Below are 57,671 nucleotides of genomic sequence, written 5' to 3'. Positions count from 1 at the left end.
GGATGTTGTAGACTGTGGTCCTGCTGTTATGTCAATGCACTCACCTTATGAAGTTGTCAGTAAGGCAGATGTTTATCATACCTATCTAGGCTACAGTGTATTTTTAGAAAAATAGTATTATTTTTATGATTGTAACTTACTCAATATATGACATCGGTGCTTTTTCCGGTGTCTTATATTTTTTTAGTTTTATAATAATTTGAGAAAATGTTAATTACTTAACTTTAAAAAATACTATATCGTATATAATGGATATTGCAAATAAAGTTAATCCGGTATTTTTTATGAATAAAACTAGGGAGTGATATTTAATGGCTAAAATTGATCAGGAAGAAAAAAATAAAATTAAAGAACTTTTTCAGGAAAATCTGAAAGATGAAGTTAAATTATATTTTTTCAGCAAAGAAGAAGACTGTCAGTACTGTGAAGATACAGAACAGATTTTAACAGAAATAACAGAGCTGGACAGCAGAGTGACAGTGGAAAAATATATGCTTGATAGTGAAAAGGCAGCAGAAATGAATATAGATCGTGCTCCGGCAACTATTTTGTATGATGCAGATGGTAATGATACTGGAGTACATTTTTACGGTATTCCTTCAGGATATGAATTTACAACACTAATTGAAGATATCTTGGATACTTCAAATAGAGATAGGATCGATCTTTCTGCAGATATAAAAGAGCAGATTAAAGAAATAGATCAGAATGTTCTTATTCAGGTATTTATCACACCTACCTGTCCTTATTGTCCTCGTGCTGTAAGGGTGGCACATCAGATGGCACTGCTGAATCCCAACATTAGAGGAGAAATGGTGGAAGCTATAGAATTCCAGGAATTTTCTTCAAAATATAATGTATCAGGAGTTCCAAAAACAGTTATTAATTTCGGTGCGGCAGAACAGGTTGGAGCAGTACCAGCAAAAACAATACTTAAAAAAATTAAAAAAATACTTGAGCAGGAAGCTGCTGTATAAGTATAGTGACACAATATAATTATCAAGGAGGAAATTTTTAAAATGAGCAAACCAAAAAAAGTAACAGATGGAAATTTCAGCAGAGAGGTATTAAAATCAGATAAACCAGTATTGGTTGATTTCTGGGCAGAATGGTGTGGACCATGTAGAATGGTGGCTCCTGTTGTAGAAGAAATTGCAAAAGAATATAGTGAAGATATTAAAGTATGTAAGCTTAATGTCGACGAAAATCAGTCAACTGCAGCCAGATATGGAATTATGAGTATTCCAACCATGATGATTTTTGAAGATGGAAAAGTTAAAGACAAGCTTGTTGGATATATGCCAAAAGGTAAACTTGTCAGTAAAATTGGCTTAAAATAAATCTTAAATTTTTAGATACAATTGCTTTTCTGGACTTTCCCCATTTTTTATATACTGCTGCAAAAAGGGGAGATACAGGAATATTGAAATTTTTAGTCAATGAATCTTAACGAAATGAAGGAAGAAATAGGGTTGAACTGCAGGATGGAGTGAGCTAATCATGAGTCAGGAGGACTCATTGATTAGTGTGTCCTATTTCACACCCGAATTGAGTTTTAGATAAATCTAAAAATTTCGTTGATGACTAAAGCCCCCTTTTTGCAGCTTGAAAATAAATTTTGGGGAAACTCCTAAATTGCTTTTAAGTTTACAGCTTAAAAATGATAAACTATAAGTAGGATATTAATGTATGGTTTAACATTTAATTAATGGTAAAGAGTGCACTCTCTTTACCGTTTTTTTATGATTAAACCTGTAAAAAATAAAATATTTATGATAAAATAAGGGTTGATGAAAAGAGGAGGGATTTTCTTGCGGCGCTTATTAATAATTTATACACCAGATGATAATATCAAAAAAATGGCAGAGGGATTAAAAAAAGGTGTAGAGGAGGCAGAATTTCAGGTTGTCATGGTCAATACTGCCTATAATAGGACAGGTATCTCATTTGCTCCTTTTAATATAGCAGCTGCTGAAAGTCCTACAAAAGAAATTTTTAGGGGTAAAATAGACAGTTCACTGGCTAAATTTTTTTCACAATTTAAACTAACACCGGGCCAGGAAGCAGCAGCTTTTGCAGCCCCCAGATTTTTTGCTGCTGGCAAAGCCCTTAAAAATGTAATGCCTCTGCTGGAAAAAGAAGGTTGTGCAGTAAAAATTTTTTTTGAAGCTAAAGATTATAAAACTGCAGTAAAGTTTGGAAGAGATCTTAAACTATAAACGGCTTAAGCAGCCACAGTTTATTTTGCTGTGGCTTTTTGAAATTATTAGATAAAATATGGAGTGGAAATATGGAAGAAGAAGTTATAATTAAAATAACGGGCAGGCAGGAGTTTATTCACAATGGCGAAAAAGATAAAATTGAACAGGTAGTGACAGGAAGACTTTTTTTAAAAAATGATAAATATTATCTTATATATAATGATAATTCTCCAGGAGTTGATGGGGCTGAAGCAAAATTAAGGATTGATCTTAAAGCTGAACAGCTTCTTTTAATGAGGGATGATCCTGCCCCATTGAAACAGAAATTTATTGAAGGAGAGATTACAGATGGATATTATGGCAGGGTCGAACAAAAATTTGATATTTCTGTAGATACAGAGAAAATATCACTACAGGCAGATATGAATTCGGGAGAGATAAATGTAGATTACTGCCTTTATTTTAATAGAGAATTAACTTCAGAAAATAAATTATCTATCAGGTACAGAACCGATAATTAGAAACCTGTTGTTTTATGAGGTTCTGATCATTATCTAGAAAATTTGTAAGCTGTGTGATTAATTTTATAAAACTTATTCGATATTCATTCTGAGTAAAATGTTTAATATAATTAAAATTAGCTGCTGGAAAAGATGCAGTATCAATATTTATAAATTATGGGGGAGGTTTTTTGTTTTGGTTAAAAATTTACAGGCAAAAGTTGAGGATAGATTAATAAATCACATTAAAGAAAGTATAGAAAAAGCAGTGAAAAATGGGGAAATAGAGTTGGAAGAGATACCTGAGGTAAATGTTGAGGTTCCAAGAGAAAAAGAACATGGTGATTATGCAACAAATATAGCACTGGCAGCAGCAGGGAAAATTGGTATGAATCCCCGCCAGCTGGCTGAAATTATTGTTAACAATCTTTCTGCACCAGAGGTGGAAGATGTCTCTATTGCTGGCCCTGGCTTTATTAATTTCAAAATGAGCAGCAGATGGCTTTATGATAATCTTGAGCTGATTCAGAAGCTCGGAAAGGATTATGGTAAAGTAGATTATGGTAAAGGAAAAAAGGTGCAGATAGAGTTTGTAAGTGCCAATCCGACCGGACCTCTTCATGTTGGCCACAGCAGGGGTGCAGTTGTGGGTGATGTGCTGGCATCTATACTCAAAACAGCCGGTTTTAAGGTGGAGAAAGAATATTATATAAATGATGCGGGAAATCAAATGGATATAATTGGGAAATCTACTCTTTTGAGGTACAGAGAAATACTCGGTGAAGAGATAGAAATGCCCGAAAATGTTTATGCCGGTGAATATGTAAAAGAAATTGCAGAAGAGTTATATGAAGAATATGGTGACAGCCTTTTAGCAAAAGATGAAAATAAAGCAATAGAAATCTGCCGTGAATTTGCATATAAAAAAATGCTCAAAAATATAAAAAGGGATTTAAAAGAGTTTGGAATAGAATTTGATACCTGGTTTAGTGAAAGAGACCTTCATGATGGTAAAATAAAAAGTGCTGTAGAAATGCTGAGAGACAAAGGATTTATTTATGAAAAAGAAGGGGCACTCTGGTTTAAATCAACTGCTTTTGGTGATGACAAAGATAGAGTAATTATTAAATCAGATAATTCTCCAACCTATCTTGCAGCTGATATAGCATATCATCTTGATAAACTGGAGCGGGGTTTTGATAAACTGATCAATATCTGGGGAGCAGATCACCACGGTTATATTCCCAGAATGAAGGCAGTTATAGAAGCTTTTGGATATGATAGAGATACACTGGAAGTAATAATAGTACAGATGGTAACACTTCTGCGCAGAGGTAAAAAAATGCCTATGTCAAAAAGGGCAGGCAGCTTTGTAACCATGCGTGAGGTAAATAAAGAAGTGGGTACAGATGCAGCACGCTATTATTATATAATGAGAAGTACGGACAGCCACCTTGATTTTGATCTTGAACTGGCAAAAGAAGAATCTACAAATAATCCGGTTTATTATGTACAATATGCACATGCTAGAATTCACAGTATTTTGGAAAATATTCCAGCAGAGTTCAGTGAAGATAAAGCAGATTTATCACTTCTGACAGATCAGACAGAAATAGATCTGATGAAGACACTGGCCTCTTATCCAGAAGAAATTAAGCTAAGCGCAGAAGCAAGACAGCCACATCATATTACAGGTTATGCCTATGACCTGGCAACTGCGTTCCATGGATTCTATAATAACTGCAGGGTTTTAACAGAAGATGAAGAGCTGAGTAAAGCTAGAATTTATCTGGTTAAATCAGCCCGTCAGGTTTTGCGCAATGTGCTAAGTTTGCTGGGAATTACAGCACCCGATCAGATGTAATTTTATTTAGAAATAGAAAAATTTATAATAATAAAATATTCAGGAGGAGATAGATAAAATGACGAAATATATTTTTGTGACAGGAGGCGTAGTTTCTGCTCTGGGCAAAGGGATTACAGCTGCTTCTCTGGGAAGACTGTTAAAAAGCAGAGGTCTGCAGGTCAGTATTCAGAAATTTGATCCCTATATAAATTATGATCCTGGTACAATGAGTCCTTATCAGCATGGAGAAGTTTTTGTTACAGATGATGGAGCAGAAACAGATCTTGATTTAGGGCATTATGAGCGTTTTATTGATGTAAATTTAAGCAAAAACAACAATGTAACAACCGGTAAAATATATGGTTCTGTTATCCAAAAAGAAAGGAGAGGAGATTATCTTGGTGCTACAGTTCAGGTTATTCCTCATATTACAGATGAAATAAAATATAGAATTACACGGGTCGGGGAGGAAACAAATGCAGATGTTGTTATTACAGAGATAGGTGGTACAGTTGGTGATATTGAAAGTTTGCCTTTTCTTGAGGCTATCAGGCAGTTGAGGACTGATTATGGCAAAAATAATATTCTTTATCTTCACTGTACACTTGTACCATATCTTGCTACAGCCGGTGAACTTAAAACAAAACCAACCCAGCACAGTGTAAAAGAACTGAGGAGTATTGGAATTCAGCCTGATATTATTGTCTGTCGTTCTGATAGAGAACTTACACAGGATGTTAAAGATAAGATTTCACTATTTGGCAATGTAGAAAAAGAAGATGTAATTCAGCTTGTTGATGCAGATTATATTTATGAAGTGCCACTTATGCTGGAAGATGAAGGCCTGGCTGATAATGTAATAGGAAAACTAGAAATAGAAGAAAAAGTCCATGCTCCCGAGCTGGAAGATTGGGAAAATCTAATAGAAAAGATTAAAAATCGCTCTGATCAGGTGGAAATAGCAATAGTTGGTAAATATGTTGAACTGCCGGATGCTTATATAAGTATTGCAGAATCGTTTACACATGCAGGTATAGCAAATGACTGCCGGGTTAATATAAAATATGTTTATGCAGAAGATCTGGAAGAAGAAGAAAAGGTAGAAGAAATCTTAAAAGATACAGATGGAATTCTCGTGCCAGGAGGATTTGGTGACAGAGGTATTGAAGGTAAAGTAGCTGCCGTTAAATATGCACGCGAAAATAAAGTGCCCTATTTTGGTATATGTTTGGGTATGCAGTGTGCTGTGATAGAATATGCCAGAAACATTCTTAATCTAGATGATGCCAACAGTTCAGAATTTGATGAAGAAAGCAGTGATCCTGTAATCGATCTTATGCCAGATCAGCATGATATTGAAAATATGGGGGGTACAATGCGTCTGGGCCTTTATCCATGTAAGCTAAAAGAGGGTACAATCAGCAGAAAAGCTTATAGTAATGAGGTAATTTACGAAAGACACCGCCACCGCTATGAGTTTAATAATCAGTACCGAAGTGAAATGAAAAAAAATGGTATAATTTTTTCTGGGCTTTCTCCAGATGAAAAACTGGTTGAAATTATTGAAATTCCCGATCATCCCTGGTTTGTGGGTGTACAGTTCCATCCAGAATTCAAGTCGCGCCCAAATAGACCACATCCTCTTTTTGTAAGTTTTGTAGAGGCTGTTTTAAAAAATAAGTAATTTTTTCCAAGGATTTTTAAGGGATCTGAATAATATTTATAATGAATTTGTTTTTATATAACAAATATATTTGCCTTAGAATAGGCAAAAAGGAGGAGCAGTATGGATAGGGAGTTCGTTAAATGTGAATATGATGAACCTCTGGCAACTATTGTACTTGATCGACCTGAAGTTCTTAATGCATATAATGAGCAGCTGCTTGATGAGCTGTATGATACTTTGGAAGAGGTATTTGCTAACAAAAAGGTTGAAGCTGTTGTTATGACTGGAAGTGGGCATAGAGCTTTTTCTGTTGGAGGAGATATAGATTATCTGGAAACACTTAACAGCAGACAGGCAGAAGAACTTTCTTTAAAAGGGCATAAAATATGTGATTTAATTGAATACAGCAATCAGGTTGTAATTGCTGCAGTTGATGGTTATGCTTTAGGTGGGGGAATGGAGATTACACTTGCCTGTGATTTACGTATTGCGACCACAAGGGCACGCTTTGGGCAGCCAGAAGTGAAGCTGGGAGTTATACCTGGATTTGGGAGTACTCAGCGTCTTCCCCGTCTGATTGGAGTTGCCGAGGCTAAAGAAATGCTCTTTACCGGAAATATTGTTGATGCGACCCTTGCTTATGAACTGGGTTTAATTAATAAGGTAGTTACTCCAAGAACATTAATTCCATCTGCCAGAGAGATGGCTATAGAAATTACTGAGCGCTCTGCCCGTGCAGTATCAATGATAAAAAAAGCTATCAATCATTCTTACATAGATGGGCCAAAAGCCGGCAGCAGCTATGAGACTAAAGCATTCAGCATCTGTTTTGATACACAGGAACACAGAGATCGAATGAAAAAGATTAAAGATATAATTAAAGATGACGACAATTAGCAAGGAGGAGAAAATTTGCTGGCAGAAAAAAGAACCTTTCTTTTTGACCTTGATGGTACTCTTTTAACAATTGAACTTGATAAATTTTTAAAACTTTATTTTAATGCACTGGCAGAGGAATTTTCAAATATAACTTCTTCTCGAGATGAATTTATCAAAATTCTTATGAGTTCTACTGAGAAAATGATCAAGAACAGTGGGGAAAAGAGCAATCAGGAAGTTTTTATGAAAAATTTTTTTGAGAAGATCAAAACTGGCAACAGAGATAAAATAATTTCCCAATTTAATAATTTTTATAAAAATATTTTTCCAGAATTAAAAAAACAGCTTGATATAGATGACAGCACACCACCTCAAATAATAAATTATCTCAAAAGCAGAAATAAAAGACTTGTGCTGGCAACAAATCCAATTTTCCCTCGTGAAGCAGTTGTGGAAAGGCTCAGATGGGCGGGGCTAAAAGAAGGGGATTTTGATTTTATTAGCAGTTATGAAAATATGGAATCTGCCAAGCCAAATCCTAAATATTTTGTGGATTTACTTAATAAAATTGGAGAAAAAGCAGATAAAACTGTAATGATTGGCAATGACATACAGGAAGATATGGCTGCAGCAGAGGTCGGTATTACTACATATATAATAGAAGATTATATTATCGATAGGGGGAGTTCTACCGGGAATCCAGACTGGCGGGGTTCACTAAAGGAATTTTTAGAGATGCTTAAAAAGGAGTTATAGAAGTTAATCACTAGAAAACCTTACGGGCTTGCCCTTACGGATGAATAGTGCTTAATTATGAAGTAATATTTTTAAACTTATATATAAATTTTAAAATGCAGACGGTTAATAGGGATAATCTCTCATTTGCAGTGGGAGATTATTTTAATTTAGTGGGAAATTATATAACTTCAGCAGAAAACAGGAAATAATTTTGATATAAAATAGATTATTTTTTTGATTGAATAATTCTAAACATATATCAGTTAATTGATATTTTATTTTTAAATTTATCGCTTTTAGTATACAAAATATAAATGAAAAAAGGATTTTTTTATGTAATGAAGAATAGTTAGATTAAGGAGGTGAATACCTGGTCGTAAATATTGCAGGCCGGGATTAAAAATGTTACTAGAACTGTCCACCACAATTGCTGTAAGCTGTTCTGCCTGTGGGCGCCTGAGTACAGACGAAATTAATATATTTCAGCTGTCAGGTGGTACAGTCCACCAGTTAAAATGCAGCAGCTGTGGAGCAAAAAAAGTGTCTATAAAGAGAACAAAAAAAGGATATATTCAGATAGACTATTTTTGTCTGCTCTGCAGTAGTATACATAAAAAAATAGTTTCACCAAAAAAATTCTGGCATTCAGATCGAGTTACTCCTCTGCTGTGTAAGGAGACTGGATTAAACCTTGGATATTTTGGATCAACAGAAATGATAAAATCAGAACTTCAGCGGCAGAAGGAAGAGCTTAATATGATGGCTGATGAACTTGGTTTTGAAGATTTTGTTAATCCAGAATTGATGCTGGAAGTATTAGATTATCTGCATGATATTGCTGCAGAGGGGAGATTAAATTGTGAATGTGGCAGTCATGATATTAATATAGAATTATTTAATGATCGACTTGAACTGAGATGTAATAATTGTGAGGCATATATTGACATTTCTGTTAAGACAAGAGATGATTTAACAGAGCTAAAAAAAGAGGGAAGAGTGCATCTGCATTCTTTAAAGGGGAAACCTCATAATTCGAGAGATCCCTGGATAAATATTTGATTGAGGAGGAAAATATTTTATGAATCTAGTACCAATGGCAGAAATACTTAATGATGCACATAAAAAAGGATATGCAGTAGGTGGCTTTAATATTAATAACCTGGAATTTCTTCAGGGAATAGTTTGGGCTGCTGAAGAACTTAATTCACCATTGATACTTCAGGCAAGCGAAGGTGCAATTAGATATATGGGAATGGATTATGTTGCTGGGATGGTAGATGCAGCAGTTAAAAATACCAGTATTCCTGTGGCACTTCATCTTGATCACGGCAGCAGTTTCGAAAAAGTAATGCAGTGTATAAGGAACGGGTTTTCTTCAGTGATGATAGATGCTTCTAAACTGACCTTTGCAGAAAATATTGAACTGACAAAAAAAGTTGTAGAAGCTGCACATTCGGTTGGTGTCAGTATTGAAGCTGAACTGGGGACAATTGGTGGTACAGAAGATGACCACAAAGTTGAAGGAAAAGATGCAATGTACACTGATCCAGAACAGGCTAAAGAATTTGTTGATGCTACAGGTGTAGATGCCCTTGCAGTTGCAATTGGGACAGCACATGGTGTATATAAAGGAGAGCCTGAACTCGATTTTGAAAGACTCGATACAATTAAAAAACTTATCGATATGCCTGTTGTTTTACACGGTGCTTCTGGTATTTCAGCTGCTGATTTAAAAAAGGGAGTAGAATTAGGTGTTAACAAAGTTAATGTTAATACTGATTTTCAGCAGGTATTTACTGCAAAAATAAAAGAGCTTTTTGCTGATGATTCTGATCTCTATGACCCCCGTAAATACTGTGGACCTGGTCGGGATGCCATTAAAGAAAAAGTTAAAGAAAAAATTATGATTTTAGGAAGTAGTGATAGAGCATAATTTATAATTTTAATCTATAAGTGGGGGATTCCTTAATTTAGGAATTCCTCTCTTTTTGTTTGTGAAATTGTACGAAAGGAGCAAAAATTGACACAGATATGGCTGGAATTTTGTTTAATGGCATTACTCATAATAATATCCGGAACATATTTATCTCGATATGGTGATATAATTGCAGATAAGACAGGGCTTGGTCAGGCATTTATTGGAGGTGTTTTGATTGCAATGGCCACCTCACTACCTGAGATGGTCACAAGTATTACCTCTGCAGTTGTTGGTGCGCCAGATATAGCTGTTGGGAATGCTTTTGGAAGCAATACTTTTAATCTCATGATCCTCGCTTTTTCCGACCTTCTTCAGGGCCCTGGACCTCTTTTATTGAGGGTAAACTACAGCCACATTCTTTCGGGCCTGTTTGGTATTCTTCTTTCTGTAATTGTAGTTTTTAGTTTAATTGTTTCTCATTTTATGAACCTGGATTTAAGCATATTTGGAGTTGGAATTGACAGTATAATTTTGCTGTCAGTTTACATTTTTGGGATGAGATTAATATACAGATATGAGAAGAAAAATCCGCTTGATAAAGAAGATGAAGTAAGAGAAGATCTCCATTCAGATTTTACTTTAAATAGAGCATTGATTGGATTTGGTATATGTGCACTAATTATTGTGCTCAGCGGAATAAGGCTTACAGTAACAGCAAATTTAATTGCTGATATGACAGGTATTGATCAGAGCTTTATCGGTTCCATCCTTGTTGCAGCAGCTACTTCTCTGCCGGAACTGGTTGCTTCAATTTCGGCAATTAAACTTAATGCATATAATATGGCAGTGGGAAATGTTTTTGGGAGCAATATTTTCAATATGACCGTAATTTTTTTTGCAGATTTATTTTATCGAGACGGAATACTGCTGGCAGATGCTAAGATAGTGCATATCATTACAGCTATGGTTGGAATTTCTATGTCAGCAATAATACTAATTGGTTTGTTTTACCGCTCACGCCGCTCGCTATTTTTTCTGGGCTGGGATTCAATATTTGTCAGCATTATTTATTTTATCGGAGTTTATCTTCTTTTTCAGCTTGGACTTTCAGTATAATATTAATTTATATCAGTTATGCAGTTTATTTTAACTTTTTAATAAAGGAAAGGTGGTCTTAAATGTGTTAAATATTAGTGAACTTGAGAAAAAAACAATTACCGAACTACACAAGATAGCAAAAGATATGGATGTTTCTGGTTATTCACAGATGCGTAAAAAAGATCTCATATTTGCTATTTTAAAGAAAGGAACAGAAAAAGGAGGGCATATCTTTGCCGAAGGTGTGCTTGAGATAATAGCAAATGAAGGGTATGGATTTCTCCGTCCATCAAAATACATTCCTTCCAGTGATGATATTTATATATCAGCTTCACAAATTCGCCGTTTTGATTTGAGAACCGGTGATGTTGTATCAGGGCAGGTGAGGGAACCTAAAGATAACGAAAAATATTTTGCAATGCTTAGAATTGAAGCTGTCAACTATCAGGATCCAGAAAAGGCCAGAGATAGAGCCTATTTTGAAGATCTTACTCCGCTCTATCCTGAAGAAAGATTTAAACTTGAATATCATAAAAATGAAAAATCGTCAAGACTTATAGACCTAATTTCGCCTATCGGGAAAGGCCAGAGAGGTCTTGTTGTTTCACCACCGAAAGCTGGGAAAACAGTTCTTCTAAAAAAAATTGCCAACAGTATACGCCACAACTATCCGGAAACAAAAATGATGATTCTGCTGATTGATGAAAGGCCGGAAGAAGTTACAGATATGCGCCGTTCAGTAGACGCAGAAGTTATTAGTTCAACTTTTGATGAGCCGCCGGAAGAGCATATACAGGTGGCAGAGCTTGTTTTAGAAAAAGCAAAAAGACTTGTTGAACATAAATATGATGTTGTAATACTCCTGGATAGTATTACAAGACTGGCTAGAGCAGCAAATGTTACCATTCCTCCGAGCGGCAGAACCCTTTCTGGCGGTCTTGATCCTACGGCAATGCATTTTCCAAAAAAGTTTTTTGGTGGTGGAAGAAATATAGAAGAAGGTGGGAGCCTTACAATTATAGCTACCGCACTGATTGATACAGGGAGCAGAATGGATGATGTTATTTATGAAGAATTTAAAGGCACAGGTAATATGGAGCTTCACCTGAGCAGGCGTCTGGCAGAAAAGAGAATTTTCCCTGCTGTTGATATTAATCGTTCGGGAACCAGGAAAGAAGAAATGCTGATGAGTAAAGAAGAGCTGGAAGTGATCTGGAAGCTGAGGCAGTATATAAGTAATATGAATGAATATGACATTATGGAAACGATTTTAAAACAGATGAACAATACAGAAAATAATAAAGAGCTTCTGCAGGCGCTGCAGAAAATATTGAAAAATTAAAAAAACAGGTCATATCTGTTCAGCGAAAGATATGACCTGTTTTAAGTTGGAATATTTTTAATATATGGAATTCAATAATTGATATTTAAATAGTTTAAATTATAAGCTCAACAATAAGAGCTGTAAAACCTACTATTGTGCCGCTTATAAGTGTATAACCCAGGCAGCGCTTTATTATCTCTCCTTCTTTCCCGTGTATACCTACCACGGAAGTTCCCAGCAGTATCTTTGCCGGGGCAATCGCTGATCCCAGTGATCCACCTACTGATTGTGTTGATGCAATAATGTTTTGAGAAAAGCCAAGTAAATCAGCAGTATTTATCTGAAAAGCACCAAACAGTACATTGGAACTTGTATTACTTCCGGTTAAAAATGCTCCCAATATTCCAATTAAAGGAGAAAACAGTGGGAATAGTGGTCCACTCACTTTCGCCATACCGCGTGCAAAAGTAAATATCATGCCAGAATCATTCATAATCAGTGCAAGAACCATAAGCAGGAATACGGTCAAAACAGATGATTTTGCCTTCTGGAAGCTGCGGCTAAAAACACTTGATATATATTCTACTTTAAATTGATTTTTTGCAAAATACATTATCCCACCACTAATTGATGCCAGAAGCAAAAAGAAAATCGGATGTGAAAAAAGATGGATTCCCGAATAATTGATTTCTTCTGCAACTTCATAGCCCAGTCCTGTTGTAAAAGCAGGAAATGAAAGAGCAAAACTTATATCAGGCAGAATATTTTTAATAAACGGCAGTTGGAAAATAAGAACCGATCCTATGAGAACAATGTAGGGAAATAGTGCGGTAATTAGTGACATACCGCCATTTTTAAATGATATAAAATCTTCAAAAGACATTTTGGAGTTTTTAAATAATATGAATAAAAAATATGTACTTCCAATAAGGCCGGCCAGCAGTGATCCAACATGCGCAAAATTTCCGGCAGCCGCACCCAGCTGAGCAGCAGACATTAGTAAACTCATCGGCAGAATATATTTAAAATTTTTCTTAACTTCTTTTATACCACCGTAAATATGAGCTACAGCCAATCCTGTTGTAAAAACAGGTATAAAGAAAAATGAAGCAAGGATTACACCAAGTTTAACAGCTTCGAGACCTGTAACAAGCTGGAGAGCAAAGAAAGAAGATCCCATAGAACCAAAACTTATGGACCAGGAATGGCCGACAAGAACAGCAGTAATTGCTGTTAAAGGATTAAATCCAATTCCAATCAGTAGGGCACCGACAATGGCAATTGGCACTCCAAATCCTGTTACACCCTGAATAAAACCGGAAAATGCCCAGCTTAAACCTAAAAATTGGAGAGATCTGTTGCCGCCGAGATTTTTCATAAACTTCTTAATTGTTTCAAAACCACCAGAAATATCAACTATATTGAAGAGAAAAACAGCTCCAATTATAATTAATATTACATAAAGGCTTAAAGAAGTACCTTTACCTGCTGCAATAAGCAGCTGTTTAAAGCTCAACTTAAATATAAATACGGAAAATATTACTGTGAGTACAAGACTTATTAGTGCTGACTTTCTCGAATTAAGTTTAAGATAGGACATTAAAAAAAGTAAAACTATGATAGGTAATGCTGCGGTTAACCACATAAAAAAATTAAATTTCATTGTTTATTCCTCCTATTAAATTCTCTACTACTTTTTTAAATAAGTACAGCCAATATACACCTAAAACATTATACCATAATACTGTGGTAAGTTAAAAATAAATTCTACTAAACTACTTTTTTAATCTGCTTGCATAGCCAGTTTAGCTGTGTTATAATATGTTTTAGTTTAAGAATAGGCTGTAAAGCCAACAGTAAATAGAGACTTTTTTGCTGGTATTTTATAAAATTAGCATATAAGAGAGGTGATATAGATGCGTGAAGGAATCCACCCGGAAGTTAAGGAAACAACAGTAACCTGTGCCTGCGGCGAGGTTTATCATACAAAATCTACCAAAGAAGATATTCGGGTTGAAGTATGTTCCAGCTGTCATCCATTCTATACAGGTAAACAGCGTAAAGCCAAAAAAGGTGGTCGTGTCGAAAGATTCAATAAAAAATATGGAATTTCAGAAGAAGATTCTGAATAAATCCAATTGGAAATCATTTTACTTTCTGCTGCAGGGCTTAGATGCTCTGCTTTTTTTTTAGATAAATTGTCATAATTAAATAATACTGCAGAGAGGATGAGAAGATGTACAAAATTACTAACAGCGGCTGGATTGAAGTGATCACTGGTCCAATGTACTGTGGAAAAAGCGAAGAATTAATAAGAAGGATCAAACGAATTAAAATAGCCCAACAGCAGGTAAAGGTTTTTAAGCCTGCTTTGGATGACAGATATAGCAGAAAAAATGTTGTTTCACACAGTGGGCACAGTATTCAGGCAGTTCCAGTAGATCATCCTGAAGAAATTTTTAAAAAGATAGACAGTTCTTCAGATGCTGTTGCTGTAGACGAAGCCCAGTTTTTTCATAAAGATCTCATTGAAATATGTGAAAAAATGGCTGATATGGGAATGAGAGTGATAATTGCTGGTTTGGACAGAGATTTTAGAGGTGAACCATTTGGGCCTATGCCTGAACTGCTGGCCAGGGCAGAATATGTAGATAAACTTCACGCTATCTGTATTAAATGTGGAGAACCTGCCAGTAGAACTCAGCGGCTGATAGATGGCAGACCGGCTTCATATGATGACCCGGTAATTTTTGTTGGCGCAGAAGAAGTTTATGAAGCACGCTGCCGCAGCTGTCATGAAGTCAGGAGGAGATGAATATAATGTTTGATTTACAGAGAAAGCTCGATGAGCTGGAAAATAAATATAAGGATTTAAATAAAAAGCTAAGTGATCCGAAAGTGATTAGTGATAGTAATAAATATCAGAAACTGCTGAAAAAGCATGCGAAAATGAAGCAAATAGTTGAAAAATATAGAGAATACAAAAAAGCTCTGAATGGACTTGAAGAAGCAGAAGAAATGCTCGAATTGGCAGATGATGAAGAAATAAAAGAACTGGCAGAGATGGAAATAGATGAACTGCAGCCGGTAAAAGAAAAGCTGGAAGAAGAGCTGCCTATAATGCTGCTTCCCGATGATCCAAATGATGAAAAAAATGTTATAGTTGAGATTAGAGCCGGAGCAGGTGGAGATGAGGCAGCACTGTTTGCAGCAGACCTTTACAGAATGTATTCCAAATATGCTGAATCACAGGGCTGGAAGGTAGAAGTTATGAGTGCAAATGCTTCCGGAATTGGAGGCTATAAAGAAATAATTTTTACCATTGAAGGTGAAGATATATATAAAAAGCTTAAATATGAAAGTGGAGTTCACAGAGTTCAGAGGGTTCCATCAACAGAATCAAGCGGCAGGATTCATACATCGACAGCAACTGTAGCTGTACTTCCAGAAGCGGAAGAAGTTGATGTAGATATAGATCCAAATGATCTCAGAATAGATGTTTACAGATCAAGCGGACCTGGTGGGCAGAGTGTAAACACCACAGATTCAGCTGTTAGAATTACTCACGAACCTACAGGTTTAACTGTCTCCTGTCAGGACGAAAAATCTCAGCACAAAAATAAAGCAAAGGCTATGCGCATACTGCGGGCCAGACTGCAGGAAAAAATGGAACGGGAAAAACAGGCAAAACGAGATGAGGCAAGAAAGTCTCAGGTAGGTTCGGGAGACAGAAGTGAAAAAATACGCACCTATAACTTTCCTCAGGGAAGGGTTAGTGACCACAGGATTAATCTAACTGTTCATCAGCTAGATAAAATTCTTGATGGGGAACTTTCACAGGTTATTGATCCACTTATTGAGGAGGATAATCTTAAACGTCTGGAGAAGATTTAATCGTGAATATTAAAGAATTACTTTCTAAAACTGATAATTTTTTCAATAAAGTTGGACTTGATTCACCAAGACTCGATGCCGAAGTTCTTCTGGCAGATCTCCTGGATATGGAGCGGATAAAACTTTATGTAAATTTTGATTACCCCCTTAGCTCTCAAGAACTGAAAGAATATAGAGAAAGAGTTAAACAGCGGGCAAAAAGAATACCGGTAGCTTATATAACGGGAAAAAAAGAATTTATGTCTATGAAATTTTATGTTGAACCTGGTGTGCTGATTCCCAGGCCGGAAACTGAACTTCTGGTAGAAAAAGTTATTGATTTTTGTAAAGAAAATAAATTAAAAAGTGCAAATATTGTCGATATTGGAACCGGGAGTGGAGCTGTTGCCATCAGTCTGGCAAAATATGTGAAAGATGCTTGTACAGTAGGGGTAGATATATCCCAAAAATCTGTAGAAGTAGCCAGAAAAAATTTGGCTGAACACTCTCTTGAAGAAAGAGTCAGTATTGTAAGGGGCAGTCTTCTGGAACAATTTATAAAGAGAGATATCAATAATGTTGATATAATTGTATCCAATCCTCCATATATAAAAGATGAAGATATGGCCAGTCTACCGCCAGAAGTGAAAAAAGAGCCCACATCTGCACTTGCTGGTGGTAAAGAAGGCCTGGATTATTATAAAAAAATAATTCCACAGGCTGAAAAAGTATTAAAAAAAGATGGACATATATTTTTCGAAATTGGTGATGGACAGGCTGAAGATGTTCTGTCATTTTTTGGAGAAAGATGGGAAGAAGAAAAAATGTATAAAGATTATTCCGGTAGAGAAAGGATAATTAGTGCCAGATTTGTAGGATAAAAAGTTTAAAGACAGCTGAAATATCTTAAAAACAGTTAAAAAGTTATTAGGCAAATAAAAGTCTAAAGAATAAGTGAATATAATAATTTAAGATGATATTTCAAACGAGATTTTAATATTAAAAGCTGATTTCAAGCAAAAATGGAGATATAAAGATGTATAATACTAAAATATTAAAAATCGAAAACACAATAATGCAAAAAACCAGCATTGAACTAGCTGCAGAAAGTAAAGTAATTCAAAAAGCTGCCGAATATATCAAAAGGGGAGAATTAGCAGCATTTCCAACTGAAACAGTTTATGGTCTTGGTGCAGATGCACTTAATTCTAATGCAGTAAAGAAAATTTTTGCAGCTAAAGGCAGACCACAGGATAATCCGCTGATTGTTCATGTGGCAGATTTAAAACAGCTAAAACAGATTATTAAAGGTGAACTGTCAGAAGTTTCGCGAAAGCTTATCAATAAATACTGGCCTGGCCCACTTACCCTGATTTTTCAGAAAAGCAGCACTTTACCTGATAGAACAACTGCTGGTCTTGATACTGTTGCGGTAAGAATGCCTGATAACAAAATTGCGCTGGCTCTAATAAAAGCAGCTTCTCTGCCGATTGCTGCTCCAAGTGCAAATACTTCCGGTTATCCAAGCCCCACAGAGGCTGAACATGTCTATAATGATTTGAACGGGAAAATTCCAGTTATTATTGATGGTGGACCCTGCCGTGTTGGTTTAGAATCTACTGTGCTGGACATTCGTGGAGAGAAACCAGTTATACTGCGTCCGGGTGGAATCACCAGAGAAGATCTTAGTAAATTTTTAGATGTTGAGATTGAGAGAATGGATGTGGCAATAAAAGAAGAGCAGAAGGTTCTTTCACCTGGTATGAAATACAGGCATTATTCACCTGCTAAACCTGTGTTTTTATTCAATGAGGAAAGTTTTTCGGTGATGGTAAAAAGATCTAAAAATATTAGAGCAGCTGTCATAACAGCTGAAGAAACAAAAATACCATCCGCACTTCAAAAAAGATGGAAAATATTAAAAGTTTTTTCACGCAAAAATCCTGAAATGCTTGCCCAAAAATTATTTTCACTTCTGCGCTGTTTGGATGAAGATAAAAATATCGAAGAAATATATGTAGAAAAGGTCAGCAGTAGAGGTATTGGAGAAGCAGTTATGAACAGAATTAAAAAAGCTGCTTTAGATGATGATCTTATTCCAGGGAGGTGAAGATCATTAAAAATATTCTTTTTGTGTGTACAGGGAATACCTGCCGCAGCCCGATAGCAGAATATATTTTCAGAGAATTTATAAAAGATAGGGGTTTGGAAGATAAGTGGAATATACAGTCTGCCGGTGTATCTGCAGTTAACGGAAGCAAAATCAATGAAAAGGCAAAAACTGTTATGGATGAGATTTCAATAGATACATCAGACCACCGCTCAAAAAATATTAAAGATATTGATCTGGACAGGCAGAATTTGATCCTAACGATGACCCGCAAACACAGCCGAGTTCTGATACTAAACTATCCTACCTGTGCGGATAATACCTTTACATTAAAAGAATATACAGGCTCAGAAACTGAAAAAGATATCAGTGATCCTTTTGGACGTTCGGTTGATTTTTATAGAGAAACAAGAAAAGAAATAGAAGTTGAATTAAAAAAATTATTAAAAATGATAGATAAATTTGATAACTATGAGAAGGAAAAGAAGCAGTAAAAGAGAATAATTTATAATGAGAGAGTTTAAATTGAATTAATTTTATCAACGCATAAAACAAAAATATAATTTACAGGAAGGGGATTTTAATTTGGGCAGAGTACATGTTGTAGATCACCCATTAATTCAGCACAAGTTAACTTTAATTCGTGATAAAAATACGGGACCTAAGGAATTTAGAGAGCTGGTAGATGAAGTTGCGACACTGATGGCATATGAAGTAACAAGAGATTTGCCTCTGGAAAAAATAGAAGTTGAAACACCAATTAAGAAACAAAAATTCAATATGATTTCTGGTAAAAAAATAGGGATTGTTCCAATATTGAGGGCAGGTTTGGGTATGCTGGATGGTATATTAAAATTAATTCCAGCTGCAAAAGTTGGTCATATTGGACTTTATCGCGATCCAGATACTCTGGAAGCAGTCGAATATTACTGTAAATTACCCACTGATGTTGAAGAAAGAGAACTTATAATAGTTGACCCTATGCTTGCTACAGGTGTTTCTGCTATGACAGCTATCAAATTTATTAAAGAAAGAGCCCCCAGAAATATAAAGCTGATGGTTTTAATAGCAGCTCCAGAAGGAATCAAAAAAATTCAGGATGCGCATCCTGATATAGATATCTGGACAGCAGCTATAGATGAAAAATTAAATGATCATGCTTACATAGTGCCAGGACTTGGAGATGCTGGAGACCGCCTTTATGGTACAAAATAACTGCTGCCACTTGTGCCACTTGTACCGGGTACGAAAAGGCCTTTTCGTACCCGGTACCAACTAAGGCGATATGTACCCGGTACCAACTACGGTACCAACTGAAAAACTGGAGGTAGAGTGATTTGTTTTATTTTTCTGCACTTCTCATCAGCTTAATACTGTCCTTTATTTTTACACCACTTGTTATAAAGTTTGCCCCTGTGGCAGGATTTATAGACAAACCCGGGCAGAGAAAAATAAACAGAAGAGCGGTTCCGACTGCAGGTGGAATTGCAATTTATCTTTCTTTTATTATTACTCTGCTACTATTTATGCCTTTAAACAGGACTATTGAAGGTATAATTATTGGTGGAACTTTAATACTTATTTTGGGGTTAATAGATGATAAATATGAACTATCTGCTCTGGTTAAGTTTACAGGCCAGATTGCAGCTGCATCTATTCTTCTTTTTTATGGTGTGGAAATAGAGTTTATTACAAATCCCTTTGGAGGGCTGCTTTTTCTGGGGATTTATTCAGCACCTTTTACAATTTTCTGGATTGTCAGCATAACAAATACTATCAATCTTATAGATGGACTGGATGGTCTGGCGGCAGGTGTATCTGTAATTGCTGTTTTTACACTTTTTGCTGTTGGACTGCAGGAAAATCAGCTTACAGCTTCTATGCTGGCTGTAATAATGGCCGGAAGCTGTCTTGGTTTTTTGAAATATAACTTTAATCCGGCTCGTATTTTTATGGGTGATACAGGAGCCATGTTTACCGGATATATTATTGCTGCAATATCAATCACCGGTGCCTTAAAAAGTGCAGCAGCAGTTACCGTTTTTGTTCCAGTTTTAGCTTTAGGTGTACCTATATTTGATACAGCTTTTGCTATCATTAGGCGTCTTTTTAACAAAAAACCGATTGGAGAAGCAGACCACGGACATATACATCACAGGCTGCTTGCCATAGGACTTAATCAAAAACAGGCTGTGCTGTCTGTTTACTTAATTAGTATAATTCTTGGTATAGTTGCACTAATAGTCAATGGATCCAATTTTGAGAATGCTTTAATTATTATTGCTGCAGTTATTGCTGCAGTTATATATGGTGCCCGCAGGTTGGGAATTTTTTCTGTGGAAATGCCCGTAGATGGGAAATCATTAGAAGACAGCTGTTAAAAATGTTATCGTTTAACAGATAATTTTTAATAACGGTAATACAATAAAAAGGAGTTTTTCCATTTTTCAACTTTAAAATAGATTAAAACTGTTTTAGTATCTTAGAGTTAATTAGTAAAACATAAAGGGAGTTAATTTCAAATAAGGGAAAAAAATAGTTAATTTTTTCACAAATATTGTTTGCAAGTTGTTTTTTTATGTAATACAATATTAAAAAAGGTTAGATAATTATGAAACAGGAAGACTGGCGTCGTATAATTAAAGCAATGTCTCTTTTGACACAGGTTGGATTGATGATTGTTGTTTCAGCCGGAATTGGTTTTGGTATTGGATATTTTATCGATTATCTAATTGGATTTGAACTTTTATTTAAATTAGCAGGGCTGATTACAGGAGTTATTGCCGGGTTTTATGCAGTTTATAAACTGATTTTAAATACATTAGATTGAATATTCAGCATTACAACATTAAATTTTTTAATTTTTAGTTAATTAATTTGAAAGGAGGCGCTGATTTTGAATCCAGGACCACAGATAAAATTTTACCTTTTCAATAAGGAATATCTGCCTGTTACAGATACTTTGATAGTTGGTTGGGTATCGGTAATTTTAATTTTGATACTGGCAAAATATTTAACTTCAAATTTAAAAATGAGGCCGGAAGGAAAACAAAATGTTGCCGAGATGATAATTGAACTCATCTACGATCAGATTGAACCTATGCTTCCAAATGAAGGATGGAGGTTTTTACCTTTTATAGCCACAATATTTATTTATGTTGGTTTCAGTAATTTAATTGGTCTGGTACCAGGGGTTACGAGTCCAACAGGTGATTTGAATACAACATTAGGTCTTGCCTTAGTGGTTTTTATAGTGGTTCAATTAGAAGGAATGAGAGAGCATGGAGTGTGGGGATATATAAAAAGTTTTGCCGAGCCTGTTATTTTTCTACTTCCTATCAATGTTATTGGTGAACTTGCAAAACCTATTTCTCACTCATTCCGTCTTTTTGGGAATATTGTTGGTGGGGGAATAATAATGACATTGATTTATCAAGCAGCACCGGCACTTGTACCTGTTCCACTACATGCCTGGTTTGATTTTTTTGTTGGTATGATACAGGCACTTATTTTTGGTATGGTAGCAATTGCTTATATTTCTGTTGCTAAATCTTAATTTGTTTTTTGCGAAAGGAGGCTTTTCTTTATGATAGAGTTTTCTCCAGAAGTAATCAGAACAGTAATACGTACTGCTTCATTAATTGGTGCAGGAGCAGCTTTAATAGCAGGAGTTGGTCCCGGGATCGGTATGGGATATGCTGCTGGTAAGGCGACCTCTGCGGTAAGACGGCAGCCTCAGGCCAGAGGCGCTATAATTACAACAATGCTTTTAGGACAGATTATATCCGGTTCAACCGGTATATATTCACTTGTAATCGCTATTTTTCTTGTTTTTAATACTTAAGGGGAGTTTTGCTGATGAAAGAAATCCAGGATCCGGTTAAAATGCAGAAAGAAATTATCAAAAAGACCTACTTAATTTCACTGTTTCCTATTATTTCATCACTTATTGCAGGATCATTTGATGTTTTTCTTGGATTTATATTTGGACTCATTATCAGCACACTTCTTTTGAGAATTAAATATAATAATATCCGCAGGGCACTTGATATGAACATGGAAAAAGCAGAAAAATTTATCAGAAACAGATATTTTATTGAATATGCCCTGTATTTTATAGTTCTTTTTACATCTGCAAGAAATACTAGAATTAATTTTCTGGCTGCAGCTGTGGGATTATTTATGATGAAATTTACTGTTGTTTTGTGGTCTGTCATTGATTTATTTAAGGATACTTTTCAAAGTAAAATTGATGAGTATAAATAATATTTTTGTTTTTTAATATTGAAAGGAGGAAATTATAATGGTAGAATTTTCACCACAAGTAGCTGAAACTATTATTAGAGCAGCAGCTCTGCTCGGAGCAGGTTTTGCAATGATTGCAGGTATTGGTCCAGGTGTTGGTCAGGGATATGCTGCTGGAAAAGCTGTTGAATCTGTAGCAAGAGATCCTGAAGCAAGAGGTAATATTATTACTACTATGCTTCTTGGTCAGGCAGTTGCTGAGTCAACAGGTATCTATTCTCTGGTTATAGCTATTGTTTTGATCTTTACTATATAAGTCTGTGTTTAAGTCGGGAGATTTTTCTCCTGACTTTCTGGTATTATTTTAAAGCACAGAATAATTAAGATCAGAACCAAATTTCCCACCGAATAGGTGGGATGAGAATATAATTACCTAGATGTTTAGGTTTTATAATATATGAACTTAGGTTCAGGAGGTGAATGTACTCTTGGTTAATATTAATGCTACCATGTTTTGGGAAGTATTAAACTTCTTTATATTACTTTTTTTATTAAGAAGATTTCTTTATACACCCATTAAAGATATGCTGGACAGTCGAGCTGCACAGATTAATGGTGATTTAGATGAAGCAGAAAAAATGAAATCTGAAGCTGCAGATCTTAAGGCCCAGTATGAGCAAAAATTGAAAGATGCTAGAAGTGAAGCTCAGAAAATTATTGATAATGCAGAAACCAGGGCTAATAAACGAGCCAAAAACATTATAAAAGAAGCAGAAGAGAAAGCAGAAAAAGTAAAAGAGAAAAAGATGGAAGAAATAGAACAGATGCGCAAAGAAACTATGGCTGAAATGAGGAATAAAATTGCTTCGTTTACAGTTCTTGCTGCCGGCCAGCTGATCCAGGAGCAGCTGGATGAAGAAAAACACGAAGTGATGATAAATCAATTTATAGATGAATTAGATAGTGATAAGCTGGGTGAAATTAAATGAAAAATGAAATAGCATCTAAATACAGCAGAGCATTTTTTTCTCTGGGGAAAGAAAAAGATAAATTAACAAAATTTCGTGAAAATCTAAATTCTTTCTGGGAAACTGTGGAGAAAAATGAAGATTTAAAAGAAGTTTTGTTTCATAAAAGAATTTTACCTGAAGATAAAAAAACTATAATAGAAAAAATATTTAAAGATCAAATAGAGGCAGAAGTACTTAACTTTATATTTATTTTAATTGATAAACGCAGGGAATACAGTTTTGAAAGTATTTATAAAGAATTTAATAAACTTGTTGATAAAGAAGAAAAAATCCTGCATGTTGAAGTAAGTACTGCTGTAGAAATGAGCCAGAAAAGCCGGGAAAAATTGAAGGCGAAACTGGACGAAATGTTAGATTATACAATTATAATTAACAGCAGGGTGAATCCTGATATTATTGGTGGCCTGGTAATGAAGATTGAAGATTACATAATTGATGGCAGTATCAGGTATCACCTGGACAAGCTACATGAAAATCTTAAAATGATACCAGTAAGTAAGTTAGGGGTGAATTAATTTGAAATTGAGACCTGAAGAAATTAGTTCTATCATAAAAAAAGAGATAGAAAATTATGGAAAAAAAATAGAGTCTGTAGGTGTTGGTACTGTTCTCGATGTTGGGGATGGTATTGCACATGTATATGGACTTGATGATGCCATGTCTGGAGAACTTCTCGAATTTCCAAATGGTGTCTTTGGTATGGCACTTAACCTTGAAGAAGATAATATTGGTGTTGTTCTTCTAGGGGATGAAAAGAAAGTTGAAGAAGGTGATGATGTAAAGAGAACCGGACGTGTTGTAGAGGTTCCAGTTGGAGAAAGCCTATTGGGAAGAGTAGTGAATCCACTTGGACAGCCGCTTGATGGTAAAGGATCAATTGAAAGTGATAAATACAGACCTGTTGAATCAGAGGCACCCGGTGTTGTTGAAAGACAGCCGGTGGAAGTACCTCTACAGACTGGATTAAAAGCTATTGATTCAATGACACCAATCGGCAGAGGTCAGCGCGAATTAATTATTGGTGACCGACAGACTGGAAAAACAGCGATCGGTATAGATACAATTATAAATCAGAAAGATAATGATGTAATATGTATATATGTTGCTATTGGTCAGAAGAACTCTACAGTAGCACAGCTAACTGAAAGATTAAAAGAAGAAGGAGCAATGGATTACACTATAGTAGTTTCTGCTACTGCCAGTGAACCAGCTCCGATCAGATATATTGCTCCATATGCCGGCTGTGCAATGGGAGAATATTTTATGTATGAGCAGGATAGAGATGTTCTTGTCATATATGATGATCTTTCCAAACATGCTGTTGCTTACAGAGCCATGTCACTTCTTTTGAGGAGGCCGCCTGGCCGTGAAGCATATCCTGGTGATGTATTTTATCTTCATTCCCGTCTTCTTGAAAGAGCTGCAAAGCTTAATGAAGAAAATGGAGGTGGGTCTCTGACAGCACTTCCAATAATTGAGACACAGGCAGGTGATGTTTCGGCATATATTCCTACAAATGTAATTTCTATTACAGATGGTCAGATATATCTGGAAAGTGAACTTTTCTTCTCAGGTGTAAGACCTGCTGTTAATGTAGGTATTTCGGTATCTCGTGTTGGTGGTAATGCACAGATTAAGGCCATGAAAGATGTTGCCGGAACTCTGAGGCTGGACCTTTCTCAGTATCGAGAGCTGGAGGCTTTTTCACAGTTTGGCTCAGATCTGGACAAAACAACACAGCAGAAGCTGGCACGTGGAGAAAGAATAGTGGAAATACTTAAACAGGATCAGTATTCTCCAATGCCGGTAGAAGAACAGGTAATTATTATATATTCTGTTGTAAATGGTCATCTTGATGATCTTCCGGTTGATAATCTGGGCAGATTTGAAAAAGAGTTCCTGTCCTTTTTGGACAGCAATTATCCAGAGATTGGAAAAGAAATTAAAGAAACAGAGAAATTATCTGATGAATTAAAAGAAAAATTAAATTCAGCAATAAAAGAATTTAAAAATATGTTTCAGGTAAGGGAGAATAAAATTGTTGATACAGATTCCGAAGATCTGGACAAAGACAGCAAATCAGATGAAGCAGAAAAAGAAGAAAAAACCGAAGCAGAGGAAGCTGAGGTGATTTAATAATGCAGAATATGCGCGATATACAGCGTAGAATAGGTAGTGTAAAAAACACTCAGAAAATAACCAGGGCCATGAAGATGGTTGCGGCAGCCAAATTAAGAAATGCTCAGGATAGAGCAGAAGATGCCAGACCTTTTTTCAATAAAACTGTTGAAGTTTTAACAGGTGTTTTTTCAAGAACCAGTGAAGGTCTAAATCATCCTCTGCTTGCAGAAAGAGAGGGTGACAGGCATCTCATAATTGCTATTTCTGGTGACCGAGGACTCTGTGGTGCATATAACAGTAAAGTTATAGCAAAAACAGAGGAATTAATGAAAAAACAAAAAGAAGCTTCTTTAATGCTGCTGGGACGTGTGATAAGAGATTACTTTAGCCGACGCAGTGCTGACATCATGTCCGAATATGTACAGCTTGATGATTATCCTGGTTATGATTTTGCAAATAAGCTAGCTGACGAAATTATACATCATTTTAGAGAAGGTGATGTAGATAAGGTGAGTATTATCTATACACATTTTAATTCTGCAATAAGTCAGAAAGTGAACTCACTGCAGCTTCTGCCGGTAAAAAAATTTGCTGATGAGGCTCCAAAAGTAGAGGACAATGCAGCAGCTGAAGGGGAGAAAAATTATGTTGATTATATATTTGAACCTTCACCTGCTGAAGTTTTTGACAATATCCTGCCACAGTATTTAATAAATGTAATTTATTCGGCCCTTCTGGAATCAAAAGCCAGTGAATTTGGCGCCAGGATGACCGCTATGGATTCTGCAACTGAAAATGCAAATGAAATGATAGATAATCTGACTCTGAAGTATAATAGAGCACGTCAGGCAGAAATAACAAAAGAAATCACCGAAATAGTTGGCGGTGCGGAAGCTTTAAAATAAAGTTTTGATAAAGGAGGAATTTGTGTGAGTGACCAAAATATTGGCAGAGTGATTCAGGTAATCGGTCCGGTAGTTGATATAGAGTTTCCCGGCGGGAAATTACCTAAAATCTATAATGCCATTAAGATAAAAAATGAAGAGAACGACATAGATTTAACCTGTGAAGTTATGCAGCAGCTCGGCGATAACCGGGTTCGTTCAGTTGCAATGTCTTCTACAGATGGTCTTGTTAGAGGAATGGAAGCTGTAGATCAGGGAGATCCAATCAGTACACCGGTTGGAGAAGGAGTACTGGGGCGAGTTTTTAATGTCCTGGGCGAGACAATTGATAACCGGGGAGAGGTAACTACTGATGAAAGAATGCCGATTCACCGCCCGGCTCCAACGTTTGAAGAACAGGAGACATCAACCGAACTTTTTGAAACAGGTATCAAAGTAATTGACCTTCTTGCACCATATACCCGTGGTGGTAAAGTTGGATTGTTTGGAGGTGCAGGTGTAGGAAAGACTGTACTAATTCAGGAACTGATTAATAATATTGCTACAGAACACGGAGGATACTCTGTTTTCTCAGGTGTAGGTGAAAGAACCAGAGAGGGTAATGACCTCTGGCTGGAATTTCAGGAAGCAGAAATACTGGATAAAGTGGCCATGGTTTTTGGCCAGATGAACGAGCCGCCTGGAGCCCGTATGAGAGTTGGACTGACTGGGCTTACAATGGCTGAATACTTCCGTGATGAAGCCGGACAGGATGTACTTCTGTTTATTGATAATATATTTCGTTTTATTCAGGCAGGTTCTGAGGTTTCTGCACTTTTAGGTAGAATGCCTTCAGCGGTTGGTTATCAGCCTACTCTGGCATATGATGTTGGTGCGCTTCAGGAGAGAATTACTTCAACCAAAAAGGGTTCTATTACATCTGTACAGGCAGTTTATGTCCCTGCAGATGATTTGACAGACCCTGCTCCAGCGACAACCTTTGCTCACCTTGATGCTACAACTGTACTTTCTAGAGATATAGTGGAAAAAGGTATTTATCCGGCGGTAGATCCTCTTGATTCAACATCCAATATACTGGATCCCCGGATTATTGGTGAAGAACACTATCAAATTGCGCGTCAGGTACAGGAGATTCTTCAGGAATACAAAGATCTGCAGGATATAATTGCAATCCTGGGAATGGATGAACTTTCTGAAGAAGATAAAATTGTTGTAAATAGAGCCAGAAGAATAGAAAGATTCTTATCTCAGCCATTTTTTGTAGCAGAACAGTTTACTGGTACACCAGGCCGCTATGTAGAAATTGATGATACCATTAGAGGCTTTAAAGGTATTCTGGAAGGGCGCTATGATGATCTGCCAGAAGAGGCGTTTTATATGGTAGGTACTATCGAAGAAGCTGAGGAAAAAGCCAAACGGCTGGAAGAAGGTGAGTAGTCCATGGCTGCTGATCCAAAAATTCAGCTTGATATAGTAACCCCACAAAAACTTGTTTACAGTGACAAAATTGATATGCTTGAAGGACCAGCTATAGATGGACTTATTGGTATTTTACCCAGACATGCTCCACTTGTTACAGCAATGAAGATAGGTATTGTAAAGATTCGTAAAGATGGAGAAGATACAGAAATAGCTATAAGTGAAGGTTTTATGGAAGTTCAGCCTGATAGAATAAATCTTGTAGTTAGAACTGCAGAGATGCCGGAAGAAATAGATGTAGAAAGAGCAGAAGCAGCAAAAAAACGGGCAAAAGAAAGAATGGAGTCTGAAAAAGATAGTATTGATTTTGTTAGAGCAGAAGCTGCCTATGAGAGAGCTATTGCAAGATTAAAAGCAGCCCAGCATAAAGGGCACTCTCTCGGCAGCTATGGCAGGTAGAGATAAAGCAAAATAAAAAAATATATTATTCTTTAGAGAGCTGAGAAGCTCTCTTTTTTTATAAGTTGATTTTGCATAAAGCTGTAGAAGTGATAAAATGATATCAGGAGGTAAGTTTTAATGAATAAAAGTAATAATAACAATAAATTGGAGCAGACTGTTAGAGATGGTGCTTTTGGTCCTAAAGAAATAAAAAAGGGAGAAAAAAACAGATATTTAGGTGAATTTGAAGAAAGAATTATAGCTTATCTCAATTATAATCAGGTAATGGATAAAGCAGTATATCCGGAAATAAACGAAGTACTTTCACTACCTGAGGCAGAAAAATTAATAATAAGGGGAGATATTCCCAAAAATAAAAGCAAAAAATATATAGAAATGGCACAAAAAAATGATGTAAGATTTATTAGAAAAAGTTCTCCAGAATTCAGAGGAGAAGTCGCACTTGCAGTAGCAGGGAAAAATACAGTAAATACAAAAAAAGGAAAGATAATTGACAGAGAAGAAAAGTTGCAAAAACGGGGTTTATCTGATAATATTATAAAGAATGCTGGAGCTGTTTTGTGCAAAAGCTGCTGGCAGGAATTAATGAAAAAAGCACCGGAAGAAAAAATAAATTACCGTAAAGCTGGAATACTGGACAGGCTGTCCGGTACAGGCTGTATAGGCTGCCGTAAATAATATGGGAATTTTTGATTTTCAAATGAGAAATTCTTGTTATTTAATTTAGCATAAGGATATTATACGGCCTTTAAAGGCAAAATCTAGAAAGGAGCTTTTAGAGGTGGGGAAATTTATAATAAATGGACAGAGATCTATTAGAGGAGAAATAAAAGTAAGTGGAGCAAAAAATGCAGCACTGCCAATTATTGCTGCAGCACTTCTAGCTGATTCAGAGAGTGTTCTTCAGGATATACCACAGCTCAGAGATGTAAAAAATCTGTGTGCAATTATTGAGCAGATGGGTGCAGATATTGAGGTAAAGCAGAAAACAATTATTATTGATCCAACATCTGTAAATAAATGTGAAGCTGATCATGAACTGGCTCGAAAATTGAGGGCTTCATATTATATACTGGGGGTAATGCTTAGCAAATATGGACATGCCAGAACAACACTTCCCGGAGGCTGCAATATTGGCAACCGACCGATTGATCTGCATTTAAAAGGATTTAGAGCAATGGGAGCTGAAGTTCGTATGGAGCATGGAGTTGTAGAGGTAAAAGCAGATAAACTTAAAGGTAGTCAGATTTATTTAGATTATCCCAGTGTGGGAGCAACAATTAATATTTTACTTGCTGCAACTATGGCAGAAGGAAATACTGTAATAGAAAATGCCGCAAGAGAGCCGGAAATTGTTGATTTAGCAAACTTTTTAACAGTAATGGGGGCAGAGATAAAAGGTGTTGGAACAGATGTTATAAAAATAAATGGTGTGGATGAATTGCATGGAGCTGAACACAGGATTATACCTGACAGGATAGAGGCGGGTACATATATGATTGCAGGTGCAATTACAGGTGGTGATATTTATGTCCGTAATGTTTTAACAGAACATGTAAAACCATTGATAGCAAAAATGCATGAAATGGGGATTGAGCTTAAGGAAGATATATCAGGTGTTAGAGTTAAAGGAACGGGCCATTTAAAGGCTGTAGATATAAAGACACTCCCCTATCCGGGTTTTCCAACTGATATGCAGTCGCAAATGATGGCACTGCTTACACAGGCAGATAATACAAGTATGATAATAGAAACTGTCTGGGAAAATAGATTTATGCATGTTGATGAATTAATACGCATGGGAGCAGATATAAAGATTGATGGACACAGCGCACTTTTAAAACCTAGCCCCCTCACAGGTGCTGAAGTAACAGCTACAGATCTCAGAGCAGGTGCAGCTCTTATTCTGGCTGGTTTGGCTGCAGAAGGTACAACTGAGGTGAGAGATATTCACCATATTGAACGGGGTTATGAGAATATAGAAAAAAAACTCTGTTCAGTTGGTGCTGAAATAAAAAAAGTAACAGATTAGTCTCCTGCCCGCTGAATAATTTCAGCGGTTTTGTGATTTAATTGGGCTCATAAAAAACTATTTGATTTGACGTAACGCTAATTTAATGAGGAGGGAATATTAATGATTACAACAGTTACTTTAAATCCTTCGATTGATAGAGAATATTTTGTAGATAGTAACGAAATTACAAAAAATCAGTTTATCTACAATGAAGAGTATTTGAGGGTTTATCCGGGAGGAAAAGGCCTCCTAACAGCTATTAATTTAAAGAAATTTACCTATCCGGATGTTCAGAACATTGGTTTTGTAGGTGGTAAACAGGGATCTTTTTTCGAGAAGATGGTTCAGAAATATAAGGTAATTACAAATTATATCTATACTGATAAAGAAATAAGAAATAATGTAAAAATCATTAGTAAAAACCCCTTTTCCTATACACAGTACAATGATTATACATATAAAGTGGATAAAATTGATGTAGAAGATCTTATTAAACGTTACAAAAGAGGAATTGTAGAAAGTGAGATAATTGTAATAGCAGGATCAATTCCGGAAGGGGTTGGTTTTGATATCTACAAAATTTTGATAGATATAGCCCACAATATGGACAAAAAAGTTTATCTGCAGGCAAGTGGAGAAGCCTTAAAGCTCGCCCTTTCGGCTGAACCAGAATTTGTCACACCATATTTTAAACATCACAAGTCAATCCTTGATAAGGAAATCAAGAGTAAAAAAGATTATATTAAAGCCGGATTGGAAATGCAGGATAGAGGTGCAGAATATGTGATGATACCATTTCACTGTGACAGACTGCTTTTTGATGCAGATGGCAGAGTATATAAACTTACACCGGATGATTACTGTATAATAAACTGGCTTGGTGCAGGTGATGCATATAATGCTGCCTTTTTGGATTATGTATATCAAAATGGCTTTGATTTTCTAGAGGCAAACAGACATGGTGGTGCAGCTGCACTCTGGATTGCTGAAAACAAAAAAGTTGTTCTAAATAATGGAGAAGATTTTAAATGCTGTCTAAAAAGACTTCATATAGAAGAGCTGGAGGTTTGATAGATGAAGATTGTAAGAGATTATATGATGAGAAGTATGAATTCAGTAAGTTCAGATGATCTGGTTGAAGACGCTATAAGAAATATGTATAAATCTGAACTGTCGGTTTTACCTGTGGTAAATGATCAGAATAAATTTATTGGGACAATTTACAGCAACAACATATTAAAGAATATTATTCCAGAACAGTTTGGATTTATAGAAAGCCACAGAATTTTTTATGAAGTAAATCAGGCAGTAGAAAACCTTGATGATATAAGAGATGAGAGAGTGGAAAAGTATATGTCGAAAGCCACTGATGTGGTTAATGAAAATGAAGATATGAATAAAATTGCAGACATTATGCTTAACAATAAAGAATCTCTTTTGTTTGTAGTAAATAATGGAGGATATCTGCAGGGATATATATCCAGGGCAGACCTTCTTCATTTTTTACTGGACGAGGCAAAGAAAAATTAATTTTAGTAAAAAATGAGGTGGAAACATGGATACAGCTGGTCAAATTTCGCTTAGTTTAGAACAGATGGAAAGCTGGATTGTATTTAATAATGTTGGCAGCAAATCGATTTACCTAATTGGAATTTTCCTGATACTCGGACTGTCTGTTGTGATTCTTGCAAAAAAATATGGAGTACCAATAGTTGTTGGATATGTATTTTTGGGTATTCTTCTCAGTCCGGATTTAATAAAAATGCTGCCATTTATCACTGAAGATATCAGCAGCTGGTATACATTTGTTATCAGCAATCTGGATTATGTGACAGAAATTGCTCTAGCATTTATAGCCTTCACAATTGGAAGTGAACTGTCCATAAAGACATTTAAAAGGCTGGGGAAAAGTATTTTTTATATTGTTTGTTTTGAAGCAGTGGGTGCTTTTGTTATGGTAACTGGAGCAGTTTACATAATAGGAAAGCCACTTTACATGGCCCTGCTTTTTGGATCAATTGCATCTGCAACTGCTCCGGCAGCAACAGTTATGGTATTAAAAGAATATAATGCTGAAGGACCTTTAACTTCAACCATTATGGCTGTAGTTGGGATAGATGATGCTGCAGCTCTGATAATATTTAGTTTAATCAGCCCTGCTGCATATCTGCGCTTTCAGGGCGGGGGCAAAATTGAGCTTCAGAAAATTTTACTACTGCCGCTGTTTGAAATATTTGCTTCAATAGCTCTTGGGCTTGCAGCCGGATATACTGCTCAGTATCTGCTGACATTATTTGAAGAAAAAACCAAAAAAGTAATGACTGTGGTGGCATTAATAATCGGGACTTCTGCTGTATCTCTATTTTTTGATATTTCACCACTTATAGCAAATATGGCGGTTGGTTTTGCAGTCAGAAATTTTGCCAAGAAAAATCTGCAGATTTCCGAATATCTTGATACAATAACAATACCTTTATATGCAATGTTTTTTATGCTGGCCGGTACAGAAATACGTTTTTCCAATATGGGTTCCCTTAGTTTTCTGCTCATAGCTTTTACTTACTTAACAGCGCGTATGATCGGTAAGGTGGGGGGATCAACTCTGGCGGCCAGGATTTCCGGTGCACCAGAATCAGTTCAGAAATATATAGGTTTTGGTCTTTTTCCACAGAGTGGTGTTGCTATTGCCCTTGCATATACTGTACAGAGGCAGTTTTCGGCAGCCCCGGAAGTCGGTTTGCTGATTTTTAATACACTTCTTCTTACAGCAGCAATAACAGAAGTTATTGGACCACTTGCAACAAAATATGCTGTTATAAAGTCTGGAGAAGCAAAAGAGTAACTGCAGCAGGATTTGCCGATCATTTATAGAAATAATATGTTAAAGAAATGAAATATTTATTGGTGACTTTTTTTGTAAATATAATATACATGGTTGTTGGAATTTTATTAATGTCTGAAACATAAAATGATCGGAAAATAAAGGAAATGTGCGAGAGGAGTATTTATATTGAAATTCCTAAACAAATTCAGCAAAAAAATTGCAATTGATCTCGGTACAGCTACAGTTATTATCTATGAACACGGCAAAGGGATTCTGCTGCAGGAGTCATCATATGTGGCTCTTGATACAAATGACCGTACAGTAATTGCAGTGGGAGATGAGGCAAGAAAAATGCTGGGGAGAACTCCCGGTAATATTGAGGTTGTTCGTCCCTTAAAAGATGGGGTGATTGCGAATTTTGAAGTTGCAGAGCTGATGCTGAAAAGTTTTCTCAAAAAAATTGGTGTAAAAAACAAATTTATCAAACCTCTAATTATGGTATGTATACCTGTTGGTGTAACAGGTGTGGAAAGTAGAGCAGTTCTGGAAGCGGCAGTTCAGGTTGGAGCAAGAAAAGCTTTTTTAATAGAAGAACCTGTGGCAGCAGCAATTGGAGCTGGACTGGAAATAGAAAAAGCAGAGGGGAATATGGTAATAGATATTGGTGGAGGTACAACAGAAATCGCTGTGCTTTCTCTTGGTGGAATAGTGGCAGGAGAATCAATTAGAGTTGGTGGTGATAAGTTCGATGAGGCTATTGTAAGATATGTAAGAGAACATTATAATTTGATTATTGGTGAGTCTACTGCTGAAGAGATAAAGATTAATATTGGCTGTGCACTTCCAGATTTTGATGGAATATATGAAGTTAAAGGAAGAGATCTTATGACAGGACTGCCCAGACATGTAGAAATTTCTTCCAATGAAATCTATCAGGCTTTAAAAGAACTGCTTGAAAATATAAGTCATGCAGCCCGAAGGGTTCTGGAAAAAACCCCGCCAGAGCTTTCTGCAGATATCGTTGAAAGGGGTATTATTTTAACAGGTGGAGGGTCTCTGCTTAAAGGTCTGGATAGATATATAAGTGCAGTGACAGAAGTATCTGTTTTTGTGACAGATGAACCACTTATTTGTGTTGCAGAAGGAACAGGACAGGCGTTGAGTGAGATAGATAGGCTGGCAGATGTACTTGGAACCGCGGATCACAGCATCTCCTCCTAAAATAAAGGAGAGGATTGATATTTTGAATAAAAAAAGGATTTTATTTTTTATTATTATAATACTGCTCATTTGTTCAATAACAGTATCTGCAGCCGAAGAAATTATGCCTTTAAATGAGGTTAAAGCCGGTATGCAGGGATATGGAAAAACAGTTTTTTCTGGGACTGAGGTAGAAAAATTTCCAGTTGAAATTATTGATGTTTTGAAAAACAGAGGTATCAGTGGTGACCTGATACTTGTCAAAACATATGGAGATAAAATAGAGAAGATAGGTGGAATTGCTGCAGGTATGAGTGGAAGTCCTGTTTATATTGATGACAGGATGGTCGGAGCCATAGCCTATGGCTGGTCATTTAGTGACCACCGCTATGGTCTTGTTACTCCAGTAGAAGATATGCTGGATCTGCTGGAAAAGATTGATTTAGAAGAGGAGATAAACTCTGATCTGGATAACAGAACGGATCTTAAAAACAGCAGGTTAAATTTAGCCAAAAATCTGGCTGCCAGTAGCTCACCATTGATGGTAAGTGGGCTTAATGGAAGAGCACTGGAAATGCTAAAAGATGATCTATCCCATCTCAATCTTAAAGTATTACCCAATAATGGGATTAAAGAATCGGATAAAAGTACAGTTCGACCGGAAGCTGGCGAAGCTATCGCTGTACAGCTTGTTAGAGGTGATATCAATGTGGCTTCAATTGGCACTCTGTCATATATTGATCAAAATAAAGTGATAGCATTTGGTCATCCATTTACAAACAGGGGTGAGGTCGATTATCTGCTCAGCAGGGCGTATATTAATGGAATAGTTCCCAGTGAAGAACAGCCATTTAAGCTGGGTTCACCATATTCAAGGTTGATTGGTTCAATTACACAGGATAGAGGTGCAGGTATAGCAGGAAGGCTGGGTCAATATCCGCATATTATACCTCTACACATCTCTATATCAGAAAATAATGAGCTTAAAGAGGAGATTTCTCTGCAGATAGTTAATGACGAATTTCTGCTGACCTCACTTGCAAACAGTGCAGCCCTTCAGGCTGTGGATTCTTCGCTGGACAGAATTGGTCCAGGAACCGCCCGCTCCAGGCTGAAGATAATGGGCAAAGGGTTACCTGATCTGCAGATAATCTCAACAAATATGTACTACAGTCAGAAGGATATAGGGAGTATGGCACTTTATGACTTTTATCAGCTGCTTAATTTGATTGCTAGAAACCCTTTTAAAGATATAAATTTAATAGATATAAGGCTTGAATTAGATTTTCAAAAAACTGATAGTGTGGCACTGATTCAGGAAGCAAAAGTGCTGAATGACGAAATCTATCCTGGTGATGAAGTGGAAGTGAAAGTAACTCTACATCCCTATAGAAGCGATGTATTTACCAGAAATGTTTCAATCAAACTGCCGGACGATGTTGAAAAAGGGGTGGCAACTTTATTTATTGATGGAGGCTACACTGGAGAGACTGCCCGGCCCGAAGATGCCGAAACACAAACACAGTCTGCTCCTTTAAATGAAGCAGAAGTTGCCGGCCATAAAAGTTTTGAATCTATGCTTAAGGAGTATATGAAAAAGCCGGACAACAATGATTTAATAGTTCAGGTTTATCCCGCCTACAATGGATCTGAGTATACAGAAAGCAGTTATCCTTCTCCAGAATGTGAGGGAGCAGAAAAAACGGTTCAGGATGAAAAAAGAGAAGATAATATGCAGAAAGAAAAGGCTGAAAAGGAAGAAAAAGGCAGGAGTTCATCTAAAGAGGAGATAAAGGAGATTTTTAGTACAGATCATGTGCTTGAGGGGAGCCTGAATCTTGAAATAGAGATAAAAGAAAAAGATACAGCAGAAAGTTCTGAAGGTGAAATATCCGCAAAAGATGAACCCTAAAAATATTAATCTTTCTAATGAATAGTTAAAATGCCCGGGTATATCGCCCGGGCTGCAGCCATTTTATTTTTGCGGTGGAGGTTTTTATATGGATAAGCGGTTGAAATTTCTGCTGGGTGTCCTTACTGTTTTTATTATAGCAGTTTATTTTTTGAATATTGCAGTAGGAGTGCCTCAATTTTTAAAAGAAGATATAATAAACTTTCTGGAGGAAATTATAGGAGGAGAGATTTCCGTTGCAGAAATTTCTTTTTGGCCCTTAACAAAGATAAATCTAACTGAAGTGAGTTTTACTGATGACTTTCATAATAATATTGATATTGAAGAAGTAAATCTTATCTATCACTTCAATTTTTTTGCAGGTGATAAAAACTGGCTTGAGCTAGATTTAATTAAACTCAAAAGTCCAGCAGTAGAAATTAATAATCTGTTTTTTGATAAAGAAATTCAGAAGGATCAAGAGATTAGGGATATGGAGATGGTTCTACCTGAATTTTTTAGTGGACTTGTAGTTAATATAAGTGATGGGAAATTAAATTCCAAACTGGAAGATTATCAGTTTAAGCTTAATAATTTTAGTCTATCACTTTCTGCTGTTCAAACAACCGAGTTTGAGCTTAATTTTAACGGAACGGCAGAAATAAATTATTTAAATTTAGGACAGAAAAATAAGATAAAAGATCTGCAGCTGGATGAACTGAAGGCTTCTTTAGATTACAGAAATGGAAAATTAATTCTAGCAGCAGAAAGTAGAAATTTACCCCTGCATTTTTTGGAGGATTATATTAATGCAGAACAGCTTTCTTATGCAGATTATAGGGTAGATCTCCGATCTTTAAATGGAACTGCTGATATAAATACTTTTCTTGAGATGAAAAATCTAACAGTAGAAGAATATGCTGTTGAAGTAAATTTAAACAGTGCTTCTATGTCGGCAGATATAGAAAACAGCAGCCCGAAGGCTGTACTAGAGCAGCAGAAGCTGGATATAGAAATACCGGAATCAAAGCTGGCTTTCAGTGGCCCGCAGCTTAAGTCTTCTATGGCCAGCACAGAAGTAAGTGTTAATGGCAGTATTTTTACTGCTGCTTTTGACTATATGGAAGAGAGTGGGTACAGGTTAAAACTGGAGGCAGAGGATATTTCTCCAGAGGATATATCCAATAAATATATAAAGAAAGGCAATTTCGATATATCAGCTTTACTGGAAGGTAATCGAGAAAAGTTAACTTCTATAACAGCTGATTTGAAAGCAGAAAAATTTAATATTCTTGATAAAAATATAGAAAAGGCTGCAGCCAGCATAAGGATGGAAGAAAAAGTTATTTATGTAGATAATTTTTCAGCACAGATTTCAGCTTCAGCTCAGATATCACTGCAGGGAAATTATTCCCTTAACTCAGGCAAATATCTTGTTTCTTCTAAAGCAGATAATATAGTGCTTTCTGATATACCTGAGGGATTACAAAATTATATTCCCGATAATTATAAAAAACAGATTTCTGGAGAAAAATTGAATTTTGATATAAATGTCGGCGGAATATATAATGGTAAAAACGATTTATCGGCTGCTGGAGAAGTCAATCTGGATTTTAATCTGAAAAATTTAAATGACAGTGTAAAACTGAGCACATCATTTTGGTATAAAGACAGCACAATTTATTTAGGAAAAGCAGCAGTTGATTCATCCCTTGGCAAACTGGATATAATAGGAAGTATAGATTTTGCCAATAAAATCTTTGCCATCCGCTATGCAGGAACTCAAATAGATGTCTCTCTGCTGGAACTCAGTTCACTTGGTGTTTTACCATTTGACAGCAGGTTATCATATGTTAATGGTGGAATTAGTGGTAAATTTAAAAATCCAGAAATAAGTCTGCAGGCCAGAATGCCTTTTTTGGAGTATCAAAATTATAGAATTGAAGAGATAAATCTGCGCACTAAATATAATGAGCATAGATTAAACATAGAAGAATTTGAAATGAGAGTTGATGATGCAAAAATAACCGGCAGAGGGTATATTGATAAACCTCTTTCCGAATCAGCCAATCAGGCTGCTATTACACTTAAAACAGAAAATTTATTTTACAGCAGTCTTTCTGATTTTTTAAAGCTGGATCTCCCTTTTTCGGGAGAACTTAAGGCTGAACTCAATCTGTCAGGTAATATTAGAGATCCTAAAGTAGTTTTCAGTATTAATTCTGAAAATACAATTTTAAAGACAGCTGAGCGCGAATTTGAGCTAAAAACACTTCAGGCAGCAGTTATTAGGAAAAATGAAAAGTTTAATCTCAATAACCTGAAGGTGTCAGATGGTAATATCAGTTTGACTGCATCTGGAAACTATAATTTGAACAGTGGTCTTGATATAAACTTCAATATTGATAATATTGTACCTGCAGATTATTTAAATATAGAAGGATTTTCTGGAGTTATCACAGCTGATGGAAATATAAGTGGTCAGATAAGCAGTCCGGCCGTAAAATTTTCTCTAAACTCAAAAGAAATGGAGTATTATGGCCTGGACTTAAACATAGAGAATAGTAATTTTAGATATTTTAAAAACAGCCTTTATTTTGACCAATTTTCTTTTAAAGCTGCTGAAGGGAACTATAATTTAGAAGGAAAGATCAGCAAGCTGCTGGATCTGCCTGAGTTAAAGCTTAAATTAATGGTTGATTCAGCATCAGTTAACAGTATTTTAAGCAGTTTTTCTTTAATAGATCCATTTAGGGATGAAATACTGTTTAATGGAGAGGTAGATATAACAGGAACAGTTTTAGAACCAGAGGCAGCAGTAAATTTAGACGGAAATTTTTCCGATTCTCCAAAAAGTAAATTTTCTCTCAATGGAAATATCGATAATAATCTGGAAATTTATATAAAGGGCCATAATATATGGCTCAATTATACTGACAAAAGATCTGCAGTAAAAATTTCTGCAGAAGGTAGGGCCGATTTTGAAGGACAGATAAACGGCAGTATCGATTATCCACTTTTAAGGTTGGAGCATAATTTAGATCAGTTAAAAATAAATGATACAGCTATAGAAAAAGTTGAGGGAGAGATTGTTCTTGAGAATTTTTCCAGAGTTTCGGCCAGAGAAAATATTTCAATCAAACAGGGTGGAAATATGTATGTCGATAGTACATATATGCCAAAAGATAATAATCTAAATACTGCTTTAGAGGTAGAAAAATTTCCTCTTGCTCTTATTATGTCTCTTTTTTCTCAAAAATACAGTACTGATGGTTTAATAGATGGAAAAGTTAAAATCAGTGGCGATCCACTGGCACCAAAAATGTCAGGTAAGCTTAATGTTAATGGACAGAAGTTGGATCTTAATATTTCAGATCCGATTAAAAACTATTCCGGAAATATAGAATTTAAGGGTGATAAAATTGATATTTCCGCATTAAACGGCAGATTTGGAGATGGGAATTTCAAAATCAGTGGATTTATAAAGCCGTTTACCGGAGGAAATGAAGCCTGGAATCTAAATCTTAATGGAAAAGAGCTGTACTTTGATGTAGGCTCACTTAAAGGGAATTTTGATGCTGATATTTCAATGACAGGACCTCTGCTTAATCCACTTGTTTCCGGTGATCTAAAAACCTATGATTTTATAGTTGGTATTCCGTTTAAGTGGCCGCACAACAGTGGTTCAAGTGGGGAAAACAATTTTGAGATAAGACTTGATTTAAATATAACACCTGGAAAAAATGTCAGAGTTAAAAACCCTAATATTGATGTTACAGTGGCTGGTGGGAGTTTGAGACTTTTTCTGGCTGATGGTGATCTGAGGATGGAAGGCAGACTTACTGCAGAAAGAGGAGTCTTCAATTATTATGGCAATAGATTTGAACTTCAGAGTGGGACTTTAACATTTACTCCATTTGCTGAAGATGATATTCCTTCTCTGCAGATCCTGGCCCGAACCTTTGCCGGTAGGACAGAAATTACAGTTAATTTAGATGGACCTGTAGATAATATGCGGACCACCTTCAGTTCCAGTCCTGAACTGAGTCAGCAGGAGATTTTGAATCTCCTGACAAGCAGGGGAGCACTTGGTTCTGCTATTACTGGAGAAGAAATAGAAGTGCAGTCAGTAATCAGGCAGGAATTAATACGTATTGTAAATTCAGCCTTTCAGACAGATGTGGTGGATAGGCTGGAAACAGATATGGAATCTGCACTTTCTCTGGACCGATTGGAAATTAATACCTATCAGTACGGCCTGGAGAGAGAGTTTGCAGTTTATTTAGGAAAAAACTTATCAGATAAATTTTATTTAGAATATGCTTCTATTTTTACCGAAGATGAACGTGAGCGGGAGTGGTCTTTTCAGTATCTGCTTACAGAGAAAACAAAGCTTAAAGGGAGCTGGCTTGGTGATGACGAATACAGAATAAGTATAGAAACAGGTTTTGAATTTTAGAATCCAATTATATTTAGGAGGCAAATTATGAGGCATAACCATTATTTTAAGATATCTATGATGGCAGCACTTGTGCTGGCTCTAATGGTAGCTATAACACCATCTGTGGCTGCACAGTCACCTTTTGATGAAATAAAGAAAATTAGTGTTGAAGGTAATGAAAATATAAGTGAATTCGAAATTTTATCAAATGTTGTGACAGAAGTGGGAGATACACTTGATCAGGATCAACTGCGTAAAGATATGAGAGCAGTTTATGATATGGGCTATTTTTCTGATGTGAATATTACATTTGAAAACTATCAGAATGGACTGCATGTTATATTCGAAGTTGTAGAAAATCCGATTTTAAAGGAAATTAACTTCAGTGGATATGCGGATGTTTATTCAGAGGAAAAATTAAAAAAAATGCTGGACCTAAAAATGGGGACAGTACTTAATGTTAAGAAAATGAATGAAAATCTAAAAAAGATTCAGGAGAAAGCACAGGATAATGGATATATACTGTTCCGCTATACAGATGTAAGCATATCCAAAGAGGGGATTTTAAGTATTAAAATGAATCCCGGCTATATAAATGAAATAAAAATTGAAGGAAATACAAAGACAGATGATAGAGTAATCTTAAGAGAAATGCCTGTTGAATCAGGTGATATTGTAAATATTAAAGTTATACAGAAGGGATACCAAAAGCTATACAGGCTGGGATATTTTGATAAAATTAATCCAGAACTGGAGAGCGTTGACAGAGATAAAAATACGGTAAATCTTATTATAAAAGTTTCGGAAGGTAAAACAGGTCGCCTCAACTTTGGTGGCGGATACAGCTCAAAAGATGGCATGCTTGGTTTTGTAAATGTCAGTGAGAAAAATCTTTTTGGAAATGGACAGAATATAGGACTGAGGTGGCAGTTTGGTGATAACACAACTTATTCTTTGAACTTTTATGAACCATGGCTAATGAACACCAAATTATCTTTTGGCTTTAGTGTCTATGATGAAAATATTGAAAGTGAAGATATTGATGGTAATAATTATGAAGAAAATAATAAAGGTGGTAGTATTACCTTTGGCTATCCCATTACCGAAGAATGGAGAACTTCTATTAGATACCGACTGGAAGATACAGAAACGGTCTGGGAAGAAGAAGATCCGCTTGTCAATAGGGTAAATGAATCCGGTTCTATTAGCTCAATTAGACTGGCCTTTAATCGTGATACAACAGATCATCCGTTCAATCCAAGACATGGTGGTATTGATATGCTGTCTACAGAATATGCCGGTAATTTTCTCGGTGGAGATTATGATTTCACAAAATACAATCTGGAGATGAGGAGATTTTTCCCCGGTTTTAAAGGTAGACAGGCCTGGGCACTGAGAATGAAGGCAGGTTTGGGTTATGCTGATTCTGGAGAAATACCTTATTCCGAAAAATATAAACTTGGTGGGTCGGAATCACTCCGCGGTTATGAAAACAAATCATTTACAGGGGATAATATGCTGCTCTTTAATTTAGAGTACAGATTTCCGGTCAGTGATAACTTCAGTGGTGTAATATTTGCAGATGCAGGAAACGCCTGGGATGACAGAGATAATATTGATCTGGGAGACATGTTTTATGGTCAAGGTGTTGGTCTGAGGATGAATACACCTATTGGACAGCTGCGGCTTGATTACGGCTGGGATGAAGATGGAGATGGAATGCCTCATTTCAGTATAGGAAATACATTTTAGAATCTGCAGTCTGAATTAATTAAGACCGAGAACGATCTAAAGCTATAACAGCAGTATTTATTTTTTAAAAATAGGTGAACAGATTAAATGTACAAATAAATTAAATAGTCGATAATTCAGTAATCACAGGAGGTATTTTGAAATATGAAATGGGGAAAAAATGTATGGATAATAGTATTTGCTGTTATTCTGCTTATTGCAGCTGGTCTTTCTGCTTTAGTACCTGTAAAAAATATCTTTTCGGACAGTAAATATAAGGGAGAAATAGCATGTGTTGATCTGGAAGCTGTATTTGATGCACACCCGTTCAGAAAAGAAGCAGAGAGTTTTCTCAATCAAAAAGCCTCTCAGCTGCAGCAGGAAATGGAGCAGAAGTCAGCTGATGTGGAAAGATCTAATCTGCAGAGTATGCTGAGGGAATATCAGCAGCAGCTTACAGATGTAGAATCAAAGCTGCTGTCAGATCTGCTTAAAGAAATAGACAGCTCAATAAAAGCTGTTGCTGAGCAAAACGAGGTCAAATTTGTACTGGAAAAGAGAAATGTTCTTTATGGAGGTTATGATCTGACAGATGAAGTAATAAAGTATATTGTAGACAATGATGAAAACAGAGCTGAAAGCAGTGAAGAGAATTAAGCTCTACAAAACCATCTTTTTGTTTTTCAGATAGTTTGGTCAGATGAGTTAAATTTTGCCGATTTAAGTTAAAAACCCAGCAAAAATATAGGTGGAGGTGGTGGAGATGAGAAATTTTGGAAAACATATGATTACTGTTAGATTTCTGACGGCCAGTATAATTGGACTCATCTTTGCCTTCCTGATAATATTTGTTTTCCCAGCTGTTGAAGAGGAGAGAATATATCTAAAAACACTGGAGATTGGTAAACCATCAGCACCTGAAACTTTAAATTCTGATGATCAATTTGCTCAACTTATGCAGAAAAAAGCAGAAGGAAAAGAAGTTCAGATTTTGATGAAAGATAGAGTTAAAAAGAGAAATTCTAAACTGATGCAGGCGGCTATAGACTCTGCTCTATCTGTTATTACAATAAATCATATAGAGAAAATCAGAGGCAAAAGAGAAGAATATGAGGCCCGCCTGAATGAATACAGAAATTTTCTTGCAGCAGATTATGAAGAACAGACAGCAGAGAAAGAAAAGGAGCTGGAAGAAAAACTGATGGAAGATTTAGAGGAGTTGAGGACAGAGCTGAAACAGAAATATAAAAGTCGTGACAGTCAGATTCTTTTAAACAACTATAATAAAATATTAAATTTGAGAATAAAAATTGAGGTTGTTGCTGAGGGTCAGGATGAGGTGGAGAGATTAAAAAGTGAACTTCAGAAAATAAGAGAAGAACAGAATGAGATTCTGGAGCAGAAAAACCAGAAATATAATCAGGAGATAGAAAAGAGAGCCAATGTCCTTATCAACAATTATAATCAGGATTTTTTGGAATTTCAGAAAAATATTAAAGCAGAACACAGCCGCCTACTTGCGGCACATGAGTCTAGACTGCAGAAAGAGCTCAATAATTTTATTGCAGAACAGAGGCGGTCTATGAATCTTAAAACAGAAGAAAAAGCCGAGTATTTAAATAAACTGGCTGAAAAATCTTTAAAAAAATATTTCTAAATTTTGATAGATAAATTTTTTTACAGACAGGAGTGAAATTATAATGTCCATTCGAAAAGCAGCGGCAATTTTTATAGCATTAACTGCTTTATTTTTGGGATTTTTTCTGGAAAAACCGGAACAAATAGCAGTAGTGGATTTAGAAAGAGTTTTAAATGAAAGTAGTTTTGCTTCTTCACTGCAGGATAAACTCAGCTTTGAAGGTAAAAAACTGCAGAACTCCAGTGGTGATGCAGAAGAAAAATATAAAAAGTTTATGGATCTTAAAAATGATATAGAAAATAAGATCAGCCGCAACATAGAAGAAAAGGTTAATACTATTGCCGAAAAAGAAAATTATAATGTGGTTTTATACAAAAGATTTATACACAGTGGTGGAATTGATATTACAGATCAACTTATTATGGAGCTTGATAAAAATTTAAGGGGGAAAGTTGAAGTTGAAAGTTAGCAGCAGTGAGTTAAAAAATTCAGAATATACCGCAGCCGAATTAGCAGATTATGTTGGCGGTAGAATAATAGGAGACAGGGATATTAGAGTAAATTCTGCCAGAGGGATAGATGAAGCAGAGAAAAACTCTATAACATTTGCCGATAACAAAAAGTTTTTTAAAAAAGCATTAAACTCAGCGGCAGATCTTATTATTGTGCCGGATGAAATGGAATTTAAAACAGAAAAAACGCTTCTTTTGACAGAAAATCCCCGCACCGCTTATGCAAAAATTGCTTCACTATTTTTTAAAACACCTTATAAAAATGGGAAAATATCCGGAAAAGCTGTTATAGCAGAAACAGCCTGTATTGGTAAAAATGTGTCGATTCATCCTGGTGTTTTTATTGGAGAAAATACTGTTATTGGTGAGGGTACTGTTATCGCTCCTGGAACAGTAATAGCTGAGAATGTAGAGATCGGCAGAAATTGTCTGCTTCACCCCACTGTTACTGTTGAGAGAGGAAGTATTATAGGAGATAATGTTACCATAGAGGCTTCTACAGTGATTGGCTCTGATGGTTATGGCTATGCAAGTGATTCTGAGGGACATCATAAAATCCCACAGCTTGGTAATGTTGTAATTGAATCTGAGGTTGAGATAGGAGCAAATGTTACCATTGATAGAGGCACCAGTGGTTCAACGATTGTAGGTAGAGGAACTAAAATAGATAATCTGGTCCAAATAGCCCATAATGTAAAAATAGGGCCAGAATGCTTAATTGTTGCTCAGGTAGGAATTTCTGGTAGTACAGTAATTAAAAAAAGAACAACACTTGCCGGCCAGGTTGGAGTAGTAGGACATATCACTCTGGCGGAAAAAACAACAGCAGCAGCCAGAAGCATGGTTACTTCAGATACCAAAAAAGGAGATTTTATATCAGGAGCTCCAGCCCAGAACCACAGACAGGAATTAAAAGAAAGAGCTTTACTCCGCAGGCTGCCAAATCTACAGGAAAGGGTAAAAAATCTGGAAAAAAAGCTGGCTGAACTGGAAAAAAACAATTAATTTAAATATTTTATTGAATTATAAAAGATATAAATATATAATATAATATTGAAAGGTTTCTTTTTTGAAAGGGATGAAGCATTTGTTTATAGAAAAAAACAGACAGCATACGATAAAAAATGAAATAGATTATAAAGGAATAGCACTTCATTCAGGTGCTGACGCATATATTAAGATAAAAGAAGCTCCGGCAGACAGCGGTATTATTTTTAGGAGAATGGATCTGCAGGGGAAGCCATATTTGAAGGTAAAACCTTCTTCAGTTGTAGATTCACGCAGATGTACAACTCTGGGGAGAAAAGATAAGACAGATGTGAGAATCAGTACTGTTGAACATCTGATGGCAGCAATTTGGGCATCAGATCTGGACAACCTTATGATAGAAGTTGATGGACCTGAAATACCTGTTGCAGATGGTAGTGCAGCACCATTTTTCGATCTTCTGCAGTCAGCAGGCAAAAAAGAACAGAAAAAAAATTTGTTTGTATTTTCTATAGATAGACCTTTGTTTGCCAGAAATGGTGGTTCCTATATTACAATTTTACCATATGATGGATTTAAAATATCATATACGCTGGATTATGATCATCCTGCTGTAGGGACAAGCTTTTTTGAATATGATAGTAAAAAAGATGATTTTAGAGATGATCTAAGCCGGGCCAGAACATTTGGTTTCGAAAGGGAGATAGAAAGACTGCATAAAAATGGACTTGCACTTGGTGGAAGCCTGGATAATGCTGTTTTGATTGGTAATGAAAAAGCGATAAATCCGATGCGTTTTAAAAATGAATTTGCCAGACATAAGGTTCTGGATATTGTGGGAGATATGGCTTTAAATGGACGAATAGAGGGGCATATAATTGCTGTTAAATCAGGTCACAGCCTGCATGTTGAATTGGCTGCACTGATAAGAGAAAAAATGATTGAGGAGGAGAAAAAAATTGGGTGATATAAACGAAATTATTGATATTAATAAAATACGTTCTATTCTGCCTCACCGTTATCCACTGCTTTTGGTAGATAAGATAGAAGAACTGCAGAAGGGAGAACACGTTGTAGGTATAAAAAATGTAACAATTAATGAAGAATTTTTTCTGGGTCATTATCCAGACCATCCCATTATGCCTGGAGTTTTAATAGTAGAGGCAATGGCACAGGTCGCTGGTGTTTTAATTTATTACAGTTTTGAAGATATGAAAGAGACATATCCCTATTTGACCGGTATAGATAAGGCCAAATTTAGAACAACAGTTGTACCTGGTGATAGATTGGTAATAAAAGTTGATGTAATGAGACTTCGCAGTAAAATTTCTAAAGTAAGAACTGAAGCATATGTTGAAGACAGGCTGGCTGCAGAAGCGGAACTAATGTTTGCTTTTGAAGCAGAATAGAGGAAAAGGAGGCGAAAGTATTGGCTGAAGCAGGGCAAAAAGCAAAACTACTCAGGCTGGGAAATATTCACGAAACAGCGGTAGTTGCACCAGGAGCAAAATTAGGAAAAAATGTAGAGATAGGACCATATTCTATTATTGGAGAACATGTAGAGATAGGTGATAACACTGTAATAGGACCACATGTAGTTATTGATGGATGGACAACGCTAGGAAAAGATAACAAGATTTTTCATGGAGCTTCAATAGGACTGGAACCCCAGGATCTAAAATTTGATGGGGAAAAAAGCTATCTCTTTATTGGTGATAAAAATGTGATAAGAGAAAATGTGACCATTCACCGGGGGACTGCTGAAGGTGGTGGGGAGACAAGAATTGGAAATGATAATTTAATTATGGCCTACTGTCATGTTGCCCATGACTGCCAGTTAGGAAATCATATTATAATGTCTAATGCCACCAATCTGGCAGGACATGTTATCATAGAAGATAATGTAGTAATTTCTGGTATGGTAGGAGTTCATCAGTTTGTGAGAATTGGAAAAATGAGTATGACAGGTGCACATTCCAAAGTTGTAAAAGATGTGCCTCCATATGTACTTGTAGATGGTCATCCAGCTGGAGTAAATGGTATCAATGTAGTAGGACTGCGCAGAAATGGGGTAACACCTGCACTGAGGAGAGAAATCAAAAAAGCCTACAAAATTTTGTATAGATCAAAACTAAATATAGATGAAGCAATTAAAAAGATGGATCAGGAGCTTGATGCAAGTGAAGAAATAGAACATTTTTTGAGATTTTTGAGAAATGTACAGCGCGGTATCTGTCGTTAGGATGATAAAAATATGGAAAAAATAGCACTGATAGCAGGCTGGGGAGAACTTCCTGCTGTGTGGGCAGAAAGAGCAACTAAAGCAGGGCTGGACATAGCTGTATTTACACTTGCTGAAGAAGAGACAGTATCCTTTGCTGACCTATCATTAGAAACAGTAAGTATAAATATCGGCCATATTGATAAGCTGATCGGACTCATTCATAATAATAATATCAAAAAAGTTCTAATGATTGGTAAGGTGAGGAAATCGCATCTTTTTAGCGGTATCAGTCTGGATGACAGAATGAAGGTTATTTTGTCCGAACTTGAAGATTACAATGATGATACAATAATGAGGGCAGTTGTTGAAGAATTCATAAAAGAAGGAATTGATGTATTACCACAGTCATATCTGTTGGAAGATATGCTGCCTGAAGCAGGTCTTATTACTTCAGAAAAGCCTGATTTTAGAGTCGCTGCCGATATGGAATATGGATTAAACATGGCCCATAATTTGGGTAGGCTGGATATCGGCCAGACTGTTCTTGTTAAAGATAAAGCAGTTATGGCTGTTGAAGCTATTGAAGGAACAGATGAAGCCATCAAAAGAGCTGCTAAATTCGGCGGCAGAGGAATAGTAATGGCAAAAGCAAGCAAACCACAGCAGGATATCAGAGTTGATATACCGACTGTTGGTTTAAAAACACTCAATCTGCTGCTTGAAGCAGGGGCAGATGGACTGATAATTGAAGCAGGAAAAACCTTTCTGCTTGATAAAGAAGAATTTTGCCTAAGGGCAGAAAAAGGTGGTCTTAAAGTAGTGGCCGCTTCTTTTACAGAAGAAGGTGAACTGATAATACCATGGGGAGAGTAATGGTATCTGCCGGTGAAGTATCTGGAGATATGCATGCGGCAGAGGTAGTGAAAAAAATATCGGATATAGTCCCGGACAGTGAATTTTTTGGTATGGGATCTACCCGACTTAGAGAAGCTGGAGCAGAAATTATTATAGATCCTACTGAAGTAAGCACAATTGGATATATGGAGGCAGTAAAGAATTTAAAGACCCATCTAAAAAATTTAAAAACGATGAAAAATTTGATTAAAGAAAGAAAACCGGATGTAGTATTTCTGGTTGACTATTCATTTTTTAATATGAGAATGGCAAAAGCCTGCAGCAAATTTGGTGTACCAGCTGTTGATTATTTCCCACCAACTGCCTGGATTTATCGCAAAAAAAGGGCAGATAAAATGGCAGCATATGGAACCGAAATTGCTGCTGTTTTTCCTATGGAGAGGGATGTTTACGAAAAAGCAGGGGCAGAAGTTACTTTTGTCGGCCATCCACTGATAGATATGGTTAAAGTGGATGAAAGCAGAAAAGAGATCAGAGCTGAACTCAGCTGTGCAGAAGATGAGTTTTTAATTGGCATTCTTCCCGGAAGTAGAAAATCGGAAATAGATAGACTGCTTTGTAAAATGATTAAATCAGCAGAAAAGCTAAAAAAAACATATGATAGAGTTAATTTTGTTATTGCAGCAGCTGATAGAGCTGCTGAAGAGATGATAGAGAAATATCAAATGGAAGCAGGTTCCAATATTAAAACTGTAAAAGACTACAGCTATCAGATCATGAAAGGGGCGGATTTTATTATAACTGCTTCTGGAACGGCAACTGTTGAAGCAGCTGTTTTAAATACTCCCATGATAATCTGCTATCAGACTGGTAAAACTTCTTACTGGCTGGGAAAGAAAGTTTTTAAAATTGACCATATTGGCATGCCGAACATTATTGCCGGCTATGAGCTGCTGCCAGAATTTGTACAGGAAGATTTTACGGTAAATAATATTTACAGTAAAGCTGCTGAGTTTATAGAAAGTCCCGACAAATTAGATAAGATATGTGATGGACTTAAAAAAGTAAGAAAGAAGCTCGGTGGTGGAGGTGCTGTTGAGCGGACAGCTGAACTGGTTGTCAAAAAAGGGGGCCTTAAATAACAGTTGAAAAACAGCAGATTTATTTTAGCCATAATTTTGATTTTAATTACTGTTTTTGGTATTTATTTCAGCTTAAGGCAGGATCCTATGAGCAGTCAGCCCGAAATAGAAAAGGAAGCGGAAAAACCACAGCAGCAGCTGGCAGAAGTTTTTTTTACAGTATATGACAGTGATGAAAGTCACCGCCTTGAACTGCAGACAGAAGATCTAAAAAATTACAGTCAAAAAAAACTTATGGAGCTGAAACCTGTTCATGTTGAGGTATATAATGATGATACAGGGGAACTCCTTTATATTATGGATGGTGAAAGCGGAGTTTATTATACTGATAATAAAATTTTAAATATTAAGGGTCCGGTGGACTTTGATAGAAATAAGTATACTATTTACTGTATGGAAATAGTATATGATCTTAAAGAAGATATTTTAAAAGGAAAAAAAGATGTTGAAATCTACGGTCCAAACTTTGTAGGGAAGGGACACAGATTTAAGTCTGATCTGAATATTGAAGATCTTGAACTGTTCCGCAGTAAAGAGAAAAAAGCGGTAATAAATTTTAAGGAGAGCAGAAATGAAGAATAAATGCCTGATCATCTTATTTACATTTTTAATAATGACAGCTGCTGTTTTTTCAGTATCGGCAGAAAGAGAACTCAGCGGAGATAAGCTGGACTTTATACCTACTGGTGAAGGCTATTCTTTTACTGCAGTTGGTAATGTGGAATTAATTTATGATGATATCACTCTTAGATCTGTCGGCAGAGGGAGCTATGATCAGACCACAGGTGATATTCATTTTGAAGATGAAGTAGAACTCTTTTATCTTGATTATGAGGCTTATTCAGATCTGCTTTATGGTAATATAGAACAAGAAGTATTTCATCTGAGAGAAAATCCGGAAATTTTGGGACCTGATTCACATCTAAAAGGTGATAAAATAGATGTCTACAGAGCTGAACAAAAGATAGAAGTAAGGGAAAACACCTATCTGGATTATCAAAATCTGCAGGCCTATTCGGAAAAGATAGATTATTATATGGATAGAGAAATAATTATACTCGAAGGTAATGTAGAAGGTACCAGAAATGGCCAGAAATTTTCTGCAGAAAAAGTGACTGTTGACCTGGTAGAAGAAAAAGTTAATATGGAAGGACAGGCCACAGTGGTCTTTCCTCAGGAGGAAAAATCAGATGGCAGTTAAAGCAGAAGGTCTGGTTAAAGAATACAACAAAGAAAAAGTGGTTAATGAGGTGAATATAGACCTTAAAAGAGGAGAAATAGTAGGATTGTTGGGACCAAATGGTGCTGGTAAGACAACAACTTTTTATATGATTCTGGGTCTGATTGTGCCAGATGCAGGGGAAGTTTTTTTTGATGACAAAAAAATTTCTCATCTGCCGGTATACAAAAGAGCCCGTCTTGGTATAGGTTATCTGCCGCAGGAAAGCTCCATTTTCCGCAAAATGACCGTAGAAAATAATATAAAAGCCATTCTTGAATATCAGGATGTTTCTGAACAATTAATAGAAGAAATGACAGATGAGCTGCTGGATGAGCTGCATATTAAAAACTTAAAAAATAGAAAAGGATTTCAACTTTCCGGTGGAGAACGGCGCAGGGTAGAAATTGCCAGAGCTCTGGCAGCTGAACCGTCATTTATACTTCTTGATGAACCTTTTGCAGGGATAGATCCAATTGCTGTTAATGACATTCAGGCTATAATAAACTACCTCAAAGAAAGGGGTCTGGGAGTGCTGATTACAGATCATAATGTGCGGGAAACACTTTCTATCACTGACCGCTCCTATATTATGTATCAGGGAAAAATACTCCTTTCCGGCAGTTCGCAGGAAATTGCAGAAAGTGAGCTGGCAAGAAAATTTTATCTGGGTAATAATTTTACTATATAGAGTGAGGTGCATGTTCTTGAAAATAATTAACAAATACATCTATAAAGAACTGATTGCACCTTTTTTCTTTGGTGTGGCAGCTTTTACAGGAATTTTTGTGGGAACCAATCTTATTTTTGACTTAACAGAATATCATACAAAATGGGGTGTTGATACACTTACTCTTATACAGTTATTTTTTTTGAGTCTGCCGGAAATTATTGTACTTACCTTCCCCATGGCAGCCCTGCTTGGTACAATAATGGCTTTTAACCGTCTTTCTGGAGATAGTGAAATAACAGCTATGAGGAGTGGTGGTATCAGTATTTTTACACTTATACTGCCGGCTTTGATAATGGGACTTGTAACAAGTGCTTTTACAATTGGTATTACAGAATTTGTGGTGCCAGGTGCAAATTACCGGGTAGAACAGATTATATATGAATTCAAACATGGAGAAAAACGGCCGGAAACACAATATGATCTTTTTTTAACTCCACTTGATAATGAAAGCGGCAGACCTGATTATATTCTTTATGCACATAAATTTGATTCTGATAATGGAACTATGAGCGATGTTGTTGTACAGAGTTTTGATAATGGCAGTCCGCAGAGTGTCCTCAAAGCCGATAGTGCTGTCTGGCTGGAAAATGGCTGGAACTTCAAAAATGGTATAATATATTTTTTGGATAAAGAAAATAGATCTCCAGCTCTGATGTTTACAGAATATAGGCTGGAAGAGGCTATTCATACACCGGTGGAAGTTTCCAAATTAGGTAAAAGAATAGATGATATGAATATTAGAGAACTTAAGGAATATATTGATCTGCAGCAGCAGCAGGGAAAGGAAGCCTATGAAGAAAGAGTGAAGTGGCATCAGAGATTTGCCATTCCTATGGCCAGCTTTATATTTGCACTGCTGGCAGCTCCACTGGGAATTCAGCCACAGCGTTCTGGTGGTTCTGCAACAGGATTTGGAATAAGTATTATCATTATTTTTATTTATTACAGTTTGATGACAGTGGGAGATGCTCTCGGAAGTCAGGGAACTATTCCACCATGGTTTGGGGCCTGGCTTCAGAATATTGTAATTTTCCTACTTGGCACTTATATGATTTACAGAACAGCCAGAACTTAAATGAGGAGGTGGAGGCTGGTGAATGGTATATTAATTTTAGTCCTTGTTACTTTTCTGAGTGGACTGATAGCCTATCTGGGCGACAGAATAGGTATGAAGATGGGGAAAAAACGCGTTTCACTTTTTGGTCTCCGCCCGCGCTATTCATCTATAATTATTACTATTGTTACCGGAATTTTAATCGCACTTATATCTGTAACTATACTGCTTTCGGTTTATTCAGAATTGAGACAGGCATTATTTAATATTAATGATGTTTTATACAGGCTCGAATATCTAAACAAAGAGCTTGCAGAAAGAGATAGTGAGCTCAGCTCTCTAAAAAGTGAAATAGAAAAAAGACAGCAGGAAATAAATAAGAAAAATGCCCTTATAGAAAAAAAAGATCAGGAAATACAGCAGAAAGATAAGGAAATTAAGGCAAGTGAAAAAGAACTTAATCAACTGGAAAAACAGCGCAATGAGCTTCAGGCAAAACTGGAAAATCTGCAGCAGGAGCTGAAAGAAGCCAACAGCAATTTACAAACGGCAGCAGCTGAGATAAAAGAGCTGGAGGCAAACAGAGATGACCTCAAAAAAAGAGTATCAGAGCTGGATACACAGCGGAAAGGTCTGGAGGAAAAAGTAGCTGATCTTCAGGAGCAGATAAATAATTTAACAGCTAATTATGAAGAGCTAAAAGAACTGGCAGGCCAGCTTCAGGCAGGTGTCATTTACTATATGGGTGAGGAGATGGTCTATCAAAAAGGTGATATTATCTATACCGATGTCATGGAAGGTGGGCGCAGTGAACAGGAGACAATTTCTGCTCTGAATAAATATCTGCAGGAAGCAAATAAGGTTGCAAAACAGAAGGATATTGAGATAAATGAAGAGACAGGTATGGCTCTCAGACTGCAGACAGAGGATATTTTAAATGCAGCGAGAATTATATATAATATGGATCCAGGCAGCAGGGTAATAGTAAGTCTGGTAGCCAGAGTCAATGTTCCCAAAAACGATTGGCTTTATGCCAATTTTCTCCTTAATGAGGATTTTATAGTCTTCGAAAAAAATGAGCTTATTGTGAGCAGGGAGATTGATGCAGATCAGTCACCAGACCAGATAGAAGCAGAACTTGAAGCTCTGCTGGATAAGGTTAACAACAAGGCTATAAACCAGGGCCTTCTGCCAAATAATTCCGGACAGGTTGGCAGTATAAACTTCAGCTACTTTTATGAAATATTAAATAAAATCAAGTCAATGTCTGGTAGGGTAGAAGTCAGCATCAGAGCTGCAGAGGATATCTGGAGAGTAGATAGGCTGACAAACAATTTGGACTTTAATATTAAGGAGATCGACTGAGATGAATAAACAGATTATAGCTGTTGATCCCGGTAAAGATAAGGTTGGAGTTGCTGTTGTTGACAGTACTACAGGTGTAAAAGAGCAGTTGATAATTCCAGCCGACAGATTGAGTCAGCATTTAAAGGCGATTTTTAAACACTACCGAATAGATGAGATAGTGCTGGGAAATGGGACAGAGGCAGAAAAAATAGAAAAAAAGATAAGCAATATAAAAAAAGATATAAAAATTCATATAATAGATGAAAGTTCTACCACAGAAGAAGCAGAAGCAAGGTATATTAAAGAAAAGCCCAAGTCCAGGCTGGAGAAACTGCTGCACAAATTTGTTTCTTGGCGGCCCAAAACACCCGTAGATGACTATGCAGCGGTGATAATTGCAGAAAAATATCTTGCAAAACTTGACAAGCAAAAGAAAAATGATTACAATAACAAATAAGATAAGAACCCCGGGGGATTTCCCTCGGGGTTTTTTGTGTGTAAAATAATAAAATGGTAAATTAAACTAAAGGAGGAAATTCTAAGTGGAGTGTTCAATTGTTTTATTGATTATGGTTATGTTGTTTATTGGGAGTTTTGCAGTGACAGTACAGGCAGAAAGTGACTGGGAAATGACAGGTGGATTGGCTATTACAAATACCACCCTCGATGTATGGAATAGTTGGTATGGCAGATTATAAACTTAATGAGAACTGGACTATTGGTGGAGGAATAGGGGTATATAATGGCAGCAAAACAAAGGATTTTGAAGGTGATATTTTAGTAAATAATTTACTGGCCGTTGACCCTGTAAATGATCATAATCCGACTCCAAATCATGAGAAATATGACCTGGATGGAATAAGCTACAGATTTGGTGTTGGTTATGAAAAAGAGATTACTGCAAACTGGGGCTTTAATGGTGGAATCGATTATCTTTATATGGAAATTGATGATGAAGAAGAAGGTAATGTGTACAGTAATGGTTTTTCCTATAATCTGGGATTAGTTTATAACTTTTAATTTAAATCAAATTACTTAAACTTAATATATCACATTAAGATGGTGTTGATTATATCAATATAATCTGTGATAATTTTGGCGAAAGAACTGCATCAATAGATGGTGTCCGGCTTAAAGCCAGTATAGTTATAGATTTTATTAAAAGAAAACCCGATGGGCTTGTCTGCCCTCACAGATGAATAGTGCCTAATTTTGAAGTAATTAAATATGATTCTCCCACAAAAAGGTTATTTGCGTCTCTACTCATTAAGATTGATTAACGAAAAATGCCTAATGTTCCGCAAATACCCTTTTTGTGGACACATCAAATATTACTTTAAAATTATTCTTTTGTACTATTCTCTGGATAATTTTGTCCTTTTCTGTTATAATTAATATGTACAAATATGTATTAAATGGAGGTGGGGAGAGATGAAAAAAACAGTTATATTTATGCTGATTATAATGCTGCTGAGCTTTTCTTCTTGTGTATTAGCTGAAAATATTGAAAAACTTGATAAAGCTGCTGAAAAGAATTTAAAAACTCTCGACCTGCCTGATGAAGAAGATAAAATTTTTTCGGATAAAGGAAGAAAAGAGCTGCTTGGTATTGCATCTATGTTTGACAGTAATATAAATGTGGATGAAATAGAAGTTGAAACTGAACCGTTTGATCTGACAGGAGAAAACATGAGCAGAACTATGAAAGAAGGGCTAAATCTTCTTCCTAACCTTATGCTGGATGCAGATTATAGTGAAGAGATTGATGATGATAATAAACTTGAAACTCAAACAGACCTTAATATTCAATATACAGTTAATTCCCATACATTGATAAGAGCTGGATATTCTCTGGCCAGTCGGGAATGGTGGGATGTAAATGGTATTACAATGCCGGAATCAGGCAGTCTTGATATAGAGCAGACAGCTTTTGAGCCTTTAGAAAGAAGTATAACCGAGAGTGAACCACCACTGGGGAATAAAACTGCGGTTTACAATGAAGAATTAAACAGGAAGCAGAGTCTGGGTATTGCCTATCAGACAAATGATAGAATAACTGTTTCTGCTGATTATATACGCAACAATGAATTTGAAGACTATTTAGGCAGTTCCACCATATTTGGTGTAAGTTTTACAGATGACCTGGGAGCGATAAGGGCTAACTTTCAGCTGGATACAGCCAATAATGTAAAACAGCAGATAACAGGTATTGAACTTGATTTTAAGGATCTAGCAACTTTTAGTGCATCATATAAGCTGCTTGATCCAGCTCAGATAGAATCTGCACTAAATACACAAAAAAGCTCCTGGAATATTGGTCTGGGTGTTAATTTAAATGAAGCGGCTAAAGTTTCTCTTGGGTATGAGGTAACAGAAAGTGAAGATGAATCTGAAGAAAATGAATCCAATATTAAGGCAGCATTTGAAATTAAATTTTAATAGGGAAGGTGAAGTTATTTGAATTTTTTCAGACAGTCATTTTTTGTTGTATTTTTAATTTTTGTATTAAGTTTTGTAACTGCTGTCTCCTCGACTGCAGCCACAGGTATAATTCCTTTAGAACAAATTGGAGAAGTAGAAAAACTTCTCTATGGTAGTCCTCAGAATATACCGATGGTGAAGAGAATAGCAGATATTGAGCAGACAGTTTATAGTGAAAAACAGTCGGGTTCTATTGTAGAAAGAGCAGAAAAGATTATAAATGATGTGATGATAAGTTCAGAAGGTGAGCCATCACTCCTCTTTTTACTCAATACAGTTGGCTGGTCTTTAAACGGCAGAGTGGGAAGAGGTACAATTGTAGAGCGGCTGGAAAATCTGGAGATGATGATAACCGGTACAAAAGGTGAAGGTCCACTCTGGGACAGAATAAAAAATTTATATAAGGTGAGTATAAGTGGTAAAGAAATACCGGTTAAAAAGGTAACTATTCCTGATGATCAGCTGATAAGAATAAAACTGCTCGAAAGTATAGACTCTGGTCAGTCTTATACAGGTCAGCTTATTCCCTATGAAGTAGTTAATGATATTACTATAGAAGACAGCCTGGTAATTCCATCTGGCATGAAAGGATATCTGAAGGTATCTGATATAAAATCCGCCGGTAAAATGGGTAAAGATGGTGATATTAAAATAAGTTTTAAAAAACTTATGCAGCTGGATGGAAATTATCTTTCTGTTGAATTAAATGAAGAGGCACAGGAAGAGAATAAATCACAAAAGCTTGCTATTGGAGCTAGTCTGCTGGGAACAGCACTCTTTGGACTTCCCGGTGTAGTTGCCGGTTATTTTGTAGAAGGTGAAGAAGAAAAAATTCCAGCTGGTTCGGAATTTTATATACAGAGCAACGGCAGCCAGGAAGCATTTGGCCTCCTCGTAAATAATGACTAGACAAAAAACCTGTCCGGGGAAACTGCGGGCAGGTTTGTTTTTTGTGTGCTCCGTAAATTATTCTGATAATAGGTGAAAGTCCTATCTATGTTGTGGCATGTATCATGTAGAAGTCAACAGTGACAGGGTGTT

61 protein-coding genes (1 of these 61 running past the window's edge) are annotated in these 57,671 nt (G+C 36.2%); 60 read left to right on the top strand and 1 reads right to left on the bottom strand.

Annotated features, from left to right (window positions below; translation table 11 throughout):
- The 13 genes from DER71_RS05290 to rho all read left to right on the top strand — a co-directional run.
- A protein-coding gene (locus DER71_RS05290) for an aminopeptidase (protein WP_114474384.1) crosses the window boundary here: on the top strand, positions 1–115 show its final stretch. Its footprint begins 1,277 nt before the window's first position; the window shows 115 of its 1,392 coding nt (coding positions 1,278–1,392); its start codon lies off the left edge, out of view; its stop codon occupies positions 113–115.
- Positions 116–311: 196 nt separating this feature from the next.
- On the top strand, positions 312–977 hold the full coding sequence (locus tag DER71_RS05285; protein ID WP_114457932.1) for a thioredoxin family protein: 666 nt from the start codon (positions 312–314) through the stop codon (positions 975–977).
- Positions 978–1,019: 42 nt separating this feature from the next.
- Positions 1,020–1,340, top strand: coding sequence for a thioredoxin (trxA, locus tag DER71_RS05280; protein ID WP_114457931.1), 321 nt, complete (start codon positions 1,020–1,022; stop codon positions 1,338–1,340).
- A 471-nt stretch (positions 1,341–1,811) separates the two neighbouring features.
- Entirely contained in the window at positions 1,812–2,219 is a 408-nt protein-coding gene (locus tag DER71_RS05275) for a DNA-binding response regulator (RefSeq protein WP_114457930.1), read from the top strand.
- 71 nt (positions 2,220–2,290) lie between these two features.
- Positions 2,291–2,722 carry a DUF1934 domain-containing protein gene (locus tag DER71_RS05270; RefSeq protein WP_114457929.1) on the top strand — a complete coding sequence of 144 codons (432 nt, stop codon included), beginning with the start codon at positions 2,291–2,293 and terminating at the stop codon, positions 2,720–2,722.
- Between the two features lie 175 nt (positions 2,723–2,897).
- Positions 2,898–4,565, top strand: a complete 1,668-nt coding sequence (gene argS, locus DER71_RS05265; protein ID WP_233487377.1) for an arginine--tRNA ligase — start codon at positions 2,898–2,900, stop codon at positions 4,563–4,565.
- A gap of 58 nt (positions 4,566–4,623) precedes the next feature.
- Positions 4,624–6,231 carry a CTP synthase gene (locus DER71_RS05260; protein ID WP_147267754.1) on the top strand — a complete coding sequence of 536 codons (1,608 nt, stop codon included), beginning with the start codon at positions 4,624–4,626 and terminating at the stop codon, positions 6,229–6,231.
- A 102-nt stretch (positions 6,232–6,333) separates the two neighbouring features.
- Positions 6,334–7,110, top strand: a complete 777-nt coding sequence (locus DER71_RS05255) for an enoyl-CoA hydratase/isomerase family protein (RefSeq protein WP_114457926.1) — start codon at positions 6,334–6,336, stop codon at positions 7,108–7,110.
- A gap of 15 nt (positions 7,111–7,125) precedes the next feature.
- A complete protein-coding gene (locus tag DER71_RS05250) occupies positions 7,126–7,848 on the top strand; it encodes an HAD family hydrolase (protein ID WP_114474382.1) in 723 nt (240 codons plus the stop codon).
- A 384-nt stretch (positions 7,849–8,232) separates the two neighbouring features.
- Positions 8,233–8,889, top strand: coding sequence for a hypothetical protein (locus DER71_RS05245; protein WP_114457924.1), 657 nt, complete (start codon positions 8,233–8,235; stop codon positions 8,887–8,889).
- A gap of 19 nt (positions 8,890–8,908) precedes the next feature.
- Positions 8,909–9,763, top strand: coding sequence for a class II fructose-1,6-bisphosphate aldolase (locus DER71_RS05240; RefSeq protein WP_114474381.1), 855 nt, complete (start codon positions 8,909–8,911; stop codon positions 9,761–9,763).
- An 87-nt stretch (positions 9,764–9,850) separates the two neighbouring features.
- Positions 9,851–10,864, top strand: a complete 1,014-nt coding sequence (locus tag DER71_RS05235; protein ID WP_114457922.1) for a sodium:calcium antiporter — start codon at positions 9,851–9,853, stop codon at positions 10,862–10,864.
- A gap of 64 nt (positions 10,865–10,928) precedes the next feature.
- Positions 10,929–12,188 (top strand): transcription termination factor Rho, encoded by a 1,260-nt coding sequence (rho, locus tag DER71_RS05230; protein WP_114457921.1) that lies wholly within the window; start codon positions 10,929–10,931, stop codon positions 12,186–12,188.
- Between the two features lie 94 nt (positions 12,189–12,282).
- Here the strand turns inward: rho and DER71_RS05225 are convergent, their stop codons facing one another.
- Positions 12,283–13,833: an L-lactate permease gene (locus tag DER71_RS05225; RefSeq protein ID WP_114457920.1), complete on the bottom strand. Its 1,551-nt coding sequence runs from the start codon at positions 13,831–13,833 to the stop codon at positions 12,283–12,285.
- Between the two features lie 253 nt (positions 13,834–14,086).
- On the opposite strand from DER71_RS05225, the gene rpmE reads away from it, so the two are divergent.
- The 47 genes from rpmE (at position 14,087) to DER71_RS04995 (ending at position 57,539) form a co-directional block, all read left to right on the top strand.
- Positions 14,087–14,302 carry a 50S ribosomal protein L31 gene (gene rpmE / locus DER71_RS05220; RefSeq protein ID WP_114457919.1) on the top strand — a complete coding sequence of 72 codons (216 nt, stop codon included), beginning with the start codon at positions 14,087–14,089 and terminating at the stop codon, positions 14,300–14,302.
- A gap of 104 nt (positions 14,303–14,406) precedes the next feature.
- Positions 14,407–14,985, top strand: a complete 579-nt coding sequence (locus DER71_RS05215) for a thymidine kinase (protein ID WP_114457918.1) — start codon at positions 14,407–14,409, stop codon at positions 14,983–14,985.
- Positions 14,986–14,990: 5 nt separating this feature from the next.
- A complete protein-coding gene (prfA, locus tag DER71_RS05210) occupies positions 14,991–16,064 on the top strand; it encodes a peptide chain release factor 1 (RefSeq protein WP_199505565.1) in 1,074 nt (357 codons plus the stop codon).
- A 2-nt stretch (positions 16,065–16,066) separates the two neighbouring features.
- The gene (prmC, locus tag DER71_RS05205; protein WP_114457916.1) at positions 16,067–16,924 is read left to right on the top strand and encodes a peptide chain release factor N(5)-glutamine methyltransferase; all 858 of its coding nucleotides are present in this window, start codon (positions 16,067–16,069) and stop codon (positions 16,922–16,924) included.
- 155 nt (positions 16,925–17,079) lie between these two features.
- A complete protein-coding gene (locus DER71_RS05200) occupies positions 17,080–18,153 on the top strand; it encodes an L-threonylcarbamoyladenylate synthase (protein ID WP_233486995.1) in 1,074 nt (357 codons plus the stop codon).
- A complete protein-coding gene (locus tag DER71_RS05195) occupies positions 18,150–18,647 on the top strand; it encodes a low molecular weight protein arginine phosphatase (RefSeq protein ID WP_114474380.1) in 498 nt (165 codons plus the stop codon). The genes DER71_RS05200 and DER71_RS05195 overlap by 4 nt, the downstream gene beginning before the upstream one ends.
- 91 nt (positions 18,648–18,738) lie before the next feature.
- Positions 18,739–19,368, top strand: coding sequence for a uracil phosphoribosyltransferase (gene upp / locus DER71_RS05190; RefSeq protein WP_114457914.1), 630 nt, complete (start codon positions 18,739–18,741; stop codon positions 19,366–19,368).
- Between the two features lie 122 nt (positions 19,369–19,490).
- The gene (locus DER71_RS05185) at positions 19,491–20,534 is read left to right on the top strand and encodes a glycosyltransferase family 4 protein (protein WP_114457913.1); all 1,044 of its coding nucleotides are present in this window, start codon (positions 19,491–19,493) and stop codon (positions 20,532–20,534) included.
- 230 nt (positions 20,535–20,764) lie between these two features.
- Complete coding sequence (locus DER71_RS05180; protein WP_114457912.1) at positions 20,765–20,983, top strand: AtpZ/AtpI family protein; 219 nt, start codon at positions 20,765–20,767, stop codon at positions 20,981–20,983.
- 66 nt (positions 20,984–21,049) lie between these two features.
- Positions 21,050–21,709, top strand: a complete 660-nt coding sequence (atpB, locus tag DER71_RS05175; protein ID WP_114457911.1) for a F0F1 ATP synthase subunit A — start codon at positions 21,050–21,052, stop codon at positions 21,707–21,709.
- 30 nt (positions 21,710–21,739) lie between these two features.
- Positions 21,740–21,997 (top strand): ATP synthase F0 subunit C, encoded by a 258-nt coding sequence (gene atpE / locus DER71_RS05170; RefSeq protein WP_114457910.1) that lies wholly within the window; start codon positions 21,740–21,742, stop codon positions 21,995–21,997.
- Between the two features lie 14 nt (positions 21,998–22,011).
- Positions 22,012–22,419, top strand: coding sequence for an ATP synthase subunit I (locus DER71_RS05165; RefSeq protein WP_114457909.1), 408 nt, complete (start codon positions 22,012–22,014; stop codon positions 22,417–22,419).
- Between the two features lie 37 nt (positions 22,420–22,456).
- A complete protein-coding gene (gene atpE / locus DER71_RS05160) occupies positions 22,457–22,714 on the top strand; it encodes an ATP synthase F0 subunit C (RefSeq protein WP_114457908.1) in 258 nt (85 codons plus the stop codon).
- Between the two features lie 172 nt (positions 22,715–22,886).
- Complete coding sequence (gene atpF / locus DER71_RS05155; RefSeq protein ID WP_114457907.1) at positions 22,887–23,387, top strand: F0F1 ATP synthase subunit B; 501 nt, start codon at positions 22,887–22,889, stop codon at positions 23,385–23,387.
- On the top strand, positions 23,384–23,944 hold the full coding sequence (gene atpH / locus DER71_RS05150; protein WP_114457906.1) for an ATP synthase F1 subunit delta: 561 nt from the start codon (positions 23,384–23,386) through the stop codon (positions 23,942–23,944). Before atpF ends, atpH begins: the two co-directional genes overlap by 4 nt.
- A 1-nt stretch (position 23,945) precedes the next feature.
- On the top strand, positions 23,946–25,565 hold the full coding sequence (atpA, locus tag DER71_RS05145) for a F0F1 ATP synthase subunit alpha (RefSeq protein ID WP_114457905.1): 1,620 nt from the start codon (positions 23,946–23,948) through the stop codon (positions 25,563–25,565).
- 2 nt (positions 25,566–25,567) lie between these two features.
- Positions 25,568–26,455 (top strand): ATP synthase F1 subunit gamma, encoded by an 888-nt coding sequence (gene atpG / locus DER71_RS05140; protein ID WP_114474379.1) that lies wholly within the window; start codon positions 25,568–25,570, stop codon positions 26,453–26,455.
- A 24-nt stretch (positions 26,456–26,479) separates the two neighbouring features.
- The gene (gene atpD, locus DER71_RS05135) at positions 26,480–27,892 is read left to right on the top strand and encodes a F0F1 ATP synthase subunit beta (RefSeq protein WP_114457903.1); all 1,413 of its coding nucleotides are present in this window, start codon (positions 26,480–26,482) and stop codon (positions 27,890–27,892) included.
- Between the two features lie 3 nt (positions 27,893–27,895).
- A complete protein-coding gene (locus DER71_RS05130) occupies positions 27,896–28,333 on the top strand; it encodes a F0F1 ATP synthase subunit epsilon (protein ID WP_114457902.1) in 438 nt (145 codons plus the stop codon).
- 120 nt (positions 28,334–28,453) lie between these two features.
- Positions 28,454–29,014 carry a YueI family protein gene (locus DER71_RS05125; protein WP_114457901.1) on the top strand — a complete coding sequence of 187 codons (561 nt, stop codon included), beginning with the start codon at positions 28,454–28,456 and terminating at the stop codon, positions 29,012–29,014.
- Positions 29,015–29,117: 103 nt separating this feature from the next.
- Entirely contained in the window at positions 29,118–30,368 is a 1,251-nt protein-coding gene (locus tag DER71_RS05120) for a UDP-N-acetylglucosamine 1-carboxyvinyltransferase (RefSeq protein ID WP_114457900.1), read from the top strand.
- A 102-nt stretch (positions 30,369–30,470) separates the two neighbouring features.
- On the top strand, positions 30,471–31,421 hold the full coding sequence (locus DER71_RS05115) for a 1-phosphofructokinase family hexose kinase (RefSeq protein WP_114457899.1): 951 nt from the start codon (positions 30,471–30,473) through the stop codon (positions 31,419–31,421).
- Positions 31,422–31,424: 3 nt separating this feature from the next.
- Positions 31,425–31,880, top strand: coding sequence for an HPP family protein (locus DER71_RS05110; protein ID WP_114474378.1), 456 nt, complete (start codon positions 31,425–31,427; stop codon positions 31,878–31,880).
- Positions 31,881–31,905: 25 nt separating this feature from the next.
- Positions 31,906–33,192, top strand: coding sequence for a cation:proton antiporter (locus DER71_RS05105; RefSeq protein ID WP_114457897.1), 1,287 nt, complete (start codon positions 31,906–31,908; stop codon positions 33,190–33,192).
- A 168-nt stretch (positions 33,193–33,360) separates the two neighbouring features.
- Positions 33,361–34,395 carry a rod shape-determining protein gene (locus DER71_RS05100; RefSeq protein WP_114457896.1) on the top strand — a complete coding sequence of 345 codons (1,035 nt, stop codon included), beginning with the start codon at positions 33,361–33,363 and terminating at the stop codon, positions 34,393–34,395.
- Between the two features lie 22 nt (positions 34,396–34,417).
- A complete protein-coding gene (locus DER71_RS05095) occupies positions 34,418–36,286 on the top strand; it encodes a SpoIVB peptidase S55 domain-containing protein (RefSeq protein ID WP_233486994.1) in 1,869 nt (622 codons plus the stop codon).
- Positions 36,287–36,374: 88 nt separating this feature from the next.
- Positions 36,375–40,724, top strand: coding sequence for a translocation/assembly module TamB domain-containing protein (locus DER71_RS05090; RefSeq protein WP_114457895.1), 4,350 nt, complete (start codon positions 36,375–36,377; stop codon positions 40,722–40,724).
- Between the two features lie 27 nt (positions 40,725–40,751).
- On the top strand, positions 40,752–42,458 hold the full coding sequence (locus DER71_RS05085) for an outer membrane protein assembly factor (protein WP_114457894.1): 1,707 nt from the start codon (positions 40,752–40,754) through the stop codon (positions 42,456–42,458).
- Between the two features lie 144 nt (positions 42,459–42,602).
- On the top strand, positions 42,603–43,094 hold the full coding sequence (locus DER71_RS05080; protein WP_114474377.1) for an OmpH family outer membrane protein: 492 nt from the start codon (positions 42,603–42,605) through the stop codon (positions 43,092–43,094).
- Positions 43,095–43,200: 106 nt separating this feature from the next.
- Positions 43,201–44,094 carry a hypothetical protein gene (locus DER71_RS05075; RefSeq protein WP_114457892.1) on the top strand — a complete coding sequence of 298 codons (894 nt, stop codon included), beginning with the start codon at positions 43,201–43,203 and terminating at the stop codon, positions 44,092–44,094.
- 43 nt (positions 44,095–44,137) lie between these two features.
- Entirely contained in the window at positions 44,138–44,545 is a 408-nt protein-coding gene (locus DER71_RS05070; RefSeq protein WP_114457891.1) for an OmpH family outer membrane protein, read from the top strand.
- Positions 44,529–45,593: a UDP-3-O-(3-hydroxymyristoyl)glucosamine N-acyltransferase gene (lpxD, locus tag DER71_RS05065; protein ID WP_233486993.1), complete on the top strand. Its 1,065-nt coding sequence runs from the start codon at positions 44,529–44,531 to the stop codon at positions 45,591–45,593. The genes DER71_RS05070 and lpxD overlap by 17 nt, the downstream gene beginning before the upstream one ends.
- Positions 45,594–45,675: 82 nt before the next feature.
- On the top strand, positions 45,676–46,542 hold the full coding sequence (gene lpxC, locus DER71_RS05060) for a UDP-3-O-acyl-N-acetylglucosamine deacetylase (RefSeq protein ID WP_114457889.1): 867 nt from the start codon (positions 45,676–45,678) through the stop codon (positions 46,540–46,542).
- Positions 46,535–46,984, top strand: coding sequence for a 3-hydroxyacyl-ACP dehydratase FabZ (gene fabZ, locus DER71_RS05055; RefSeq protein WP_233486992.1), 450 nt, complete (start codon positions 46,535–46,537; stop codon positions 46,982–46,984). Before lpxC ends, fabZ begins: the two co-directional genes overlap by 8 nt.
- A gap of 20 nt (positions 46,985–47,004) precedes the next feature.
- Positions 47,005–47,817, top strand: a complete 813-nt coding sequence (gene lpxA, locus DER71_RS05050) for an acyl-ACP--UDP-N-acetylglucosamine O-acyltransferase (RefSeq protein ID WP_114457888.1) — start codon at positions 47,005–47,007, stop codon at positions 47,815–47,817.
- 12 nt (positions 47,818–47,829) lie between these two features.
- Positions 47,830–48,672: an LpxI family protein gene (locus DER71_RS05045; RefSeq protein ID WP_114457887.1), complete on the top strand. Its 843-nt coding sequence runs from the start codon at positions 47,830–47,832 to the stop codon at positions 48,670–48,672.
- Complete coding sequence (lpxB, locus tag DER71_RS05040; RefSeq protein WP_233487376.1) at positions 48,672–49,796, top strand: lipid-A-disaccharide synthase; 1,125 nt, start codon at positions 48,672–48,674, stop codon at positions 49,794–49,796. Before DER71_RS05045 ends, lpxB begins: the two co-directional genes overlap by 1 nt.
- A gap of 3 nt (positions 49,797–49,799) precedes the next feature.
- Positions 49,800–50,378 (top strand): LPS export ABC transporter periplasmic protein LptC, encoded by a 579-nt coding sequence (gene lptC / locus DER71_RS05035; RefSeq protein WP_114457885.1) that lies wholly within the window; start codon positions 49,800–49,802, stop codon positions 50,376–50,378.
- Positions 50,368–50,997 (top strand): LptA/OstA family protein, encoded by a 630-nt coding sequence (locus DER71_RS05030; protein ID WP_114457884.1) that lies wholly within the window; start codon positions 50,368–50,370, stop codon positions 50,995–50,997. Before lptC ends, DER71_RS05030 begins: the two co-directional genes overlap by 11 nt.
- Positions 50,987–51,706, top strand: a complete 720-nt coding sequence (gene lptB, locus DER71_RS05025) for an LPS export ABC transporter ATP-binding protein (RefSeq protein ID WP_114457883.1) — start codon at positions 50,987–50,989, stop codon at positions 51,704–51,706. Before DER71_RS05030 ends, lptB begins: the two co-directional genes overlap by 11 nt.
- Before the next feature lie 16 nt (positions 51,707–51,722).
- Positions 51,723–52,823 carry an LptF/LptG family permease gene (locus tag DER71_RS05020; protein ID WP_114457882.1) on the top strand — a complete coding sequence of 367 codons (1,101 nt, stop codon included), beginning with the start codon at positions 51,723–51,725 and terminating at the stop codon, positions 52,821–52,823.
- 18 nt (positions 52,824–52,841) lie between these two features.
- A complete protein-coding gene (locus DER71_RS05015; protein ID WP_233486991.1) occupies positions 52,842–54,167 on the top strand; it encodes a DUF3084 domain-containing protein in 1,326 nt (441 codons plus the stop codon).
- 1 nt (position 54,168) lies between these two features.
- Positions 54,169–54,606 (top strand): Holliday junction resolvase RuvX, encoded by a 438-nt coding sequence (gene ruvX / locus DER71_RS05010; protein WP_114457880.1) that lies wholly within the window; start codon positions 54,169–54,171, stop codon positions 54,604–54,606.
- An 85-nt stretch (positions 54,607–54,691) separates the two neighbouring features.
- Entirely contained in the window at positions 54,692–54,847 is a 156-nt protein-coding gene (locus DER71_RS11925; RefSeq protein ID WP_158531791.1) for a hypothetical protein, read from the top strand.
- Positions 54,834–55,169 (top strand): hypothetical protein, encoded by a 336-nt coding sequence (locus DER71_RS05005; protein ID WP_233487375.1) that lies wholly within the window; start codon positions 54,834–54,836, stop codon positions 55,167–55,169. Before DER71_RS11925 ends, DER71_RS05005 begins: the two co-directional genes overlap by 14 nt.
- 411 nt (positions 55,170–55,580) lie before the next feature.
- Positions 55,581–56,588: a hypothetical protein gene (locus DER71_RS05000; RefSeq protein ID WP_114457878.1), complete on the top strand. Its 1,008-nt coding sequence runs from the start codon at positions 55,581–55,583 to the stop codon at positions 56,586–56,588.
- An 18-nt stretch (positions 56,589–56,606) separates the two neighbouring features.
- Positions 56,607–57,539 (top strand): hypothetical protein, encoded by a 933-nt coding sequence (locus tag DER71_RS04995; RefSeq protein ID WP_114457877.1) that lies wholly within the window; start codon positions 56,607–56,609, stop codon positions 57,537–57,539.
- Positions 57,540–57,671 lie beyond the last annotated feature (132 nt).

This window comes from Halanaerobium sp. DL-01, from assembly GCF_003338615.1.
Lineage (GTDB): Bacteria > Bacillota > Halanaerobiia > Halanaerobiales > Halanaerobiaceae > QPJE01.
The sequence above is the reverse complement of the archived record's forward strand: the minus strand, read 5'-3'. Positions and strand labels throughout refer to the sequence as shown.

What these genes read in the sequence shown, in the direction of transcription:
- DER71_RS05285 (WP_114457932.1), top strand. Translation starts at nt 312, where the DNA reads ATGGCTAAAATTGATCAGGAAGAAAAAAATAAAATTAAAGAACTTTTT.
- trxA (WP_114457931.1), top strand. Translation starts at nt 1,020, where the DNA reads ATGAGCAAACCAAAAAAAGTAACAGATGGAAATTTCAGCAGAGAGGTA.
- DER71_RS05270 (WP_114457929.1), top strand. Translation starts at nt 2,291, where the DNA reads ATGGAAGAAGAAGTTATAATTAAAATAACGGGCAGGCAGGAGTTTATT.
- DER71_RS05260 (WP_147267754.1), top strand. Translation starts at nt 4,624, where the DNA reads ATGACGAAATATATTTTTGTGACAGGAGGCGTAGTTTCTGCTCTGGGC.
- DER71_RS05255 (WP_114457926.1), top strand. Translation starts at nt 6,334, where the DNA reads ATGGATAGGGAGTTCGTTAAATGTGAATATGATGAACCTCTGGCAACT.
- DER71_RS05245 (WP_114457924.1), top strand. Translation starts at nt 8,233, where the DNA reads ATGTTACTAGAACTGTCCACCACAATTGCTGTAAGCTGTTCTGCCTGT.
- DER71_RS05240 (WP_114474381.1), top strand. Translation starts at nt 8,909, where the DNA reads ATGAATCTAGTACCAATGGCAGAAATACTTAATGATGCACATAAAAAA.
- DER71_RS05225 (WP_114457920.1), bottom strand. Translation starts at nt 13,833, where the DNA reads ATGAAATTTAATTTTTTTATGTGGTTAACCGCAGCATTACCTATCATA.
- rpmE (WP_114457919.1), top strand. Translation starts at nt 14,087, where the DNA reads ATGCGTGAAGGAATCCACCCGGAAGTTAAGGAAACAACAGTAACCTGT.
- DER71_RS05215 (WP_114457918.1), top strand. Translation starts at nt 14,407, where the DNA reads ATGTACAAAATTACTAACAGCGGCTGGATTGAAGTGATCACTGGTCCA.
- prfA (WP_199505565.1), top strand. Translation starts at nt 14,991, where the DNA reads ATGTTTGATTTACAGAGAAAGCTCGATGAGCTGGAAAATAAATATAAG.
- DER71_RS05200 (WP_233486995.1), top strand. Translation starts at nt 17,080, where the DNA reads ATGTATAATACTAAAATATTAAAAATCGAAAACACAATAATGCAAAAA.
- DER71_RS05180 (WP_114457912.1), top strand. Translation starts at nt 20,765, where the DNA reads ATGAAACAGGAAGACTGGCGTCGTATAATTAAAGCAATGTCTCTTTTG.
- atpE (WP_114457910.1), top strand. Translation starts at nt 21,740, where the DNA reads ATGATAGAGTTTTCTCCAGAAGTAATCAGAACAGTAATACGTACTGCT.
- DER71_RS05165 (WP_114457909.1), top strand. Translation starts at nt 22,012, where the DNA reads ATGAAAGAAATCCAGGATCCGGTTAAAATGCAGAAAGAAATTATCAAA.
- atpE (WP_114457908.1), top strand. Translation starts at nt 22,457, where the DNA reads ATGGTAGAATTTTCACCACAAGTAGCTGAAACTATTATTAGAGCAGCA.
- atpH (WP_114457906.1), top strand. Translation starts at nt 23,384, where the DNA reads ATGAAAAATGAAATAGCATCTAAATACAGCAGAGCATTTTTTTCTCTG.
- atpG (WP_114474379.1), top strand. Translation starts at nt 25,568, where the DNA reads ATGCAGAATATGCGCGATATACAGCGTAGAATAGGTAGTGTAAAAAAC.
- DER71_RS05130 (WP_114457902.1), top strand. Translation starts at nt 27,896, where the DNA reads ATGGCTGCTGATCCAAAAATTCAGCTTGATATAGTAACCCCACAAAAA.
- DER71_RS05125 (WP_114457901.1), top strand. Translation starts at nt 28,454, where the DNA reads ATGAATAAAAGTAATAATAACAATAAATTGGAGCAGACTGTTAGAGAT.
- DER71_RS05115 (WP_114457899.1), top strand. Translation starts at nt 30,471, where the DNA reads ATGATTACAACAGTTACTTTAAATCCTTCGATTGATAGAGAATATTTT.
- DER71_RS05110 (WP_114474378.1), top strand. Translation starts at nt 31,425, where the DNA reads ATGAAGATTGTAAGAGATTATATGATGAGAAGTATGAATTCAGTAAGT.
- DER71_RS05105 (WP_114457897.1), top strand. Translation starts at nt 31,906, where the DNA reads ATGGATACAGCTGGTCAAATTTCGCTTAGTTTAGAACAGATGGAAAGC.
- DER71_RS05090 (WP_114457895.1), top strand. Translation starts at nt 36,375, where the DNA reads ATGGATAAGCGGTTGAAATTTCTGCTGGGTGTCCTTACTGTTTTTATT.
- DER71_RS05085 (WP_114457894.1), top strand. Translation starts at nt 40,752, where the DNA reads ATGAGGCATAACCATTATTTTAAGATATCTATGATGGCAGCACTTGTG.
- DER71_RS05080 (WP_114474377.1), top strand. Translation starts at nt 42,603, where the DNA reads ATGAAATGGGGAAAAAATGTATGGATAATAGTATTTGCTGTTATTCTG.
- DER71_RS05075 (WP_114457892.1), top strand. Translation starts at nt 43,201, where the DNA reads ATGAGAAATTTTGGAAAACATATGATTACTGTTAGATTTCTGACGGCC.
- DER71_RS05070 (WP_114457891.1), top strand. Translation starts at nt 44,138, where the DNA reads ATGTCCATTCGAAAAGCAGCGGCAATTTTTATAGCATTAACTGCTTTA.
- DER71_RS05045 (WP_114457887.1), top strand. Translation starts at nt 47,830, where the DNA reads ATGGAAAAAATAGCACTGATAGCAGGCTGGGGAGAACTTCCTGCTGTG.
- lpxB (WP_233487376.1), top strand. Translation starts at nt 48,672, where the DNA reads ATGGTATCTGCCGGTGAAGTATCTGGAGATATGCATGCGGCAGAGGTA.
- DER71_RS05030 (WP_114457884.1), top strand. Translation starts at nt 50,368, where the DNA reads ATGAAGAATAAATGCCTGATCATCTTATTTACATTTTTAATAATGACA.
- lptB (WP_114457883.1), top strand. Translation starts at nt 50,987, where the DNA reads ATGGCAGTTAAAGCAGAAGGTCTGGTTAAAGAATACAACAAAGAAAAA.
- ruvX (WP_114457880.1), top strand. Translation starts at nt 54,169, where the DNA reads ATGAATAAACAGATTATAGCTGTTGATCCCGGTAAAGATAAGGTTGGA.
- DER71_RS05005 (WP_233487375.1), top strand. Translation starts at nt 54,834, where the DNA reads ATGGCAGATTATAAACTTAATGAGAACTGGACTATTGGTGGAGGAATA.
- DER71_RS05000 (WP_114457878.1), top strand. Translation starts at nt 55,581, where the DNA reads ATGAAAAAAACAGTTATATTTATGCTGATTATAATGCTGCTGAGCTTT.